Raw genomic sequence first — 40,667 nt, 5'->3', positions numbered from 1 at the left:
TACTTCTCCAAGTTGATTCCCTCCATGAATCTGTTGAAAACCAACACCGGATCGCAAATATCCAGAAAATCTGAAATATATAGTGGCAAAATTGCCTGTTTTGGTTTAGAATAATTAGTGGTTGAATTTTTCATTGGTTATGTAAATTTTACCACAAAAGGAGGTCCGCTGACTCGAAAGAGTCGGTGGACCTCCTTTGTTATTTGGGTCTGTGTTATTTCACAGCCCCTTTTTTTGAAGCCTGTAACGACTTAATATTCTTCAGCCATTCTCTTATAGAATTTATATCTCCGCATGGCAGCAGCTTCTGCATCCGTAAAGAGCTGATCTGCTACTTCAGGGAAGGTACGTGTCAGGGCAGCATAGCGTGTTTCACCCATAAGGAATTCACGATATTTGCCATTCGGTTCTTTGGAATCGAGGCTGAACGGATTCTTGCCTTCTGCTTCCAGTGCCGGGTTGTAGCGATAGAGCGGCCAGTAGCCACATTCGACAGCGTTTTTTTCTTCGATCTGGGCTGTGCTCATGCCTTTAACCAGGCCGTGGTTGATGCACGGGCTGTACGCCAGGACGATGGACGGGCCATCATAGGCTTCGGCTTCCTTCATGGCTTTCAGCATCTGTGCCGGGTTAGCGCCCATGGAAACGGAAGCAACGTAGATGTGACCATAGCCGATCATGATGCGGCCCAGGTCTTTCTTATTCGTCCGGCGGCCGGCTGCTGCGAACTGTGCCACAGCACCCTTCGGCGTAGCCTTCGAGGACTGGCCGCCTGTATTAGCATACACTTCGTTATCGATAACGAGAACGTTGAAGTTTTCTGTCGTAGCCATGACGTGATCGAGACCGCCATAACCGATATCATATGCCCAGCCATCGCCGCCGACGATCCAAACGGTCTTCTTGGCAATGTGTTCTTTATGAGCTACGAGATACTTCACTTCTTCACCAGCCTGGCCGGCGAGCTGTGCTTTTTCCAGTTCAGCAATCAGGTTAGCGCTGATCTGTTTCGTCGTTTCGCCTTCGTTATGGCAGCCATAGGAATCGAGCCATGCTTTGACAGCTTCCTTCAGCGTGCCTTCATCGATCAGGCCTGCCAATGTTTCCAGGTGGTTCTTAATATCTTCGCGCTGCTGATGCAGGGACAGGTAGAGACCAAAGCCGAATTCGCCATTATCTTCAAAGAGGGAGTTCGTCCAGGCTGTACCATGACCGTTGGCATCCTTAGACCAAGGTACGCACGGCAGAGCGGCTGCCCAAGCCTGCATACAACCAGCCGGTGTAGCAATGAGCATACGGTCGCCGAAGAGCTGTGTGAGCATCTTGACGTACGATGTTTCACCGCAGCCTGCGCAAGCGCCGGAGAATTCGAGATACGGTTTATTGAACTGGCTGCCTTTAACGCTGAACTTATCAAGACCGGTGTCTTTGAAGCTCAAGGTCTGTGCATAATCCCAGTTAGCAGCTTCTTTACGCTGTGTATCGAGCGGTTCATAGTCAAGAGCCTGTACCGGGCAAGTCTTGATGCAGGTGCCGCAGCTATAGCAGTCGAGCGGGGAAACCTGAATGCGGAACTGATAATTTTCCAGGCCTTTGCCAACGGCTTTCTTTGTTACAAAGTCTTCCGGAGCAGCTTTTACTTCGGCTTCATCTAAGAGGTACGGACGGATAGCAGCATGAGGACATACCATGGAGCACTGGTTACACTGTACGCACTTCGTTACATTCCAGACAGGAACGTTGACAGCAATACCACGTTTTTCATAGGCTGCACTGCCAATCGGATAGTCGCCATTTGCATAGGGCAGGAATTCGCTGACCGGCAGATCGTCGCCTTTCTGGAGGTTCGAAGGAACGCAGATCTTCTTGACGAAATCAGGCAGGTCCTTGCCCGTATCGGCTACAGCTTCATCCTTGGCATCTGCCCAGGCAGCCGGAACCTTGACTTCAACAACACCGGATACACCGCGTTCTACGGCTTCGCAGTTCATGTTGACGATCTTTTCACCCTTAGCCGAATAGGTCTTGACGATGGCATCTTTCATGTACTTCACGGCATCATCAATAGGAATGATGTTTGCAAGCTTGAAGAAAGCTGCCTGCAGGACCGTATTGGTACGATTGCCCAAGCCGATTTCCATAGCAATCTTCGTGGCATCGATAATGTAGAAGGAAATATGTTTCTGCGCAATCTGGCGTTTGACGCTGGCTTTCAGGTGTTTATCCAGGTCATCTACGCTCCAGCTGCAGTTGAGGAGGAAGATACCGCCATCTTTAATTTCGCCGACAATATCGTAATCCTGAATATAGGCTTCTTTGTGGCAGGCAACGAAATCAGCCGATTTTACATAATAGGTAGACCGGATAGGTACGTTACCAAAACGCAGATGCGATTTTGTTACGCCACCGGATTTCTTCGTATCGTATTCAAAATAAGCCTGTACGTACTGGTCCGTGTTATCGCCGATGATCTTGATGGAGTTCTTGTTGGCGCCAACCGTACCGTCAGAGCCAAAGCCCCAGAACTTGCAGCTGACGATGCCTTCGGTCTTGAAGTCCATCGGTACGAGAGGAATGGACAGGTTCGTAACGTCATCTTCGATACCAACCGTGAAGTGTTCCTTCGGCGTATCGCTCATGAGGTGTACAAATACAGATTTAATATGGGACGGCGGAACGTCCTTAGAGGACAAGCCATAGCGGCCGGCAATAATCATGGCCGTGCGGTCAGAATTCTGGAAGGCTGTGCAGACATCTTCATAAAGCGGTTCGCCAATAGCACCCGGTTCTTTCGTGCGGTCGAGAACAGCAATGCGTTTTACCGTCTTCGGCAAGGACGCAAAGAAGTGTTTCAGCGAGAACGGACGATAGAGGTGTACCTGGAGATAGCCGACTTTAGCGCCTTCGGCCGTCATGACATCGATGCATTCCTGAATAGCGCCGGTAACGGAGCCCATGGCGATGATGACGTATTCCGCATCAGGAGCGCCATAATAGTTAAACAGCTTGTACGAACGGCCCGTATATTCGCTGATCTTGTCCATGTAATCCTGAACGATATCCGGAAGTTTATCATAGTACGAGTTAACAGCTTCACGGTTCTGGAAGAAGATATCCGGGTTGTTAACGCCGCCGCGCAAGGACGGACGGTCCGGATTGAGGCCTTCATGTTTAAATTTGTAGAGAGCATCACGATCGAGGAGTTTGCCTAATTCTTCATGCGGCATGACTTCGACTTTTTGAATTTCGTGGGATGTACGGAAACCATCAAAGAAATGAAGCATTGGCAGGCTGGCTTTAATGGCCGACAAATGAGCTACGCCGGCCAAATCCATGACTTCCTGCACACTGCCGCTGCAGAGCATGCCCCAACCGGTATTACGACAGCCCATGACGTCCGAATGGTCACCAAAAATGGAAAGGGCGTGAGAGCCTACAGAACGGGCAGCTACGTGAAGGACAGCCGGTTTGCACGTAGCAGCAATACGGTGCATAACAGGGATCATCAGCATGAGGCCCTGGGAAGCCGTATAGGACGTGCCCAAAGAACCGGCTTCGACAACGCCGTGCAGCGCGCCGATAGCGCCTGCTTCAGCCTGCATTTCCATGACCCGGACAGGCTGGCCAAAGAGGTTTTTCATACCGTGAGAAGCCCAAACATCAACGTGTTCCGGCATAGGAGAAGACGGGGTAATTGGGAAAATTGTTGCAACTTCTGTAAGCGCATACGATACGTATGCAGCTGCTTCGTTGCCATCCATAGTTTTCATCAATTTTTTGCTCACTTTTAAACATCTCCTTAAAAATAAGTTGGGATAATATGAGAGTGATTTAATTTTATAAACTACATAACAAAAAAAATAACTAGAGCTTAATTTAAACGTTTAATCTCTCTATCTTCATTATAGCAAGGTTATTTTTTTTTGCAATTCAATTGCGTAAATAGTAATCTTCATTATACTCTATTGCGATATATGCATACAAGAATCCTATTTAAATCATCCCTTTTCGGTATACTTTATAGACTAGACATATACCTTTCAAGAACTTTTTGAAATACAAAGGCGTAAAATTCTCTATATGCCGCCCTTCCTCTGTAAAAATAATAAAACAGATAGTATAATATGATTTGTATAAAGTATAACCCGTCATTTTTCTGTATCATTGTGAGGTACTATGGTAAAACCTATACAACTTTTCTCTGCCCTCGTCTGTTGCTGTCTCTTTCTCGGTGGCTGCGGCCCTGCGTCCCAGCCGGCAGCTACAGAAAAAGAAGCCCCGCCAGCAGTGGCAGCGCCAGCAGCACCACCGGCTATTAACGCCGACTCGGAAATGCTCTTTCAGCAGGGCCTGGCAGCATATAATCAATTTCATTACGATCAGGCCATTGCCTTGTATGATAAAGCACTGGCCGCCGATAGCAAAAATTACAAGGCCCTTTCCGGTAAGGGCATCGCCTTGGTCATGCAGGGTAACGGCAGTAATGACAACGAAGTCAAACAAAGCATTGCCTGTGTCCGCCAAGCCCTGCAGATAGCACCGGAGTACGTGCCTGCCTATTACGACCTGGCTTTGGCCCTCAAGATTGACAAGCAATATGACGAAGCCATCGCCTGGTTCCAAAAAGTCATTGCCAAGGAACCGGATAATACGTGGAGCTATTACGGAATTGCCACAATTTACGGTGACCAGGGAAAAGCCAAGGAAGCCGTTTCCTATCTGAAGCAGGCCGTAGCTTTAGACCCTGAAAATGTACGCCAGGCCGCACAAAACCAATCACACTTCGATAAAATCCGTAGCGATCCGGAATTTAAAAAATTAATCATCCAATAAGGAGGCAGTAACATGGACAGATCTGATATGATGCACGTCATGTATGACAAAAAGGGACCGGCTGTAGCCAAAAACTTCGAAAAGCGAGGCTTTGCTGCGTGGTACTGTCCCACTGTGGAAGAGGCGCTGAAGCTGGCGCTTTCCCTGATCCCGCCGGAACATGTCGTCTCTTGGGGCGGCTCCAGCTCGATCAACGACATAGGCCTGCGGCCTTACGTATTGGAACACTACCAGGTGATTGACCGGGATACGGCGAAAACACCGGCAGAACGGGCTGAAATTATGCGCCAGGCCCTTCTCTGCGACACCTTCATCATGGGCACCAACGCCGCCGTGGAAACAGGGGAACTGCTCAATATCGATGGCAACGGCAACCGCGTAGCAGCCCTTGCCTACGGGCCGAAGCAGGTGCTGGTTATTGTCGGCATGAACAAGCTGGAAACGACGCTGGAAACGGCCTTTGCCCGGGCTCGCTCTACGGCGTCAGCCATTAATATCAACCGCTTTGCCGGTTCCCAGACGCCGTGCTATGTCACCGGCATGTGTGGCGACTGTAAGAGCCAGAGTACAGTATGCCGCCAGATTCTGCGCACACGGGCCTGCAATCCTGCCGGCCGCATTAAAGTCATTTTAGTAGGTGAAAATATCGGTTTTTAACGGTATTCTATAATGCCGTATATTATAAAAGGAGGAATGACCAATGGATCGTTCTGATATGATGCATGTGATGTATGACAAAAAGGGCCCGGCTGTGGTCAAGAATTTTGAAAAGCGCAATTTTGAAGCCTACTACTGTCCCACAGTGGAAGAAGCACTGGAAAAGGCTATTTCCTTAATTCCTGCGACGGATGTCGTATCCTGGGGTGGTTCCGTCTCGATTGCTGAAATCGGCTTGCAGGAGTATGTAAAAAAACACAATCCCGTCATCGACCGGGATACAGCCAAAACGCCGGCTGAACGCGTTGAAATTATGCGCCAGGGCCTGACCTGTGACACCTTTATTATGAGCACCAATGCCGCCACAGAAGATGGCCAGCTTTTCAACATTGACGGCAACGGCAACCGCCTGGCAGCCCTCATGTTCGGTCCACGCCAGGTCATCATCATCGCCGGTATGAATAAGGTAGAACCGACCCTCGAGGCAGCCATTGCCCGGGCCCGTTCTACAGCCGCTCCCATCAATGCCCAGCGCTTTGACATGCAGACGCCGTGCAAGGTAAACGGCATGTGCGCTGACTGCCTGAGCCCGCAGAGCATTTGCAACCAATTCGTCCGCACGCGCCGCAACAGCGGCCCCAAAGGCCGGATCAAGATTATCCTCGTCGGGGAAAACCTCGGCTTCTAAGGCTTGCCTGTATATAAAAAGAAGGACTGTGAACGCGCAAGCGTTTCGCAGTCCTTCTTTTTATATACCGATCAATAGGCTTCTTCTGCTATTTCGCAGAGGATATGGCCGATCATAATATGCATTTCCTGAATCCGTGCCGTAACCTGCGCCGGTACAGCCAGGCAAATATCACACAGCTCTGCCATCTTGCCACCGCCAGCGCCGGTAAGTCCGATTACCTTCAGGCCCTTGCGCTTGGCTAGTTCTATAGCAGCGACGACGTTTTTGCTGTTCCCTGACGTAGAAATGCCGATGAGAATATCACCGGCCTGGCCCAGGCCTTCTACTTGACGGCTGAATACCGTATCGTAGCCATAATCGTTGGCTACAGCAGTCAGAACCGACGTATCTACGGTAAGCGCAATAGCCGGCAAGCTGCACCGTTCCTTTTGAAAGCGGCCGACAATTTCGGCTGCCAAATGCTGGGAATCGGCAGCACTGCCGCCGTTGCCACAAAAGAGCAGTTTATGACCCTGAGCCAGGGCATCCCGGACGAGGGCGCCTGCTTTTTCAATATCCGGAATCAGGCTTTCTGTCGCAGCCAGCACGGCTGCATGGTCTGCCATACGTTCTTTCACTATGCTCATCACTAAATCAGCCTCACTTTTTTTCAGCATTTTCGACAATAAAGCGCACGTCTCCCGTATCAGGACGGATGACAGCACCGTGGAAGCGCACCGTATCGGGCAGGTAGGGGTTCTTTTGCAGCTGCCGTACAGCTACCCGGACGCTTTCTTCGCTATCACAGACAGGATCGGCCCAAGCCATGAGCCGCGGTTCCAGCTCTTCGATGACGGCGGCCGGAATACCTGCTGCCGCCATTTTTTCACACAAGCTGGCTGACGTCGTATGCAGCATACCACAATCGTCATGTCCTATGACGAGAATGTCCTCTACGTGCAGTTCATATACGGCCACCATGAGACTGCCAATGACACTGTCAAAGCCACGGCCTGCCGTATTGCCTGCTACTTTAATGATATTGGCATCGCCCCGTTTGAGGCCCAGAGCCGGTTCCAGCAAATACAGGAGCCGCGCATCCATGCAGGCTAATACAGCCAGCTTGCGGGCCGGATATTTACTGAGCTCCGTAATTCCGCTTGCTGCGTGGTCGGTAACAAAGGTATGGTTTGCTTCCTTTATGTATGACACTAAATCTGACACGACGTTCGCCTCCTTCAGAGAATACTTACTGTGAAATGCCGGACAATAAGCGTTTTGCCTGAATATATGCGTCTATGCTGTCAGCCACCTTGCGTCCTTCGCGCATAGCCAGGACGACGGTCTGCGGTTTGTGCACGATGTCGCCGGCAGCAAAAACACCGGCCATGCTGGTCATGCTGTACGGTCTTTCTGCCGTCACGATATATCCGTCCCGGTCCGTATCGACGCCAAAGTGACGGATGACAGACGTTTCCGGCTTATTGCCAATAGCGGCAATGATTTTATCAGCCTGTACGGTGCCAAATTTCCCTGTCGGTACCATCGTAGCATCTTCAAGGACTTCCTGTTCTTCATACTGCAGGCCTTCTACATGATCAGTCCCGACAACGGCCCGCGGGGCCGCATAGAACCGGAAGGTAACGCCATCTTCCTTGGCCTCTTCATATTCCGACGGCAGGCATTTCATATTTTTCGGGCCCCGGCGGTAGACAACCTGTACGTCTGCCTGTAAGCGCTGGGCCGTACGGGCCGCATCAATGGCAACGTTGCCGGCGCCGACAACGACGACGCGGTCGCCAGCCTGAACCGGCAGGTCCTGCAGCGCAAATTCCCCTAACTGCACCTGTTCTACCTGGCGCAGGAACTGGGCTGCATCGATGACACCGTCGAGCTGGTCATTTTCAATATCGAGTTTCCAGCATTCCATGGTCCCTACGGCAATAAATACGGCTTCATAGCCTTCCTGGAACAGGAGTGCAAGATCTTCCTTTTCCCCCAGTTTTTTGCCGTACTGGAAGGAAACGCCCAGACGTTCTAACGCTGCCACTTCACGCAGAATGAGTTCTTTATGCAAACGGAACGTAGGGATACCATAGGTCATCGTACCACCGGGCTGGGAGGCCGCTTCAAAAACCGTCACGTCGTAATCCTTCTGGGCCAGCGTGCGGGCTGCTGCCAGGCCGGCAGGACCGCTGCCGATAACGGCGATACGGCCATTGCTCTTTTTGCTTGCCTTTTGGGGTAAAAGACCTGCATCCATGGCTGCATCGGCTACAAAGCGTTCCAATTTGCCAATTTGTACGGGCTGTCCCTTTTTATTCAGGATACAGGCGCCTTCACACTGCGCTTCCCGCGGACAGATACGGCCGCACAGGGCCGGCAAATCACTACGATGATATATATGTGCAGCGGCCGCGCCAAGATTGCCTGTCGTAAGCTCATGAATAAACTGAGGAATTTCATTTTCTATGGGACAACCCTTACGGCATTGTGGTACACGGCAATTGAGGCACCGTCGTGCTTCTGTAACAGCTTCTGAGAAGGTTAAATCCGTATCCCGAATAGGTTCATCATGAAAAAAAGCTAATGGCTTATCTGTTTCTGGCATGCAAAGCGACCGCCCTTCCTTATGGAGTATCTATACAATAAAATATGAGGTACAATAAAAAAAATGGTGCGCCCAAGATGACTCGAACATCCGACACGCAGTTTAGGAAACTGCTGCTCTATCCAGCTGAGCTATGGGCGCACAGCAGTACACCAAAAAGGTGTACGTTCTCATACTACCATAAAAAAAGCTAAATGTAAATCATTCTTTCCGCCCCTTCTCGCGGCCGTTGTCACCACTCCGGTCATGCCGTATAATGTACATAATTCACAAAAAAAGAAGGTATCCTATGCTTAACTTATCACGACTTGCAACAGAACAACGCAATGACCGTACCACACACATCGATCATGTATCTACCCTGGAAATGGTACGCATGATGAATGAAGAGGACAGTCATGTCGCCATAGCCGTCCAACAGATTCTTCCGGATATCGCCCGGGCTATTGACGTGATTACAGCACGTCTCAAAAAGGGCGGGCGTCTGTTCTACATGGGTTCCGGCACGTCCGGCCGTCTGGGTGTCCTCGATGCAGCCGAATGCCCGCCTACCTTTTCTACTGCTCCGGAATTGGTACAGGGGCTGATTGCCGGCGGTCAGGCAGCCATGTTTACCGCCCAGGAAGGAGCTGAAGATTCCGAATATCTGGGCCAGCGCGACCTGGAAAACAAACGCCTCGCAGCCTGCGATGTCGTCGTCGCGCTCAGCGCCTCGGGCCGTACGCCCTACGCCATTGGCGGCCTCCACTACGCCCGCAGTGTCGGTGCTGCCACCATTGCCCTCGATTGCTCGCCCCACTCCCATCTGGGCAGCTGTGCCGACATAGACCTTTGTGTCCTGCCGGGGCCGGAAATCATTACCGGCTCTACGCGCCTTAAAGCCGGGACGGCCCAAAAAATGATTTTAAATATGTTATCTACAGGCACGATGATCCGCTTAGGCAAGGTATACGGTAACCTCATGGTCGACGTAAAAGCGTCTAACCAGAAGCTCGAAGACCGGGCCTGCCGCATCGTCATGGCGGCTACAGGCTGCACGGAAGATACAGCCCTTACAGCCCTCGAAGCCAGCCAGGGACAAGCAAAAACGGCCATTGTCATGGTGCTTCTCGAGGTACCGGCAGCGGCAGCTGCTTCGCTGTTAGCCAAGGCCGGTGGTTACATCGACAAGGTGCTGCCTCCGGACGGAAAGGACGGCGCCCATGGACTATAAAGAACTGGCCCGGCAGATTTATGAAATTACCGGCCCTGCTGACAATATTACGCAGGCCTATCACTGCATGACCCGCCTGCGCCTGCAGGTAGTGGACGAACATTTCACGAAGGCCGACTTAGGCCGCCTGCGTGGCGTCATGGGCATCAACAAGGCCGGCGATGAATGGCAAATCGTCCTCGGTCCGGGTAAGGCCGCCCAGGTGACGCAGGAATTTCTTGCCCTTTTGGAGGCAGAACGAAAAAACGGTCCTGCTGCGACCGTATCGGACCTGGCTGCCCGGGCCAGCGTCGGCGATGGCCAGGCCCTGCATGAGGCAATCCGCCAGAAAAATGCCACGCCGGCCAAAAATGCCTTAAAAAAGATCGCCCAGATCTTCGTCCCCATCATTCCCGCCTTTATTGCCTGTGGTCTCATTACGGGCCTCCTCAACGTGTTCTTAAAGGCCGCTCCGGAGTTGGCCGCGTGGCCGGCAGTTCAAGTTTTGGCCGTAGCCGGCAACGCCGCCTTCTGGGGCCTCAACATCTTTGTCGGCATCAATGCAGCTCGCGTCTTTGGCGGTGCTCCCATGCTGGGCGGTGTCATGGCGGCTATCCTGTCCCACCCGGCTTTAGCCAACATTACGCTCTTCCACGAGCCCCTCGTCCCCGGCCGGGGCGGCATTATTGCCGTCATCCTCGTCGTCCTTTTCTCGTCGTGGCTGGAAAAGAAGCTGCACCGGCTCATTCCCGACACGTTCGATCTCTTTCTCACTCCGTTTCTCGTCGTCGTCATTTCCACGGCTGTCGCCCTCTGTATTTGTCAGCCCGTCGGCGGCTTCCTCTCTGAAGGCATTGGCTACGCGGCAACCGAATCCATTGGCCGCGGCGGTGCCCTGACAGGCTTTATCCTGGGCGGTACCTTCCTGCCCATGGTCATGCTGGGTATCCATCAGGGACTGACGCCGATTCACGCCGAGCTTCTCTCGCGCTACGGCGTGACCATTCTCCTGCCCGTCCTGGCCATGGCCGGTGGCGGCCAGGTAGGAGCGGCTGCGGCCGTATATCTAAAGACCAAAAACAAGGCCCTGCGGCGCACCATTGCTTCGGCCCTGCCCATTGGCCTCATGGGTGTCGGCGAACCTCTCATTTACGGCGTTACCCTGCCCTTGGGCAAGCCCTTTATCGGCGCCTGTATCGGTGGTGCCTGTGGCGGTGCCGTCCAGGCTGCCTATATGGTCGGTGCGTCGGCCCTGGGTATTTCAGGACTGCCCCTGGCAGCCAGCACGGATCATATTGCCGTTTACCTGTGTGGCCTGTGCGTTGCCTATCTGACAGGGTTTATTGCGACGTGGTTTATTGGCTTTGACGATCCAAAGGAGGATGCACTCCTATGAGAACAGGTATTTCCCTCTATCCCGGCCTGGACCGGACGGCCGCCGAAAACAAAGCGCTCCTCGTAAAAGCCGCAGAGCTCGGTATAGACCGTGTCTTTACGTCCTTGCATATTCCGGAAAGCAATACGGTTGTCCTGCAAGAGGAAATGGCCGGCCTCCTGCAGACGGCACGGCACTATGACCTCGATGTCATTGCCGATATTTCTCCAGCCGCGGCACGTCTTCTTGAACTGCCCGCCCTGACGCCCAAGGCCTTGCTGGATTTGGGTATTACGACAGCCCGCTTCGACTACGGGTTCGACGTGCGTAAGATTGCCTTCTTCAGCCACTTCATGGGCGTACAGCTAAACGCCTCTACCCTGCGGCCGTCAGATCTGGCCGCCTTGCGTGCCGCCGGCGCCGATTTTCACCGGCTCGACAGCCTGCATAATTTTTACCCCCGGCCTCACACGGGCCTGGGAGAAGACTATGTACAACGGCAAAACCAATGGCTGCAGGGAGAAAAAATCCGGACGGGCCTCTTCATCCCCAGCCAAAGCGGCCGCCGGGCGCCCTTTCACGCCGGCCTGCCGACACTGGAAAAACATCGCACCATGACCGTAGAACAAGCGGGCCGTCACGCCATCGCCCTGGGCACAGACTCGCTCTTCATTGGTGACGATGGCCCTTCCTTGGCAGAGCTTACTGCTTTGGCCGCCAGCGGCCGCGAAGAAAAGGGCTGCATCGTCTTGCGGGCCCGCCTGATAAGCCACGATCCCTTCATCCAGGATCTCCTCAGTACGACCCTTACGTCCCGTCTCGATCCGGCCGCTGACGCCATCCGCGCACAGGAAAGCCGTATCCTTTCCAAGGGCCAGGCCATCAGGCCTGATGAAACGGCCGGTATCGCCATTACCTGTGGCGATGTAACCGTCGATAACGATGGCTATGGCCGCTACAAGGGCGAAGTACAGATCAGTCTTGTGGATCAGGACGGCGATGGACGCACGAATAAAGCCGCCGTCATTCTAGAGGAAGACCGTTTTCTCTTGTCGTATATCCGGCCGGGCAGCAAATTCCGTCTGGTCCTCAGCAACTAAGGCAGGCTGCCGTTGCCGGCTACGTTCGTCCTTGTGTTTCCCCGGCTGCACACGTATACTATATGTATATAACATATACATTCTGAAGGGAGTGACCCTAGTGAACACAAAAGTAGTTGTTCTTAATGCCGGCAAAGTAAACTATGACGGCCGCATCGATTTTTCCATCCTCTCAGAGGACACGGTCATTTATGAAGACAGTACCTTAGCCGACGTCCTGCCCCGCATCGCAGGAGCTGCTGCTATCGTAACAAAGGAAATGGTATTACCGGCCGATTTGGTACGCCAATTCCCGGAATCGGTCCGCCTCATCGTTGAAGCCGGTACAGGCTATAACAATATACCGCTTGACGCAGCCAAGGAAAAAGGTATTACAGTCTGCAACATCCCGGCCTATAGCACACAGCGTGTCGCTCATACGGCAATTATGCTGCTCCTGGCCTTATCGTCGACACTGCAGGTACAGCTGGCCATGCTGCAGCGCGGTGATCGTACAAATTTCACAAAATGCCTGCAGGTACCGCATTACGAAGTAAATGGCAAGACCCTGGGCGTCATCGGTGCCGGCCATATCGGCAAGGAAGTCATGAAGGTAGCCTGGGCCCTCGATATGGAAATTCTCGTCTATACGCGTACACCACGGCAAAACGAAGACCATATTACCTACACAGATTTGGAAACCGTCCTGCGCCAGAGTGATTACGTCACCCTGCATTGCCCGTTAAACGATCAGACCCGTCACCTGATCAATAAAGAACGGCTGGCACTCATGAAGCCGGCGGCGTTCCTCATCAATACGTCCCGCGGGGCCCTCATCGATGAAGCGGCCCTGATCGATGCCTTACAGCACCACCGTATTGCCGGCGCCGGCCTGGATGTGCAGGAAACGGAACCGCCAGCCGGCACGAATCCGCTCTATACGCTGGAAAACGTCATCCTCACACCGCACATGGGCTGGAAAGGCCAGGAAACACGGCAGCGTCTCTTAGGAATCATTCACGACGATATCCGTTCTTTCTTTGCCGGCACACCTATCAATGTCGTCAGCCAATAACCTCATACGCAGCCGTTACCAGGCCCCGGACCTCTTCCGGGGCCTTATTTTTTTCTCTTCCGCCCTTATAACAGATCATTTATAGGCCGGATTATGGTATAATAAGCATATATATTGTTTAGTAAAGGGGGAGGATAGTATGCTCATTACACGTACGAAAAAAGCGGCGCTGGCAGCCCTGGCAGCCCTGGGTTTTGCCTTTGCGCCGGTACCTGCGACCATGCCCGTCCAGGCCATTGATCTGAGCACCATTGGTACCATCGCGTCAGCCGGTGCGTACTACGTCCAGTTGAACAAGCAGCTTAGCTATTTGGATAACGAAGGCCGTAACGCCTATATGGACCAGGTCAAGGAAAAGTACGGCGTCAATTCGGATCCTGCAGCCAATGCCATGACGGCGCGGGTCATGAACCGCCTGTCTGCCGCCATCGCCAAGAGCGATCCATCGATCCTGAAAAAGCCCTACAATTATTTTGTCAATAACGATACGAGCTTTAACGCGTTCTGCACGATCGGCCATAATATGAGTGTCAATATCGGCCTCTTTGCGCCGCTCAACTACAACGAAAATGAAGTGGCCTTTGTCCTGGCCCACGAAATGGGACACGGTCAAAAGAATCATGCCATTAGCGGCGTCAAGAAACGCATGCCTCTTGACCTCTTAGCCTCTATTTACGGCTCCGGCGGCGGCGCAGCCCAGCTCGGCTCGGCGATTTTGAACCAGATCGGTACGGCCAACCTGATCACGAAACCCATGGAAAAAGAAGCCGATGCCCTGGCTTTCAACTATGCCGTTCAGGCCGGCTACAACATCGGTGGCGGTGCAGCCCTGTGGCAGCGTTTTCTCGATCAGGGCAGCAATGTCAAAACGAGCGGCGTCATGGAACTCTTTAACGATCATCCGACAACGGTCAGCCGCCGCGATACATACAGCGAAGACATTACCAAATGGAGCAACAAGGTCGTCGCCGTCAATACGGACACGGGCATGATCACCCTGCACGGCAAGGATTTCTATCAGCCTAAGGACATTTCCTCCATGAGCGGCAAGGAACAGGCCTACCTCATTGCCGGGAACCTCGCTGCCGTCTACCATACCAACAAGAAACCGAGTGCCAACAGCGTCTACGTCAACAGCAGCAACATTCTCTGCATCGGCCAGCAGCCTATTATGGACCTGGCACCTGTAGCCAATCCGTCTGCCGTGACAGCTAACCTGAAAAAACTATTATAGCCGTATTTCTGCCGCCGGCAGAGCAGCCCCGTGTCGCTCTGCCGGCGCTTTTCTTGTTCACACAGTTTCTGCCTATGACACAGGGAAAGAAAAAATTTTGCCTAAACTGGCCGGTTCCGGAACTTCACGTTTATTACATTACATGATAGAATAATTGCATAGGAGGAACTATCATTATGAATCAAGAAATGAAATTAGCTGTGCTCATCGACGCCGAAAATATTTCGACAAAATACGTAGATGTCATTCTGTCCGAAGCCAACAACCTGGGCGACGTCATATACAAACGCATTTATGGAAACTGGACGACCCCGCAGATGGCCTCGTGGAAAACGACGATTTTGAACAATGCCATCCAGCCGATTCAGCAATACAGCAATACGACAGGAAAAAATTCCACCGATTCTGCCTTGATTATTGACGCCATGGATCTCTTGTACAAAAATACCCTGGACGGGTTCTGTATCGTTTCTTCCGACAGTGATTTTACCCGGTTAGCTTCCCGCCTCAGGGAATCGCAGAAATATGTATTAGGCATGGGAGAAAGCAAGACGCCCCGGTCTTTTATCTCGGCTTGCAACAAGTTCCTGTATTTGGACGTATTATTGGAAGAAGCCGAAAACGAAGCAGAAAATACAGAACCGGAAGTAAGCGAAGCCAAGCCGGCCACTGCCGGCGAAACCGTTGTCCCCAGCCCGGCTGTTGAAGAACCGGTCAAATCAGAAAAAACGTCAGGAAAGAATTTCCGCACGATCCGCCAGGCCCTGATCAAACTGACCGAAGAAAACTCCGACGATAACGGCTGGATTTTCTCAGGTACCTTAGGAAATCTGCTGACCAAACAGTTTTCTGATTTTGATGTCCGTAACTTCGGTTACAAAAAATTCGTTCCTTTTATTGAGTCTCTGGATATTTTTGAAGTAAATACCATTACAGACGACAAAAATAAAACGGTAAAGCATAATTATTTCAAACTAAAACCGGTGCACCGCCATCATCATGCGCCGTCGTTACGTCCCCGCAAGCGGACAAATAAACCTTGAGCACCCGGTTGCCGTAGTCGCCGGAACCGCGGGAAAGGATCTTCCTTATGAACGAAGAAACCAAGACCCAGGCAGCACTGCAATCCATTATCGAGCGTCGTAATAATTCGGCCATTGCCATTACTGCCGATCTAGCCAACGAAAATCACAACAGCATTTGCCGCATTGCCCTGGCCTGGATCGGCCAAACGCAAGCCCAAAGCGTTTCCTATCTGGTAAAACCACCAACAGAGGACTTCAGCAAGAGCCGTAAGGTAACAGCTGCCATGGTGGCAGACAGTCCGTCCTTTGCGACGGTGTGGGACCAAAACATTCTGCCCTTGTTAAAAGGCGACGTCCTCGCCTTTTATGACGCAGAAGCCATGCTGGAAATTCTTAAGAGCAGTTATGAAACGTCAGGAGGTTCTTTTTTCCTGCCGGAAATGTATATCCGGGATCTCCATTTTTTGGCCCTGACGTACTTGCCCAGCTTAGGCAACGTTTCCTTTCTTTCGATCGTTCACCGCCTGCGTTTATCGGCCGACCTGGATAACGCCGCCAGCCGGGCCGTCGCCTGTACGTGTGCCTTAGACCGCTTGCAGCATCTCTATCCGGCCAGTGGCTACGGCGTTCCCCTGTCTATGGTTCTCGCCGGAGCCTTGCGCTTATCCGTCCCCAGAGAGCCGGAAAAGCCGGATCCCGATGAGGACGAGGCAGAACCCCTGACCTTAGGCGCCAGACTGGCTAATGCCAGCCGCATCAGCCTGATCCCCATTCTCTGTATTACCCTCTGCCTCTTTGCCTATTACGGCTACCGCCATGCACAGGCCCAGAAAAACCATGTCGATTTCTCTTCCTACTCTACGACGGAAACCTTACAGAAGGAAAAGAAACCACTGCCTAATTTCAAGCTAGGGGCAACCTATACGGTGCAGCAGGGTACGTATGTCGTACTCGATGATAAAGACATCAGCCTGTTTATTGCCGCCGCCAAAGACCGCGATGCCAATAAGATTCAGGCTATGATCCAGAACCACCGGGTCATACTGTTTTCCCAGGTCACCCATATTGAGGTAACCGGCAGCACCCGGGGAAACGGCTTTGTCCCCATTAAGATCATTGAAGGCGTCTACACGGGAAAAACAGGCTTTATTGCCTTCAGTATGATTGATAAACCAAACAAATAGAAAAGCGCTTGACCAGGCCCTGCAGGCTCTATGCCCAGGTAACCGGTCAAGCGCTTTTTTACTTTTTCGTCAAATCTGCATGGAATACTTCTTGTCCCAACGTTTCCAGCCAATACGTTACCAGGCGCCGGTATTCGGCCTGATTAGGCTGCTGAATAGCCGCCAGGACATATTTCATGAAGGAGCCGGCCCAAGCGTAGCTGAAGCGTTCAAATTTCCCTTCGCCGGCATGGGGCGTCACCTTTTGAAGCAGTGGCAAGTAGAGCTCCTGCGTCATCGTGAGGAGCTTTGCCGTCACAGCATACACATAGCCTTGGCCTTTCTTCTCTTCTTCCATGAAGACCAGGGCCAGGTCTGCAGCGTTGCCGTCGTCTTTGGCGTAATCGATATGGTACATTTCCAGGGGCAGCTGCTTTTGCTGATCCGGTTTCAACAGCTGGTAGGCGCTGTATTTGATAATTTCATACATACGGTCGTCAAAGCCACTTTCCAGCTCCAGGATTTTTTCCCGCCATTCACCCCAGGTCAGGGCCGAACGGCAGCGATAGGCAGAAAAATCGGCTTCGCCGAGATACCGGTATACGTCGCCCAGGCTGACAGCAGTCTTGGGATCGGGCACGTGCCAAACCATAAAGTGGCGTTCCCTGTCAATATAGAGGCACGTCGTTTCTACATGGATTTTGGCTCCGCACTGGGGGCAGGTATAAAAAAATAAGTTTTCATCGTGCAGCAGCCGCTGCCGCAACTCCGGTGTTCTTGTACCGTCGATACAGTTCCACGTCGCAAATGCGCCTTGTCCGCCACAGGCAGGACAGGTCAGCTGCAGCGTAACAGAGTCGGTACCACTGCGTTGTTCTGTCATGATATATCTCCTTCACGTCTCGTATATTTCCATTATCTTAGCGGCCGTTTCTTCGAGCGCAACGATGCTCGCAGGACGTGCCTTATAGGCTTGCAGGACCTGCCGTACGGATACCAGGCGGTCTGCCTGCCGGTCCGGACTATTGTCACCTGCCGGGCGCAGGACTGTCAAGGCCAGGAGGGCTTCTTTCCAGATCGTTTCCGGTCCCGCTGCCTGTATATCACTTACCTTTTGCAGCCAAAAATACACAGCCGCCTTCGTGTAGGCACGGAGAGTCTTTGCCGTTTCACAAACCAAATCGATCCGCTGCAGGGCTGCGCCGGCTCCTACCAGGACGGGAATGGCAACAGCCGCTGCCCGGTTAGGCGGGATGCGTTTGTCTTCGATGCCGATAGGCGAAAAAGCTACGTACTGCATCTGTTTAGCCGTTGCCAAGGCCAAGCAAGAGCGATAGCACGATAAGAGGAGGGCCTCTTCCTGATACGCACCGCCGCGCCAGTACGGTGGTACTGTATGAATGACGTACCGTGCCGGCAGGTCATAGCCATAGGTCAAAACGGCTTTGCCCTCCTGGCAGCCGCCTAAGCTGCTACAGGCAGAACGGAAGGAAAGGCCCCCGGCCTGATGAATACGCATATCCAACGCACTGTCACCGAGCAGGCTTTCACTGGCAGAATTCACAATAGCATCGCATTTCCAGGTAGTTATATCACCGCAGACTACACGTAATTCCATAGTATCACACTTCCTTTGGCAGAACAAACTTTTAGAAATATTATATCACAAAACAGTACCTGTCCTGCATAGTATCTAAAAAGTAAGTACTTTACAGAATAGTTCGTAAACGGTATGATAAACCTATTATCCCTAAGGAGGTAAGGTAATGAAAGTAGTAGCATTTAATGGTAGTCCCCACGAAAAAGGAAATACCTATGAAGCCCTGCATACGGTAACAACAGAACTGGAAGCAGCCGGCATTGAAACAGAAATCATTACAGTAGGCAATAAAGTGATCCGCGGCTGTATGGCCTGTAATGGCTGCGCCCGCAATCGGGATGAACGCTGCGTCATGCACGATGACCCCGTCAACGAATGGATTCAAAAGATCAAAGAGGCCGACGGCATTCTGTTAGGTTCGCCTACCCACTTCTCGGCCATTGGCGGCACGATGAAATCGTTCCTGGACCGGGCCTTCTACGTAGCCTCTTCCAATAACGGCCTCTTCCGCCATAAAGTCGGCGCCAGTGTCGTAGCCGACCGTCGTGCCGGTGGTATTCCCGTCTTTGACCAGCTCAACAATTTCCTCACCTACTCGGAAATGATCATTCCTACATCGAACTACTGGAATGTCGCTTATGGCACCAAAGCCGGCGAAGTAACGCTTGACGGTGAAGGCATGCAGATCATGCAGGTTCTCGGACAAAACATGGCCTGGCTCCTCAAGGTATTGGCTGCCGGCAAGCCCTTCGTAGAAGAAAAGGGTCCCGCCAAAAAAGTATTTACCAATTTCATCCGCTAATACAAAAAGACGTTATGCCTGGGCATAGCGTCTTTTTTCAGTTTCATAGCAGCTGCTACACATCAGCCTGTACCATAAACAGGGGAATTGAACGGAAGAGCAGCTTATAAGGTGGTGTATATACCTGTTCATTCAGGCGCGGCGTAATCCGGATGTGCGTAAAGCCCAAGGGCCCTAAATGAGTCCGGTCCCATTCAGGCCGGCTGTGGCTATGGAAAAATAAGGTTTCCTGAAAGGACGCCTCTGTAGCCGCATCACCGCTATACGTATCAACCGGCGGGCCATACGTTTTCCGGTATTCCTCTTCGTCCCGTGCAATGGCCTGCCGTTCGGCTTCACTCCTGCGATAATACCAGTTCGCATCAAAATACAAGAGGCGACCGCCCGGTTTCAATACACGCCGCCATTCGGCAAAGGCCTTTTCCGGATCATAGAGAATCCACGTCACGTTGCGGCTCACCAGATAATCAAAGGAATGGTCTGGAAAATCGAGGGCATGAATATCCTTTTGCAAAAAGCGGGCTCTTACGCCTGCTTTTTTTGCGTTTTCTGCCGCTGTTTCTACCATAGCCGCCGAACAGTCCACACCGGTTACATCCCAGCCGGCCTGCGCCATGAGGATAGAAAAAAAGCCCGGACCCGTACCGATATCGAGCAGGGACCCCTGTTTCTGCGGCGCCTGAGCGAGCAAAATGGATTGCCAGACCGCGGCCTGGGACTGAAGCTCTTCCTGTACGATGCCGTCGTAGCCGCTGGCACAAAAATCCCAGCGCTTGCCTACGGCACCGGCCTGATTTGATAATTCCATACGCATCTCCTACTTAATAAAGGTACTGATGGCTTTCTTTAAATTTTCCACGGCCTCCAGGTCGTTGTCCCGTACGGCATCGACGATGCAGTGATCGATATGATCCCGCAGGATGACCTTGCCCACACTGACCAAAGCCGAATCGACAGCAGAAAGCTGGATCAGGATATCGCTGCAGTCCCGGCCTTCATCGACCATGCGTTTAATGGCTTCTATATGACCGCTGATGCGGGCCAGACGGTTCATGACCATGCGGGTCTGCGTATGGCTATGGTGATGTCCCGGCGTGTGCGCGTGGGCTATACCCTGGGCATGCAGGGCGGCGTGGCGTGCGTCCGGAGCCGGATCCCCATCCAGCTCGCGTGTCGTTAAAGGCGGATACTGGTCATAGGGCATATCCAGCCGTTTCACAGCTTTTACAAAATAAAATTCGTCCGTATCCATGGCGACGACGATGGACAAGCCGGCACTGATCAAGAGGTTAGCCAAAATATCCACAGGCGGCAGTACACCTGTATGTGGTTCTTCCGGCGCCTGTTTTTGCAGGCCGTTGACACGGCGGCGCGGCATATCGTGCATGAGCAGCAGCATGCCGCCCGGCTTGAGCGCTTCGGCCATCTTTTTAATAAATACTTCTTTGTGGTGTGCTACGTGCGGATAAAAATTAAGACACACAGCCGCATCATAGGTCTGGCCGGCCATCTTATACTTTAAAACATCCTTTTCTGTATACACAATGCCCTTTTTCGAAGCAAATTTTTCTTTTGCCTTGGCCAGCATTTGCCGCGAATAGTCCAGCTCCTCAAGCCGCCCTTCCGGGCCTACAGCCTCTTGCAGATACGGTATCAATATACCGGTACCGCAGCCTACGTCGAGCACAGAGGCGCCCTTTGCCAGGCCGGACAAGTGCATAAGCGTACGCAGGATTTCCGGATTTTCTTTCCGGTCCCGGTCCCACGTTTCCGCATAGTTTTCAAAAAATACGTGCTCTTTATCCATATCTTTTCCCTACCGTTTTCCTATAGTCTCACTGTTTATGATACGGGTGTACGAGAAAACTGTCAATGGAAAGACCGCGGCCATTAATGAGCAGCCTGGTCGGCTGCCTCCTTACGGCCATGGAGACAAAAGAGAGGTGCCATATCATACTTCATGTCAGGCGAGGTATGGACGAAGGGACGAATATCCCGTGTATAGCCACAGTTCTTGAAGCCAATGGACTCTACACAGCACAAATCCCATGCAGGGCGGCATTCCTTGCTGATCTGCAGTGCATCCTTCAGATCATCACATTCGCGTAACAAGGCCATATCGATGGTATGATGCACGTTTTCTTCTTCCTCGGCAGCGGCCGTGAAATGTACCGGTCCATAGTTGGCATCGAAATTAAGAAGCAACCCGCCGGGGCACAATACGCGGTACCATTCCGTATAGGCTGCTGTTACATCAGGCAGATTCCACGTCAGGTTGCGGGACAGGATAAGATCAAACTGATCGTCAGCAAAAGGCAGTGCCAGGGCATCGGCAACGTGAAAATCTACGTTTGCACCGAAAGCGGCCGCATTACGGCAGGCTTCTTCAATCATTCCGGTGGAAGAATCAACAGCCGTCACGGTATGACCGCAGCGGGCCATGAGAATCGCCAGAAACCCCGGACCGGTACCAATATCAAGAATCCGAAGCCGCCGGCCGGCTGGTAAAAACTGCTGAATATAGCGTTGCCACGCCAGGGCGTCACTGCTGGCCAGTTCCTGCTGCCGTACGGAGCTGAAAGCCCGGCTGCGCCGGTTCCAATAATCCTGAATCCATTCGTTAAGCTGTTCCATGGGTACTGCCTCCTCAAAACTCGCTATTTCTTTATCGTACTGAAGTCTTTAGTAAAAGTATACCTAATCTGGTATAGCTGCGCTATCCCCTATGGGGGCATACACGCATGGAAAGAGAAATTATTTTTCCTTTATTTTCTCCCTGCATCCCCCACCCAGGCTTATCATTTTTAGCCGCTATGCCGTATAATAACCATATGACTTACACGGGAAGGAGCTCCTCTTTTATGGGAAAATATATAGGCAGGCGACTGCTGCAACTGATCCCCATCGTCTTTGGCGTAACCTTTATTTCCTTTTTGCTCATGCATCTGGCCGTAACCGATACGGTCGATGTGCTCTATGAACAGCAAAGTGGTGCCAATGCTGCAGCCGCCGCAGCGAAACGGGCCGCCCTGGGGCTGGATCAAGGGTTCTTTACACAATATTGCCATTGGCTTTGGCAGGTACTGCACGGCGATATGGGACAGTCCTTCGTCACCAGCCTGCCCGTAAGTACTACCATGCTCAGCAAGCTGCCGGCCACACTGGAACTCATGCTCTTGGCTTTATTTCTGACTCTCCTCATCTCGTTGCCCTTAGGGACACTGGCGGCAATCCGTAAAGGCAGCATTTGGGATCAGCTCGCCCGGCTCTTATCGTTTACAGGCAATGCCCTGCCTGATTTTCTCTTTGCCCTTATCCTGTTATATTTTTTTGCTGTCAAGTGGCATTTCTTTTCTTTTCTCACGCCGACAGCTGACCGCTCACCCTTATTGCCGGCCCTGCCGCTGGCCTTCGCCATGACAGCTAAGTACTTGCGGCAAATCCGGGCGCTCCTCTTGGATGAATTGAGTAAAGAATACGTCCAGGCACTCCTCTGCCGGGGCCTGCCGTATCATTATGTACTCACGCACTATGTGTTCCGTGCTGTAGCAGCGCCGCTTTTGGCGCTCTTGGCCCTGTCGGCAGCGTCTCTGCTGGGCGGGTCAGCCATCGTCGAAACGATTTTCCTTTGGGATGGTGTAGGCAAACTCGCCGTCGATGCCATTATGCTGCGCGATTATCCCATTATCCAGGCCTATATGATTTGGATGTCTGCCCTGTACGTACTCTTTAACCTGGCCGCCGACATCATCTGCGCCTATGTAGACCCGCGCCTGACACTACGAAAGAAGGAGGATTGACCCATGGCGTCTCATAAAAGAAAAAAAATAACGCTGCTTCTGGGCCTCATCCTTTTGGGCCTCATCGCTTCCTGCCTGGCCGAGTATATATTACACTATTCGCCCTATGAACAGCACCTGTCCCTGGCGCTTCAGGGCCCCAGTTTCCAGCACTGGCTGGGAACGGATGTCTACGGCCGTGATCTGCTCGCCCGCACGCTGGCCGGGGCCAAACTGACCATCATTACGGCCCTTGCCGTGGCGCTCCTTTCAGCCCTCATTGGCTCCTGTATCGGTCTCTTTTGCGGCTACAGGCAGGGAAAGGCCGTAACCTGTCTGTTACGGCTGGCCGATATTTTTCTTTCCTTTCCCACCATGGTCTTTGCCATTGCCGTAGCGGGCATCCTCGGTGGCGGCACCTTTAATGCTGCCGCTGCTATCACCGCTGTCACGTGGCCCAAATACACGCGCCTCGTGCGCAATCTCGTCAGCCCCTTGCGCCGGGAATACTATATCGAAGCCGCCCAAATGAGCGGCTTTACGACAGGGCAAATCCTCTTTCAGCAGATTTTGCCGGAAGTAATCGGACCGGTCTTCATTACGGCCGCCCTCGATTTGGGTACGATCATTACGGAAATTGCCGGTCTTTCTTTCCTCGGCCTCGGCGCCGCGCCGCCGGCTGCGGAGTGGGGCTCCATGATGAGCAGCTCCCGCCTCTACATGCAGACCGCACCTTGGACGGTCTTCGTCCCCGGCGCAGCCATCGTCATTACGGTTGCCCTCTTCCAGCTCTTGGCCGATTCCCTGCGTGATTTCTTTGATACGAAGCTGGTGAGGTGAGACGATGAAACTAAAACAATTACTCGCCTTGCCCGTAGCTCTGCTGCTGGTCTTTTCCTTAAACGGCTGCGGCACCGTAACGGCGCCGGCGGCAACGGGGAAGGTCTTTCATTACGGCACCATGGCCTATGGTCCGGCCATGCAAAATGCCAGTACGGATCCGCACGATACGTATTGCGGCTGGAGCACCGTCCGCTACGGTGTCGGCGAAACGCTCTTTAAATTCGACGACCAAATGGGCCTTCGTCCCTGGCTGGCCCGGTCTTACGAGCAGGTCGACGACTATACCATCAAAATCAAGCTCCGCGACGATGTCGTCTTTTCTAACGGCAAGAAGATGACCGGAGAGGCCGTCAAAGCCTGTCTGGAGGATCTTCTGGCCCGCAACGACCGGGCGCCTCATGATCTGAAGATCGACGCCATGACGGCAGACGGCCAGACACTCACTATCCGCTCCCATGAGAAGATGCCGGACTTCATCAATTATCTGGCCGATCCCTATAGCGCCATCATCGATGTCGACGCCGGCATCCACGACCGCATTGCCATCGGCACCGGTCCGTACAAGGCCGTTCGCGTCGATGACCAGGGACTGCATCTCGTAAAGAATGAAAACTATTGGGGCCCTGTAAAGCCCAAGCTGGACGAAGTCCTAGTCTACAGTATTCCCGACGGCAATACCCTCACCCTGGCGATGCAAAGCGGCGAGCTCGATGCCGTACAAGGCCTGCCCTATGCCAGCTTACCGGCCTTTGAAAAGAATGGTGCTTACCGGATTCTTTCGTCACCTACGAGCCGTGTCTATCAGGCTGCCATGAACTATGACACACCGGCCCTGCAGGACCAGCGCGTGCGACAGGCCATTTGTCTGGCCATTGACAAGGATAACTTCGTCTCCGTCCTCTTGCGGGGAAACGGCCTCGTTGCGGCCGGGCCGTTCCCGGATACATTCCCCTTCGGCCAGGGCGTCCAAGGGCCGGCCTATGATCTGGAGCGGGCAAAGGAGCTCCTGCGTGAAGCAGGCTACACCCATACGGATAGGGACGGCTACGTAACCAAAGACGGCCAGCCCCTGACCCTCCGCTGGCTCACGTATACATCACGGCAGGAGCTGCCCCTTTTAGCAGAATACGCCCAGGCATCCCTGAAAAAGGCCGGTATCAAAGTAGACGTCAACGCTACGGATAACTACAAGGATTTCCTCAAGCGCGGTGCCTACGACATTTACGCCCAGGCCATCGTTACGGCACCGACAGGCGATCCGGGTTATTATTTCATGAGCAAGATCTATTCCGGCCAGCCTTACAACAACGGCCATTACAGCAGTCCCGTATCCGATGCGCTCATCGACCGCCTGAACAATACCTTTGACCGGCAGGAACGGTTCCGCCTGGCCCGGGAAATAGGCCAGCAAATTGTCAACGACGATGCCGTTTTCTACGCATCCTTTCTCAAGATGAGCGTCGTCATGAAAAAGAATGTAACCGGCTTTGCACCTCATCCGTGCGATTATTATGAAATCACACCGGAACTCGATATACACTAATAGAAGAACGAGGTATCTTTTATGGCTAATCCGACAGCACCCCTCTTATCCGTCCGGGACCTGACCATCATGGCCGGCCAACGGCCCTTGATCCGTCACTGCTCGTGGCACGTACAAGCAGGGGAAATCCTAATTATCGTAGGAGAATCGGGCAGTGGCAAAACAACCTTATTGAAGACAGCCGCCGGCATTCCTGACCAGGATCTGGCCTGTACAGACGGCGAAATCGCCTACGCAGGCGTACCCTTAAAAAGGCCGTCTGACTGGCAGGCCTTACGGAGCCGGGACATGCAGTATCTTTTCCAGGATGCCCTGTCTTCCTTCTGTCCCGTGCGCACGGTCTACGACCAGCTTTGGGATGCCGCCCGATTTTCCGGCATGCCCAAGGACACATTCGACCAGGTCCTTGCCGACCGGACAGCCGTTCTCTCCTTACGCAGTGACGCCCTCAAGACATGGCCCCAAAACCTTTCCGGCGGTATGATCCAGCGGGCAGAGCTGCTCTTTTCTCTCATTCAGCCGCCACGGCTCCTCTTTGCCGACGAACCGACCTCGGCAGTCGACAGTGTAACCCAGAAAAAAATGGCGCAAGCTCTCTTACGCTTGCGCCGCCATCATAGGACCGCTATCGTCCTGGTCACACACGACATCCGTTTAGCCGCCTTTTTGGCTGACACCCTGCTCATCCTGAAAGCAGGGGAAATCGTCGAATATGGTCCGGCCGCCTCACTTTTAGCGCAGCCCCGGTCCGAATACACACGAAGGCTGCTTACCTTATCGGGCCTCAAGGGAGGTGACCTGCATGCTTCTGGAAATTAGAGACCTCGTAAAAGAGTATACCCATTCAGCCCGGCCTATCCGTGCCGTCGACCACCTTTCTTTCTCTCTGACGGAAGGAGAAATCACCGGCGTCTGCGGGGAAAGCGGCTCCGGAAAGAGCACCCTCATCCGCCTGATCTGCCAATTTACACCAGCCGACAGCGGGCAGATTCTCTTTGCAGGAAAGGACATTACCCATCTTTCCCAAAGCGAAAGGCGTGAATTGTACCGCCACATCCAGCTGGTCTTTCAAAATCCCTTCCGCTCCTTTCACCCACGCTTTACCTTGGAGCACAGCGTCCGCGCCGGCCTTTATAACTACCACCTGGAGGTACCGGAAGAGCAGTTTCAAAGCCTGATCCGTGAAGTCCAGCTGACACCGGAAACATTGCGCCGCTATCCCCACCAGGTAAGCGGCGGCGAATGCCAGCGCGCCGCTATCCTGCGGGCCTTGTGCCTGCAGCCCCAGCTGCTCCTCTGCGACGAAGCGACGAGCGCCCTCGATGTGAGTACACGTCTGGAAATCGTCCGCCTCCTGCGGGAAACCTGCCGGCGCCATCACATTACCTGTCTCTTTATTACGCACGACCTGCGGCTGGCGCAAATCCTCTGTGACCGCATTGTCATTCTTCACCAGGGCCGGCTCGTCGAAGAAGGCCCGGCAACCGATATTTTCCAGCATCCGCAGGAGGCCTACACGAAAGAATTACTGGATTCTCTCTTATAGGCCTGGCATAGTGCGTTGCCCTGTAAAAAGAACGCCCGGAATACCATTTGGTTTTCCGGGCGTTTTTTACGCAATGATGAGTATGTTATTTTTCAGTTGCCAGTTTTTCCGGGACTGTTTCGCTCGGATACCGCGGTGCGCCCCAGCGTTTTAAGGTCCACGAACAAAGGATGGGGCAAAGGATAGCCGTGACGATAACAGCAGCAGCGACCTGTACGGAAGCCAGGGCTGCCGCTTGTTCAAGGCCCGGTACGACGCTGGAAACAATCGTCGGCGTAGCAACGGCACTGCCAGCTACAGAGGCCAGACCGGCACCGGCATAACCGGGGCGGCGGAGAATAACTTTATCTGCCAAGGTCAGGAAGAAGCCGCCTACAGCAAAGGCTACGACGCCAAGGATGACACCGCCGACACCTGCCTGGAACATCATGGAAAGATTCAGGGATGAACCGACAGAAATCCCGACGAGAGGAATGAGTACCTTCGTGCCGCCCTTGAAATAGCCCCGAACGCCGGGCCAGATATTGCCCAGGATAATCCCCAAGATCATGGGGAACAGTGTCGCAAAAAGAGCCATGAGTGGAATATCAGAAGCTCCGGAAGCACCGAGAGCCAGCATGGTCAGAAAGGGGCCGTCCTTGATAGACAACAGGCTATACGCACCGAGGTCGATATCGTCGCCATATTCACTGGCAATGGCCAAATAAATAGAACCGTTTGAGCTCAAAAGGGCCGTAAAGACAGCCAGCGTAGAAATGCCCAGGATGCCGATACTGCCAAAGGTGGCACTGAAGAGCGTACCGATGGCATAGCCGACGATAAATTTCGTCACCAAGAGGACGCCGCCCCGTTTAAAGGCTGCCGGCGCTTCGTTGATTTTCAGCTGTGTCCCGGCAAAAAAGAGAACCGCTGCCGTCAGAGGTACCACGGCTGACTTAGAGAAAATGGCCGTCGTAAGGCTGCCAATCTTCACGAAGTCAGGGAACAGGGCATTGAAAATGATAGACAAAAACATAGGAATAATCATGGCTGCTGCAGGAATCTTGCGGAAAAGCAGGCAAGGAATTTCTCGTACGATATAATTCATTGTTCATTTCTCCTTCTATAAGTGCAAGAATAGCAATACATTGCCGGACAATTACGGCGTGCACGTGTCAGTCAAAAACTTTTCCAGTGCTTCCGGATCATGTAAGAGGTGTTCCATTTTCCACTGGTCTAATTTTTCTTTTGCCTGTGCCTTAGCCAAGACAGGGGCTTGTTGTTCCTGAGGGATAATAACGACACCGTCCGCGTCGCCAAAGACAATGTCACCAGGCCGGACGAGAACGCCGCCACATTGTACATCCTTTTGTACTTCTCCCAGAAAGACACGGGCCGGAATTCTCGGTACGATACCTTTCACAAATACGGGGAAATCATTCTGGCTCAAGGCCAGGCTGTCGCGGGCACAGCCATCGATGACGATACCGGCAAGGCCCTTTTCCTTGGCAATGGCCACGACAATTTCGCCAAAAAAGGCTACGTCTGTCGTGCCGTTGGCGGCAATGACCAAGACGCTGCCCGGCGCAGCATCGCGCAAGGCCTGAAAGACGACGGCACAGTCATTTTGAACGATTTGTACCGTAAAAGCCGGCCCGGCCACACACATACGGCGGTTCAAGGGCTGAATACAGCTGTCCATGGTCTGTAAGCCATGCATGGCATCGGACAAGGATGTAGAAGATACGTTGTCCCAATCTGTCTTTAAAAAAGTCATCATAAAGCCTCGCTTTTCTTTATTTTAAGGATACGGGATTGGTAAGGACACCGGTCACAGCCGACGCAGCAGCAACAGCCGGCGAGCTCAGGTACGTCTCGCTTTTCGTGCTCCCCAGGCGGCCCAGGAAGTTACGGTTATTCGTCCCCAGGAGTATTTCGCCATCAGACAGGAGACCGCCGCTACGGCCTTCGCAGAGGGAACAATAGGGATGGGTGAACATGGCACCTGCTTCTACCAGCGTTTCCACGTAGCCTTTCGCAATGGCTTCCTTGAAGATACTCCGTGAAGCCGGCGTAATGAGGAGCTTCACGCCCGGGGCGATGTGCTTGCCCTTAAGGATGGCTGCTGCCATCGCCAAATCTTCGATACGGCCATTCGTGCAGGAGCCGATGAATACTTCATCGATGCGCATGCCTTCAAGCTCCGACAGGGGTTTGACGTTATCTACGAACGGATGAGCCGCAATATAGGGCACGAAGTCTTCTGCCTTATAGGTAAGGACTTTTTCGTAGACTGCGTCGTCATCGAAGTGAAGCCAGGCAATGTCAGCAAAGTCGACGCCGCTGTAGGCAGCCGTTTCTTTATTGGGTGCAAAGAGGCCAACCTTGGCGCCGCATTCGACGGCCATGTTGGAAATGGTGAGGCGTTCGTCGACAGTGAGTTTATCGACCGTCGTGCCGCAGAATTCAAGGGATTTATACGTACCACCGGCAGCGGTCAGATCGCCCAGGACGCGCAAGGCAATATCCTTTGAGGTCACACCTTGAGGCAGGTCGCCGTTGATTTCGATCTTAATGGCCGACGGTACGCGCAGCCACATTTCACCGGTACCCAGGACAGCAGCCATTTCTGTATAGCCCACGCCGGTGGAGAAACAACTGACCGCACCGTACGTCGTCGTATGCGAATCCGTCACGAAGACGACGTCACCCGGTTTGGCATAGCCCAGCTCCGGCATGAGCTGGTGGCAAATGCCGTCGGCCACGTGGACCTGCTTGGCGCCGAACTGTTCAGCAAAATCGTAGCCGTGCTTCATATGATCCGCATCGAGGGGCAGGCACGTCGGGATGAGGTGATCGAACATGATGACTACTTTATCCTTATCCCAGACCTTGGTAAAACCCATTTCCTTGAATTTGCGATAGACGTTGGTTGTATAAATATCGTGAAACATGACGCAGTCCGGATGCGAAATGACGATATCGCCGGGCTTGCAGTCTGCTACACCTGTATTATGAATGAGGATTTTTTCTGCTAATGTATGTCCCATCTTCTCCGCCTCCTACTGTTTTAGATGATTGAGCTTCTGCATATGCTTGACCAGGCCGCCGTCTTTGATGATCTCAAAGAGGTTGTCCGGCATGGAGGGAATAGCGTATTCCTTGCCGTTACAATAGATGCAGTGGTTGATTTCAACGCGCACGGTGTCGCCTTCTTCACAATGGTCGGGCAAATTCGGACATTCGATGAGCAAGAGGCCGTTATTAATGGCATTGCGGAAGAAAATACGGGCAAAGGACTTGGCAATAATGCAGCTGATCTTGAGGGCGCTCAAGCCTTCCGGCGCTTGTTCACGCGACGAGCCGCAGCCGAAGTTATTGCCGGCTACGATGATGTCGCCAGGCCGGATAGATGCTGCCAGCTCCGGCCGGAGGGGTTCGAAAATGTGGGTTTTCAACTCTTCCATTGTATCCAAGGTAACCCACTGTGTAGGGATGATGATATCCGTATCGATATCGTCGCCCAGTTTCCAGACTTTTCCTTCAAATACCTTTTCCATAATCTTCTCCTCCTATGCCAGTACGCCCGTCACAGCTGCCTTGGCTGCGCTTACAGGCGATACGAGATATACGCTAGCTTCCTTGTCGCCACAGCAGCCGGCGTAGTTATACGAGCCTGTGGAAACCATGACTTCGCCTTTATCGAGCGTACCCTGGGCTTTGCCCCAGCAGGCACTGCAGCCCTGGTTCATGACGACGGCACCGCAATCGAGGAAGACATCGATAAGTCCTTCACGCAAGGCCTGGATGTAAATATCACTCGTAGCCGGGGCGACGAGGAGACGGACGCGGTAGGCTACCTTCTGGCCGCGCAGGACGTCTGCTGCCGCACGCAAGTCTTCGAGCTTACCACCACGGCAGCCACCGAGGAAGACTTCATTGACCTTGATTCCCTGCATATCTGCCAGAGCCCGGACGTTTTCGAGAGCACCGGGCAGGGCCGTTACAGGACGGACATCGTCTAAGGAAAAGACTACATCTGCCGTAGCGGCTGTATCCATAAAGGCGGCGCTCAGGACACCTGCTGCCTGCATGAGGTGGCACAAATCATAGCGCTGGTCCAGGCTCAGCGTACTGTCGCTATCCTGAAGGAGCACCAATTTTCCACGGACACCGGCCTTTTCAAGAGCCTGTACCAAAAGGAGGGCAGCATCCTGCGTCATGACGCTGTCTGCCAAGGCGCCTTCGATGGCTACAGTCAAAACCTGTGGTACCGTAACGGTCAGGGTACCTGTCTTCAGGACGTCCAGAAGGGCTGCATCGGTCACGGTGAGGCCCAGGACACCGGCAGCGCCGAGGCCGGCTACGTGAGTGCCTGTACCAACGACCAGCTGGCCCGGCTGTGCATAGTGCTCGATGTAGCGCAAGTAACCGACACCGCGGCATTTTTCCATAGAAAGGCCTTCTTTTACGGCCCAGTTAATAAGCTGGCGCTGGTTGGCGCCGACTTCAATCGTACTGTTAGGTGTATCGTGATCGATCGTAACGAGGACCTTGTTTTTATCCTGCAAAGCCAGTTCCTGTACGGCTGTGATCAGTTCTGTATGTTCCCGGTCGGTGATGATGCAATAATCAACTGCCAGCTGACAGACATCCCCTGCACTGCGGCTGCACAGTTCCTGCCATATAGATTTGTTCATCTTCTGTACACTCCTTTTTTCACATCTCTGGATTCTCTTGATGGCTATCATTATACGGATAATGTTTCAGCCTTGCTAATCCCTGGTCTCTTTTTACTTTTTATTGAAATTTGTTTCAAGTAAATGTATATTATCTATATGTGAAACATTTTCCCCGTTTTTATTTCCCAGTAAAGGCCAAGTACGAGTATTTAAAGAGCCTAGTCTTGCAAAATCAGAAGGAGAACGCCGTGTATGATGATAAATTAGCATTGCATAAGCCCTTTCGCATTTGCGTCCTCGGCTATTCCCGCCTTACCCGTCTCTCCCGGGAAGTCGTTGCCGAACTGCCCAAAACGCCAGATCTTGAATATATTGTCTTCGATTCCTCCCTTGATGAACGGCAGGACGAATGTATTGTTACAGCCCGGCGCATGGGCTGCGAAGTCTTTGTTGCCGGGCCGGCAGCGGCCGTGCGCTTTTCTAACTACTACAGCTACCCCCTCGTTGCCTACCAGATCAAGGATATTGATTATTTACAGGCAATAAAAAAAGCCCTGGACCAGGGCTATACGCACATTGGTATTACGCGCTATCTCTATTCACCGGCAGCCAACCTCGATCTGTACACGAACATTACGGGCGCTACCTTGACGGAATTGATCTATGCAGAAATTCCCCAAATGTATGAAATTGCCAAGCATTCCGATTGCGACGTCCTCATTGGCAATCAGATGACCCAGGAAGCAGCTGCCGCTGCAAAAAAACCGTCACTGCTCCTCTATGCCGGCAAAGAAACGATTCGTGAAGCCTGTCTCAAAGCCGGCGAGCTCGCACGTAGTCTCTACACGACACGGCGTAACCGGGCTATTGCCGAAGCCGTTTTGAGCAGTGCCCAATTGGGCATCGTCGTCACCGATACAGGAGGGAATGTCGAATTTTTCAACGAAACGATGCAGAACTACACGGGCATTTCCCTTACAGAAGCAAGCGGGCAGCCTTTAGAAGGGCTCTTTCCCAACTTGCCCCTCAGGCAATTCATGAAAAGCCCGCTCATCCAAAACGACAGCTATCACCTGATTAATACGACTATGATGCGCTGCATCTTTCACAAAATCCGCGTAGGCCAGCGGGACTGCGGTGTACTCATGACCTTCCACCCCAATCCCCATAACCGCAAGAAGGACCGGGAGCAGCATACAGGCGTAGGCTCCGTCTATTATCTGGATAAGGTTACAGCCCATTCTCAGGCCATGAGCCGCGTCGTCAACCAGTGCAACCAGATTTCACCGGTTGCCTTCCCTACGGCCCTCATAGGACCAAGCGGTTCAGGCCGGGAAGAGCTCGCCCACTGCCTGCATAACGCGTCCCGGCGGGCTAAAAAGCCTTGTCTGACGCTGAACTGCGCGGCCATTGACGAAGAAAACGCCGTACGCATTCTCTACGGCTACAATTACGGCAAAAATGCAACCGACGGGCTCCTCTTCAACGCCTCTGGCGGCAGCCTGATTATCAAGAATCTGGGTCTGGCCGGCCCACGCCTGCAGGAGATTCTCCTGCAGGCCCTGACGAAGCATCAGTTTTTCCAGCCCGGCATGAACGAGCCCATTACCTTCGACATTCTCTTCTTCCTCGTCGCCAGTCCGGAAGAATACCGGCGCATCCGGCCGGACCTGCGCCGGGCCCTGGCCATTTTGCGCGTCACTGTCCCGCCCCTATGTGAGCGGCGCGAAGATATTTGCGATTTGTTCAAAAGCTATGTATCCCAATTACTGCCTTCCAAGCAGGCCCAAAAGCTGACTCCGGAAATGGAACGGCTGCTCACGAGCTACAGGTATCCCGGTAACGTCATTGAGCTGCGGGCGATTAGTACGCGCTACGCCGTACTGCTGCAAAACGCGGCCCATCAGACAGCACGCTACCGCTACAACCTGCTCCTCGACGCCATCGGCAGGCAAACCTTGCAGGACGACATTTATAGCCGCTACCCGGCGCTGACCCAGCGTCCCATTACCGATACGGCAGGCTTTCGTGCCGGTCTTGCTCTGTTGCACGACCTCTATGCCTGCACGTACCAGGAGCTGGCAGACCAGCTCGCGTTGAGCCGCACGACGCTCTGGCGGCTCCTGCACGACAAGGTACCGGAAAAAGAAACGTGATCAATCCTTCGCCGGGCCTTGATGCTGCCGTTTCCACGCCTTAATACGCCGCAAGCGTTCGCCAAAGTCTGCTTCTTCGCCCTTCGTACCGGGCCGGTAATATTCCCGTCCTGCCAGCGAATCAGGCAGGCACTGCATAGTGGTTAGTTTTTCTTTCGTGTCATGGGCATACTGGTAGTCTTTGCCATAGCCCAGGTCCTGCATGAGCTTGGTCACACCGTTACGAATAACCAGCGGTACCGGGTCAGCCAGAGTGCGGCGGGCATCGTGGCTGGCCTGGCCATAGGCCTTATAGAGAGCGTTGGATTTAGGTGCCAGGGCCATATATACGACAGCTTCTGTCAGGTGTACGGCACATTCAGGCATACCGATGAAATGGCAGGCCTCGTAGGCTGCAACGGCAATTTCCAGGGCTCGTGGATCTGCCAGGCCAATGTCTTCACTGGCAAAGCGCGTCACCCGGCGGGCTACATATAGGGGATCTTCCCCAGCCTCTAACATACGGGCCAGCCAGTACACGGCCGCATCGGGGTCGGAATTGCGCATAGACTTGTGCAGCGCCGAAATGATGTTGTAATGCTCCTCGCCGTTTTTATCGTAGAGCAGGGATTTTTGCGACGTGCACTGTGCCAGCAGGTCCGGTGTAATCACCGTCTTTTCGCCTTGTACCTCACCGTTGAGAACGACCATCTCCAAGGTCGATAAGGCCGTCCGTGCATCGCCGTTGGCAAATTGGGCGATCTGCCGGATCAGGTCGTCGCCCATTTCAATCTGCTGCCCGCCAAAGCCTGCAGGACTGGTCAAGGCCCGTTTAAGCAGGACCGTAATATCTTCCGGCGTCAAGGGCTTTAAGACAAAGACCTTACAGCGTGACAAGAGGGCGCTGTTGATTTCAAAGGACGGATTTTCTGTTGTCGCCCCAATGAGGATAATGCTGCCCTTTTCTACAAAGGGCAGAAAGGCATCCTGCTGGGCTTTATTGAAACGGTGTATTTCGTCGACAAAGACGATCGTCCGCTGGCCGGCCTGACGGTTTCGTTCGGCCCGTTCCATGACAGTACGGATTTCCTTAATCCCGCTCGTCACAGCCGAAAAATCAATGAAGACAGATTGCGTATGACCGGCAATAATCTGAGCCAGCGTCGTTTTGCCTACACCGGGCGGCCCCCAGAAAATCATCGAAGAAATGCGGTCCTGTTCAATCAATTTCGACAGGACTTTTCCTTTGCCCAGGAGATGCTGCTGGCCTACGAAGTCCTGCAGTGTTTTAGGGCGCAGGCGGCTGGCCAGGGGCTGTGGTACGGCTGAAGAAAACAGGGAATCTTCCTGCATGGTATTCACCTCGCAATAGGCTGTCGCAGCAGATCTTCTGCCGTGCAGCTGGAAAACAGGATACCAATGTGGTAAGCTGTAACTATACTTTTCGTTATACTCATTATACCATTATTTACCTACTATGCCGTTTCCCCAAGGAGGCTGATGCATATGACCCTCGACGCGCGTATCCGCAATTTGATTTTGGCTACAGCCAAAGACCATGTCAGTTTTTATCTCTACGATGAAGTAACCCTGGAAGACCGCATCCGGCGGCTTCGCTCGGCGTTTGCCCATGAGCAGATTCTCTATTCCATCAAATGTAATCCCCATCGGGCTATTTTAAATAAGATATTTTCTTCCGGCATCGATGCTGACGCCGCCAGCCTGGGGGAAGTCTATGCCGCCAGCGATTGCGGCGTACCGTCGGACCACATTTTTTATTCAGCCCCCGGCAAAAGCCAATACAGCCTGGAACACGCCTTGGGCCAATGCATCCTCATTGCCGACAGCCTGCAGGAAATACAGCGCATTGAGGAACTGGCCGGCAAACGTAACATGAAGGTCACTATCGGCGTCCGCATCAACCCGGACTTCTCCTTTACCAGCGCTACCGGCAGTCCTTCCAAATTCGGCATTGATGAAAGAGAATTCCTCAACGCCCTGCCGCGGCTGAAACAGCTGCAGCACGTCATCATCATCGGCCTGCACACACACATACGCAGTCAGGAACTGGACTGGCAGGTACTCTTTTCCTATTATGAAAACGTCTTTGCCCTGGCGGGACACATCCAGCTCGCGTTAGGGACACCACTCCTGTTCATTAACCTCGGCAGCGGTATCGGCATCCCCTATACGGCGACAGAACACGAAGTCGACATCGATGCCCTGGCAAAAAAATTGGAACAGCTCCGCTTCCTGCGGCAGGACACGCTGGCTCAGGCCCGCGTACTCATCGAAAGCGGCCGCTATTTAGCCGGTCCCTGTGGCTGGTACGTCACACACGTCGTCGATACGAAGACCTCCCATGGCAAGCGCATTGCCATTTTACAAAACACCTTAAACGGCTTCCTGCGTCCGTGTCTGGAACAATTCATCACACAAATTGCCCCGGCGGCAGCACCTCGGGAACCGCTTTTCTATAAGAATGGCTCCACTCCCTTCTATGTTCTGAACGAAGAAACAGAAACAGAAGAAGTAACGCTGTACGGCAACCTCTGCACCGCTGCCGACCTCATTGCTAAGGACATGGTCCTGCCCCGCCTCGCCTGTGGCGACGTCGTTGTCTTTCCCCAGGCCGGGGCCTACAGTGCCAGCCTGACACCATTCCAGTTTTCTTCACAAGTACCGCCGGCAGAAATATATTGCCGCCGCGAAGGCTAAGACAAACACTGATCATTTAAATACGGCAAAAAATAAACCTGCATCGGCCCTATGATGCAGGTTTATTTATGTACGATATACAGGCTCTTATGCCGCTTCTGATACGATCTGTGTTTTCGGCACAATGGCCTTATAAATAAGGCCTACGAGAATTCCCGCGATGAGGAAGGGAATCCAATCCATCCCCAGGGAATGGAACGGCAGCATAGCAAACACCGTATCAATCGGGCCAAGGGGGATCTTAGCTGTTTCAAGCCCTGTAATCAGAGCCGGTACAAAAGTAAATGCCGTAGAGGAAACCCAGACACACCGGCGGCCGCCAAAGAAATTGTGTGTAAAGGTAAGGATAATATTAGAAACAACGAGGGGATACAAGAACATGAGCACCGGTATGGCCGCTGCAATAATCGTTTTCAAGCCTACCGTAGCAACGGCGAAAGAAAGAACCGTAAAAATTGTAGCATAATTCTTAAAGCTCGTTCCGCCAATCAGTTGATGGAAATAGGCCGCACAGGACGTGACCAGACCAATAGCCGTGGAGAGACAGGCCAGCAATACGATGACTGCCAGCAAGAGAGCTCCGCCATAGCCGAAGAGAATTTGGGCGCTCAGAGAAAGGACCGGTGCGCCTGTTTCCTGCAGGCCAATGGTCTGAACAGACTGGGCCCCCAAGTAGGCAACGAAAACGTAAACAAATGCCAAGAGACTGACAGCAATAACGCCGGCCTTAAACACTTCCCGCGTCACTTCCTGCTGTGTAGCTGCCCCGTCTTCTTTGACAAATTCAATTACCAGAATGGCAAAAACAAAGGAACCAATAGCATCCAGCGTATTATATCCGTCAAGAGCCCCCTGGGAAAGAGCTGTAATTCCCGTAGCGTATGCTGCCAGCGGTGTTTGTGGCACACCCATAGGCGTAACGAACGATTTGATAATCAGGGCCAGAATCGTCAATAACAGCATGGGCGTAAGAATCTTGCCAATCCGGTCAACCAGTTTGGCCGGGTTGATTGACAGCCACCACGTAATGATGAAAAATAAGACGAGAAAAGCCCACATAACCGGTTCACTGCCACCGTTATCGAGCAACGGCCGCACGGCAATTTCATAAGAAACAGTTCCTGTCCGGGGAATACAGAAAGCCGGTCCAATAGCAATGTAGCAAATAACGGTAAAGAAAACAGCATATTTCTTGCCAATCCGGCCGGTCAATTCCTGCAAATTACTACATCCCGAATAGCCCATGGCCAGTACACCTAATAAAGGCATACCGACACCGGTGATAATGAAGCCGACAACAGCATACCAGACATTTGTACCGGAAGCCTGCCCCATCGAAGCCGGAAAAATCAAGTTGCCTGCCCCGAAAAACAGGGCAAAAAGCATAAGTCCAATCGCCATCGTTCGGTTGCCTTTATTTTTACTCATTTTCTTTCCCTCCTTACATATACTCCACAATGCATTCCGTTTTTCTGAAGCAACGCTTCTTAAGTAAATTGTTTCAGCTATTTACTTTTATAATGTATAGTTTTATTGATGTTATAATTCTACACGATAAAAGGCGGGGTGTAAAGAAATTAATTATTTTATATCCATCATTTTATTTTATAATTTTAATTGTTATATGGTAATTTCCTATTAATTTTATAATATATGTGTATTTTAATTAAATTATTTTTTCGCACTTTACACGAGCAGATCAATATACTATTTAAATACAGCCAAGAAAAAAATAAGAATTATCTTATCATTCTTCACTCGTACCATTAGGGAGTTTCCCTAATATAGCGTTTACAACGACAACAAGCCGTACGCTCAGGCAGAATATGCCTGGACGTACGGCTTGTTGCATAAGCAGAATAGGGTGGAAACATATAGTAAAAAGAGGAGTAAACTAAGTCAGGTCTTACTGATACAGGGCATAAAGTTCCTTAAAGGCCTTCATGGAGCGTTTGATCATATCCGGATCTACGCAGTAGGATACGCGATTGTATCCGGGGCAGCCAAATTCATCACCTGGTACGACGAGGAGGTTGAATTTCTTGGCATTTTCTGTGAACTGATTGGAATTGCCATCTGGTGCTTTCAGGAACAGGTAGAAAGCGCCCGACGGATATACGCAATCGTAGCCGATTTCGGTGAGACCATTATAGAGGAGTTTGCGATTGGCATCATAAATGCCTACATCGCCGGTCTGGCCTGTGCATTTGCCTACGACCTTCTGATACAGGTTCGGGGCGCAAACAAAGCCCATGGAGCGGCCGGCACCACACACGGTCGTAAACAATTCTTTGGAGCCTGCGACTTCATCCGGAATGAGGATATAACCTACACGGTTGCCTGGCAGGCTCAACGATTTACTATAGGAATAGCATACGATCGTATTGGCGTAGAATTTAGGTACGTACAGGATGGGGAGCCCGTCATAGATAATTTCGCGATAGGGTTCATCGGAAATAAGATAAATGGGATGACCCAATTGGGCTGACTTTTCTTTTAACAAAGTACCCAATCCGGCCAGCGTTTCGGCTGAGTATACCGTACCGGACGGATTATTCGGCGTATTGATGATTACGGCCTTCGTCTTCACTGTCAGGGCTGCGGCCAGCTTTTCAAGATCCAGCTGGAAATGTTCCGTATCGGGCGGTACCATAACCAGCTTGCCACCGGCATTATTGATGAACACGCGGTATTCCGGGAAGAACGGCGCAATGACGACGATTTCATCGTCTTCTTCTTCTACGAGGCTCTTAAGCGTAATCGCCAGGGATGCCGAAGCGCCACAGGTCATATAGAAGTTTGCCCCTTTAACACCGGCATCATACGTTTTATTCATATAATCAGCCAGGCTCTGCCGTACTTCCGGATCACCCGGTGCCGGCGTATAGCCATTGATTTCTACAGAGGTGCACGTATTCAGAAGATCGATGATCGTTTCTTTTACGCAATCCGGTGCCGGTACGGTCGGGTTGCCAATACTAAAATCGAATACGTTTTCTTTACCGACAATTTTGGCCTGTTCCTGTCCATAATCAAACAGAGAACGGATGGCAGAACGTTTATTACCTAATTCAAACATTTTTGTTGCTACCATAACAAATGCCTCCTTGCATTCCTATTTCATGCATCCTTAAAATTGCATAATCTCTTTATATAATTCAGAAATCCGCGTCGTCGCAACGAGTGTACATTGCAACATGTCCGCTCTCGATTCCGGCGTAATCCGGGCCTTAGGCACGCTCACGCTGACGGCGGCTACGACCTTACCGGGTGACGCAAACACAGGTGCGGCGATACAGTATAATCCCAGGCTAAATTCTTCATCATCTAAATAGTATCCTTGTGTGCGGGCTTGTTGAATTGTAGTGTAGAGGTGTTCGAAGCTGGGCTGTATCTGTCCCTCCGGACAGGCTGGTATATATTCCATAATGTCCTGAATCTCTTCCTTAGACAAATGGGACAAGAGACAGCGCCCCAAGCCGGTGCACCACAGGGGATACCGTTTTCCTAAGATAAAATTGGGCCGTAACAGACGATCTGTATCTACCTTGGCAAGGTACTCCAGCTCGCTGCCGACGCGAATTCCTAAATTAACCGTTTCGTGTGTTTTCCCTTGGAGCCATGCTAATTCTTTTTTCGTCTGATCAAGCCACTGTGGTGTATATCGTAATGCCGTATGAATACGGAGCAAGCGCAGGGACAGCCTGTATTTTTTACTTTTAGGATTCTGGATAATAAGGCCCATGAATTCCATCGTATTTACCAACCGCTGTATGGTACTTTCAGGCTGTCCTGTCATGGTACTGAAATCGCCAATACCATACTCATCGTCATCCGATTGAAAACAATCCAACAGGGCCATATTCTTGATTAAAGAACTATTATAACTCATCATATGTACCTATTTTCTATTACACACGTCATATAAGGACTGGCTGGTATACGCTCAGTCTGTTGTTTTGACCCCGGCAATAGCCAGGGCAGCTTTCTTCTTAGCGTCCAGGTTGGCCAGCTTCGAATACATAACTTCCTGGGCCTGCGGGCTGCCGGCACCGTGCATGCTTTCTACCAGCGCCGTACCACCGGTCATGACTTCGATCAGACGGGCTACGCGCATGCGGTCTGC

General features: G+C 52.3%; 37 protein-coding genes and 1 tRNA gene. 18 read left to right on the top strand and 20 right to left on the bottom strand.

Going from position 1 to position 40,667, the window contains the following annotated elements; all coding sequences use genetic code 11:
* Positions 1 to 251 precede the first annotated feature (251 nt).
* Positions 252 to 3,785, bottom strand: a complete 3,534-nt coding sequence (gene nifJ, locus H8J70_RS09330; RefSeq protein WP_288298662.1) for a pyruvate:ferredoxin (flavodoxin) oxidoreductase — start codon at positions 3,783 to 3,785, stop codon at positions 252 to 254.
* Positions 3,786 to 4,176: 391 nt separating this feature from the next.
* Between nifJ and H8J70_RS09325 the strand changes: the two genes are divergently transcribed.
* From H8J70_RS09325 to H8J70_RS09315, 3 genes are read left to right on the top strand one after another with little or no spacing between them, the layout of a single operon-like run.
* Positions 4,177 to 4,833, top strand: coding sequence for a tetratricopeptide repeat protein (locus H8J70_RS09325; protein ID WP_186503845.1), 657 nt, complete (start codon positions 4,177 to 4,179; stop codon positions 4,831 to 4,833).
* 12 nt (positions 4,834 to 4,845) lie between these two features.
* On the top strand, positions 4,846 to 5,490 hold the full coding sequence (locus tag H8J70_RS09320) for a lactate utilization protein (protein ID WP_186503843.1): 645 nt from the start codon (positions 4,846 to 4,848) through the stop codon (positions 5,488 to 5,490).
* A 43-nt stretch (positions 5,491 to 5,533) separates the two neighbouring features.
* A complete protein-coding gene (locus tag H8J70_RS09315) occupies positions 5,534 to 6,178 on the top strand; it encodes a lactate utilization protein (protein WP_186503841.1) in 645 nt (214 codons plus the stop codon).
* A 71-nt stretch (positions 6,179 to 6,249) separates the two neighbouring features.
* Here the strand turns inward: H8J70_RS09315 and gmhA are convergent, their stop codons facing one another.
* From gmhA to H8J70_RS09295, 4 genes are all read right to left on the bottom strand, one after another.
* The gene (gene gmhA / locus H8J70_RS09310) at positions 6,250 to 6,807 is read right to left on the bottom strand and encodes a D-sedoheptulose 7-phosphate isomerase (RefSeq protein ID WP_186503847.1); all 558 of its coding nucleotides are present in this window, start codon (positions 6,805 to 6,807) and stop codon (positions 6,250 to 6,252) included.
* Between the two features lie 13 nt (positions 6,808 to 6,820).
* A complete protein-coding gene (locus tag H8J70_RS09305) occupies positions 6,821 to 7,384 on the bottom strand; it encodes a beta-class carbonic anhydrase (RefSeq protein WP_186503840.1) in 564 nt (187 codons plus the stop codon).
* Positions 7,385 to 7,409: 25 nt separating this feature from the next.
* Positions 7,410 to 8,771 carry an FAD-dependent oxidoreductase gene (locus H8J70_RS09300; protein WP_186503838.1) on the bottom strand — a complete coding sequence of 454 codons (1,362 nt, stop codon included), beginning with the start codon at positions 8,769 to 8,771 and terminating at the stop codon, positions 7,410 to 7,412.
* A 64-nt stretch (positions 8,772 to 8,835) separates the two neighbouring features.
* Positions 8,836 to 8,912, bottom strand: a tRNA-Arg gene (locus H8J70_RS09295).
* Positions 8,913 to 9,060: 148 nt separating this feature from the next.
* Here H8J70_RS09295 and murQ point away from each other — a divergent pair.
* The 7 genes from murQ (at position 9,061) to H8J70_RS09260 (ending at position 16,935) form a co-directional block, all read left to right on the top strand.
* Entirely contained in the window at positions 9,061 to 9,984 is a 924-nt protein-coding gene (murQ, locus tag H8J70_RS09290; protein WP_186503836.1) for an N-acetylmuramic acid 6-phosphate etherase, read from the top strand.
* The gene (locus H8J70_RS09285; protein WP_186503834.1) at positions 9,974 to 11,359 is read left to right on the top strand and encodes a PTS transporter subunit EIIC; all 1,386 of its coding nucleotides are present in this window, start codon (positions 9,974 to 9,976) and stop codon (positions 11,357 to 11,359) included. The genes murQ and H8J70_RS09285 overlap by 11 nt, the downstream gene beginning before the upstream one ends.
* Positions 11,356 to 12,438 (top strand): MupG family TIM beta-alpha barrel fold protein, encoded by a 1,083-nt coding sequence (locus H8J70_RS09280; RefSeq protein ID WP_186503832.1) that lies wholly within the window; start codon positions 11,356 to 11,358, stop codon positions 12,436 to 12,438. The genes H8J70_RS09285 and H8J70_RS09280 overlap by 4 nt, the downstream gene beginning before the upstream one ends.
* Positions 12,439 to 12,538: 100 nt before the next feature.
* Complete coding sequence (locus H8J70_RS09275) at positions 12,539 to 13,492, top strand: 2-hydroxyacid dehydrogenase (RefSeq protein ID WP_186503830.1); 954 nt, start codon at positions 12,539 to 12,541, stop codon at positions 13,490 to 13,492.
* 139 nt (positions 13,493 to 13,631) lie between these two features.
* Positions 13,632 to 14,726, top strand: coding sequence for a M48 family metallopeptidase (locus H8J70_RS09270; protein ID WP_186503828.1), 1,095 nt, complete (start codon positions 13,632 to 13,634; stop codon positions 14,724 to 14,726).
* Positions 14,727 to 14,902: 176 nt separating this feature from the next.
* A complete protein-coding gene (locus H8J70_RS09265) occupies positions 14,903 to 15,769 on the top strand; it encodes an NYN domain-containing protein (protein ID WP_186503826.1) in 867 nt (288 codons plus the stop codon).
* 47 nt (positions 15,770 to 15,816) lie between these two features.
* Positions 15,817 to 16,935: a 3'-5' exonuclease family protein gene (locus H8J70_RS09260; RefSeq protein WP_186503824.1), complete on the top strand. Its 1,119-nt coding sequence runs from the start codon at positions 15,817 to 15,819 to the stop codon at positions 16,933 to 16,935.
* 58 nt (positions 16,936 to 16,993) lie between these two features.
* Here H8J70_RS09260 and H8J70_RS09255 read toward each other — a convergent pair whose 3' ends face one another.
* Positions 16,994 to 17,797 carry a CpXC domain-containing protein gene (locus tag H8J70_RS09255; RefSeq protein ID WP_186503822.1) on the bottom strand — a complete coding sequence of 268 codons (804 nt, stop codon included), beginning with the start codon at positions 17,795 to 17,797 and terminating at the stop codon, positions 16,994 to 16,996.
* A 12-nt stretch (positions 17,798 to 17,809) separates the two neighbouring features.
* Positions 17,810 to 18,532: a macro domain-containing protein gene (locus H8J70_RS09250; protein WP_186503819.1), complete on the bottom strand. Its 723-nt coding sequence runs from the start codon at positions 18,530 to 18,532 to the stop codon at positions 17,810 to 17,812.
* 148 nt (positions 18,533 to 18,680) lie between these two features.
* Here H8J70_RS09250 and H8J70_RS09245 point away from each other — a divergent pair, with 148 nt between their 5' ends.
* On the top strand, positions 18,681 to 19,316 hold the full coding sequence (locus tag H8J70_RS09245; RefSeq protein ID WP_186503814.1) for a flavodoxin family protein: 636 nt from the start codon (positions 18,681 to 18,683) through the stop codon (positions 19,314 to 19,316).
* A gap of 55 nt (positions 19,317 to 19,371) precedes the next feature.
* Here H8J70_RS09245 and H8J70_RS09240 read toward each other — a convergent pair whose 3' ends face one another.
* From H8J70_RS09240 to H8J70_RS09230, 3 genes are all read right to left on the bottom strand, one after another.
* A complete protein-coding gene (locus tag H8J70_RS09240) occupies positions 19,372 to 20,124 on the bottom strand; it encodes a class I SAM-dependent methyltransferase (protein WP_186503813.1) in 753 nt (250 codons plus the stop codon).
* 9 nt (positions 20,125 to 20,133) lie between these two features.
* Entirely contained in the window at positions 20,134 to 21,123 is a 990-nt protein-coding gene (locus tag H8J70_RS09235) for a metal-sensing transcriptional repressor (protein ID WP_186503812.1), read from the bottom strand.
* Positions 21,124 to 21,206: 83 nt separating this feature from the next.
* Positions 21,207 to 21,950, bottom strand: coding sequence for a class I SAM-dependent methyltransferase (locus H8J70_RS09230; protein ID WP_186503808.1), 744 nt, complete (start codon positions 21,948 to 21,950; stop codon positions 21,207 to 21,209).
* A 227-nt stretch (positions 21,951 to 22,177) separates the two neighbouring features.
* Between H8J70_RS09230 and H8J70_RS09225 the strand changes: the two genes are divergently transcribed.
* Genes H8J70_RS09225 through H8J70_RS09205 form a run of 5 tightly spaced genes read left to right on the top strand, consistent with a single transcriptional unit; the run spans position 22,178 to position 27,027 of the window.
* A complete protein-coding gene (locus H8J70_RS09225) occupies positions 22,178 to 23,116 on the top strand; it encodes an ABC transporter permease (protein ID WP_186503807.1) in 939 nt (312 codons plus the stop codon).
* A 3-nt stretch (positions 23,117 to 23,119) separates the two neighbouring features.
* Positions 23,120 to 23,935 carry an ABC transporter permease gene (locus tag H8J70_RS09220; protein WP_186503806.1) on the top strand — a complete coding sequence of 272 codons (816 nt, stop codon included), beginning with the start codon at positions 23,120 to 23,122 and terminating at the stop codon, positions 23,933 to 23,935.
* Positions 23,936 to 23,939: 4 nt separating this feature from the next.
* The gene (locus H8J70_RS09215) at positions 23,940 to 25,481 is read left to right on the top strand and encodes an ABC transporter substrate-binding protein (RefSeq protein WP_186503804.1); all 1,542 of its coding nucleotides are present in this window, start codon (positions 23,940 to 23,942) and stop codon (positions 25,479 to 25,481) included.
* Between the two features lie 21 nt (positions 25,482 to 25,502).
* A complete protein-coding gene (locus tag H8J70_RS09210) occupies positions 25,503 to 26,300 on the top strand; it encodes an ATP-binding cassette domain-containing protein (RefSeq protein WP_186503803.1) in 798 nt (265 codons plus the stop codon).
* On the top strand, positions 26,284 to 27,027 hold the full coding sequence (locus H8J70_RS09205; protein ID WP_186503801.1) for an ABC transporter ATP-binding protein: 744 nt from the start codon (positions 26,284 to 26,286) through the stop codon (positions 27,025 to 27,027). Before H8J70_RS09210 ends, H8J70_RS09205 begins: the two co-directional genes overlap by 17 nt.
* An 85-nt stretch (positions 27,028 to 27,112) precedes the next feature.
* Here the strand turns inward: H8J70_RS09205 and H8J70_RS09200 are convergent, their stop codons facing one another.
* Genes H8J70_RS09200 through H8J70_RS09180 form a run of 5 tightly spaced genes read right to left on the bottom strand, consistent with a single transcriptional unit; the run spans position 27,113 to position 31,706 of the window.
* Complete coding sequence (locus tag H8J70_RS09200; protein WP_186503799.1) at positions 27,113 to 28,114, bottom strand: 2-keto-3-deoxygluconate permease; 1,002 nt, start codon at positions 28,112 to 28,114, stop codon at positions 27,113 to 27,115.
* Between the two features lie 51 nt (positions 28,115 to 28,165).
* Positions 28,166 to 28,786, bottom strand: a complete 621-nt coding sequence (locus H8J70_RS09195) for an RraA family protein (RefSeq protein ID WP_186503797.1) — start codon at positions 28,784 to 28,786, stop codon at positions 28,166 to 28,168.
* 16 nt (positions 28,787 to 28,802) lie between these two features.
* Positions 28,803 to 30,056, bottom strand: a complete 1,254-nt coding sequence (locus H8J70_RS09190; RefSeq protein ID WP_186503795.1) for a 3-isopropylmalate dehydratase large subunit — start codon at positions 30,054 to 30,056, stop codon at positions 28,803 to 28,805.
* Positions 30,057 to 30,068: 12 nt separating this feature from the next.
* Positions 30,069 to 30,566, bottom strand: a complete 498-nt coding sequence (locus H8J70_RS09185) for a LeuD/DmdB family oxidoreductase small subunit (protein ID WP_186503793.1) — start codon at positions 30,564 to 30,566, stop codon at positions 30,069 to 30,071.
* 12 nt (positions 30,567 to 30,578) lie between these two features.
* Positions 30,579 to 31,706 carry an aconitase family protein gene (locus H8J70_RS09180; protein ID WP_186503791.1) on the bottom strand — a complete coding sequence of 376 codons (1,128 nt, stop codon included), beginning with the start codon at positions 31,704 to 31,706 and terminating at the stop codon, positions 30,579 to 30,581.
* 230 nt (positions 31,707 to 31,936) lie between these two features.
* Between H8J70_RS09180 and H8J70_RS09175 the strand changes: the two genes are divergently transcribed.
* A complete protein-coding gene (locus H8J70_RS09175; protein ID WP_186503789.1) occupies positions 31,937 to 33,844 on the top strand; it encodes a sigma 54-interacting transcriptional regulator in 1,908 nt (635 codons plus the stop codon).
* Here the strand turns inward: H8J70_RS09175 and H8J70_RS09170 are convergent, their stop codons facing one another.
* Entirely contained in the window at positions 33,845 to 35,176 is a 1,332-nt protein-coding gene (locus H8J70_RS09170; protein WP_186503787.1) for a replication-associated recombination protein A, read from the bottom strand.
* Positions 35,177 to 35,329: 153 nt separating this feature from the next.
* On the opposite strand from H8J70_RS09170, the gene H8J70_RS09165 reads away from it, so the two are divergent.
* Positions 35,330 to 36,541, top strand: coding sequence for a diaminopimelate decarboxylase family protein (locus tag H8J70_RS09165; protein ID WP_186503785.1), 1,212 nt, complete (start codon positions 35,330 to 35,332; stop codon positions 36,539 to 36,541).
* A gap of 87 nt (positions 36,542 to 36,628) precedes the next feature.
* On the opposite strand, the gene brnQ is transcribed toward H8J70_RS09165, so the two are convergent.
* The 4 genes from brnQ to H8J70_RS09145 form a co-directional block, all read right to left on the bottom strand.
* A complete protein-coding gene (gene brnQ, locus H8J70_RS09160) occupies positions 36,629 to 37,969 on the bottom strand; it encodes a branched-chain amino acid transport system II carrier protein (RefSeq protein WP_186503783.1) in 1,341 nt (446 codons plus the stop codon).
* Positions 37,970 to 38,447: 478 nt separating this feature from the next.
* Positions 38,448 to 39,635 (bottom strand): pyridoxal phosphate-dependent aminotransferase, encoded by a 1,188-nt coding sequence (locus H8J70_RS09155; protein WP_186503781.1) that lies wholly within the window; start codon positions 39,633 to 39,635, stop codon positions 38,448 to 38,450.
* 36 nt (positions 39,636 to 39,671) lie between these two features.
* The gene (locus H8J70_RS09150; RefSeq protein ID WP_186503779.1) at positions 39,672 to 40,436 is read right to left on the bottom strand and encodes an IclR family transcriptional regulator; all 765 of its coding nucleotides are present in this window, start codon (positions 40,434 to 40,436) and stop codon (positions 39,672 to 39,674) included.
* A gap of 51 nt (positions 40,437 to 40,487) precedes the next feature.
* The coding region (locus H8J70_RS09145) for a 4-hydroxyphenylacetate 3-hydroxylase C-terminal domain-containing protein (RefSeq protein ID WP_281386289.1) at positions 40,488 to 40,667 on the bottom strand (180 nt) is incomplete at its 5' end.

Source organism: Megasphaera hominis (genome assembly GCF_014269395.1).
In the GTDB taxonomy this organism is placed as follows: domain Bacteria; phylum Bacillota; class Negativicutes; order Veillonellales; family Megasphaeraceae; genus Megasphaera; species Megasphaera hominis.
This window is presented reverse-complemented; position numbering and strand designations above follow the sequence as displayed.

Coding starts and splice junctions, on each gene's coding strand:
- H8J70_RS09325 (WP_186503845.1), top strand. CDS start 4,177: ATGGTAAAACCTATACAACTTTTCTCTGCCCTCGTCTGTTGCTGTCTC.
- H8J70_RS09320 (WP_186503843.1), top strand. CDS start 4,846: ATGGACAGATCTGATATGATGCACGTCATGTATGACAAAAAGGGACCG.
- H8J70_RS09315 (WP_186503841.1), top strand. CDS start 5,534: ATGGATCGTTCTGATATGATGCATGTGATGTATGACAAAAAGGGCCCG.
- gmhA (WP_186503847.1), bottom strand. CDS start 6,807: ATGAGCATAGTGAAAGAACGTATGGCAGACCATGCAGCCGTGCTGGCT.
- H8J70_RS09300 (WP_186503838.1), bottom strand. CDS start 8,771: ATGCCAGAAACAGATAAGCCATTAGCTTTTTTTCATGATGAACCTATT.
- murQ (WP_186503836.1), top strand. CDS start 9,061: ATGCTTAACTTATCACGACTTGCAACAGAACAACGCAATGACCGTACC.
- H8J70_RS09285 (WP_186503834.1), top strand. CDS start 9,974: ATGGACTATAAAGAACTGGCCCGGCAGATTTATGAAATTACCGGCCCT.
- H8J70_RS09280 (WP_186503832.1), top strand. CDS start 11,356: ATGAGAACAGGTATTTCCCTCTATCCCGGCCTGGACCGGACGGCCGCC.
- H8J70_RS09270 (WP_186503828.1), top strand. CDS start 13,632: ATGCTCATTACACGTACGAAAAAAGCGGCGCTGGCAGCCCTGGCAGCC.
- H8J70_RS09265 (WP_186503826.1), top strand. CDS start 14,903: ATGAATCAAGAAATGAAATTAGCTGTGCTCATCGACGCCGAAAATATT.
- H8J70_RS09260 (WP_186503824.1), top strand. CDS start 15,817: ATGAACGAAGAAACCAAGACCCAGGCAGCACTGCAATCCATTATCGAG.
- H8J70_RS09255 (WP_186503822.1), bottom strand. CDS start 17,797: ATGACAGAACAACGCAGTGGTACCGACTCTGTTACGCTGCAGCTGACC.
- H8J70_RS09250 (WP_186503819.1), bottom strand. CDS start 18,532: ATGGAATTACGTGTAGTCTGCGGTGATATAACTACCTGGAAATGCGAT.
- H8J70_RS09245 (WP_186503814.1), top strand. CDS start 18,681: ATGAAAGTAGTAGCATTTAATGGTAGTCCCCACGAAAAAGGAAATACC.
- H8J70_RS09240 (WP_186503813.1), bottom strand. CDS start 20,124: ATGGAATTATCAAATCAGGCCGGTGCCGTAGGCAAGCGCTGGGATTTT.
- H8J70_RS09235 (WP_186503812.1), bottom strand. CDS start 21,123: ATGGATAAAGAGCACGTATTTTTTGAAAACTATGCGGAAACGTGGGAC.
- H8J70_RS09230 (WP_186503808.1), bottom strand. CDS start 21,950: ATGGAACAGCTTAACGAATGGATTCAGGATTATTGGAACCGGCGCAGC.
- H8J70_RS09225 (WP_186503807.1), top strand. CDS start 22,178: ATGGGAAAATATATAGGCAGGCGACTGCTGCAACTGATCCCCATCGTC.
- H8J70_RS09220 (WP_186503806.1), top strand. CDS start 23,120: ATGGCGTCTCATAAAAGAAAAAAAATAACGCTGCTTCTGGGCCTCATC.
- H8J70_RS09215 (WP_186503804.1), top strand. CDS start 23,940: ATGAAACTAAAACAATTACTCGCCTTGCCCGTAGCTCTGCTGCTGGTC.
- H8J70_RS09210 (WP_186503803.1), top strand. CDS start 25,503: ATGGCTAATCCGACAGCACCCCTCTTATCCGTCCGGGACCTGACCATC.
- H8J70_RS09205 (WP_186503801.1), top strand. CDS start 26,284: ATGCTTCTGGAAATTAGAGACCTCGTAAAAGAGTATACCCATTCAGCC.
- H8J70_RS09200 (WP_186503799.1), bottom strand. CDS start 28,114: ATGAATTATATCGTACGAGAAATTCCTTGCCTGCTTTTCCGCAAGATT.
- H8J70_RS09195 (WP_186503797.1), bottom strand. CDS start 28,786: ATGATGACTTTTTTAAAGACAGATTGGGACAACGTATCTTCTACATCC.
- H8J70_RS09190 (WP_186503795.1), bottom strand. CDS start 30,056: ATGGGACATACATTAGCAGAAAAAATCCTCATTCATAATACAGGTGTA.
- H8J70_RS09185 (WP_186503793.1), bottom strand. CDS start 30,566: ATGGAAAAGGTATTTGAAGGAAAAGTCTGGAAACTGGGCGACGATATC.
- H8J70_RS09180 (WP_186503791.1), bottom strand. CDS start 31,706: ATGAACAAATCTATATGGCAGGAACTGTGCAGCCGCAGTGCAGGGGAT.
- H8J70_RS09170 (WP_186503787.1), bottom strand. CDS start 35,176: ATGCAGGAAGATTCCCTGTTTTCTTCAGCCGTACCACAGCCCCTGGCC.
- H8J70_RS09165 (WP_186503785.1), top strand. CDS start 35,330: ATGACCCTCGACGCGCGTATCCGCAATTTGATTTTGGCTACAGCCAAA.
- brnQ (WP_186503783.1), bottom strand. CDS start 37,969: ATGAGTAAAAATAAAGGCAACCGAACGATGGCGATTGGACTTATGCTT.
- H8J70_RS09155 (WP_186503781.1), bottom strand. CDS start 39,635: ATGGTAGCAACAAAAATGTTTGAATTAGGTAATAAACGTTCTGCCATC.
- H8J70_RS09150 (WP_186503779.1), bottom strand. CDS start 40,436: ATGATGAGTTATAATAGTTCTTTAATCAAGAATATGGCCCTGTTGGAT.